This is a genomic window from Azospirillum formosense, assembly GCF_040500525.1.
Classification (GTDB): domain Bacteria; phylum Pseudomonadota; class Alphaproteobacteria; order Azospirillales; family Azospirillaceae; genus Azospirillum; species Azospirillum formosense_A.
Genome location: NZ_CP159404.1, coordinates 215001 through 272671, shown reverse-complemented (window position 1 = coordinate 272671; position 57671 = coordinate 215001). Strand labels below are relative to the sequence as shown.

The following is a 57671-nucleotide window of genomic DNA, read 5'->3' as shown; positions in this document are numbered from 1 at the left end:
AACAAGGACGGCTTCACCGCCCTGCTCGCCGTCGTGGCGCCCAACCTGATGTGCAAGCCCGCGACCATCCTGTTCAACAAGGTCACCATCAAAGGCGCGGAGCAGGCGGTGCAGATGTTCGGGCCCGCCCAGCACGCCGTCGCCAAGGCCGTGGCCGACTGCGTGTCGGAAGGCACCATCCCGCAGGACGAGATCGACAACATCTTCATCTGCGTCGGCGTCTTCATCCACTGGGAGGCCAAGGACAACGCCAAGATCCAGGACTACAACTACCGCGCCACCAAGGAGGCCATCGAGCGCGCGGTCGCCAGCTTCCCGAGCGCACAGGACCTGATGAACCAGAAGGACAAGGTGAAGCATCCCTTCGCCGCGTGACCGGCTCATCGGGACAGGGCAGCCAGTTCCGCGCCGCCGATGCGGCCGTCGTGCAGCGCCGTCGCCACCAGGGCGCCGGCGCCGCCGCGCGCCGCGAGAGTCCGGAGATCGTCGCCGTCGCGCACCCCGCCGGCGGCGAACAGGCTGGCCTGCGGCTTGGCCCGGCCGATCTCGGCGAGACGGCTCCAGTCCGGCCCCTCCCCCGACCCGACGCGGGCCAGGGTCATGATGATGATCCGTTGCGGCCACAGGTCGGGACGGTCCGGCAGGTCCGGCGGCCCGACAAAGCGGTCTCGGAAATCGAGCGACAGGATCACCCGCTCCCACACCGGATCAGCCCTCAGCGCGAGCAGCGGCGCCAGCCCCTCCAGGCTCTCGCTGCCGAGCACGGCGTCGCCGAGCCCCGACGCGGCGAAGCCGCGCACCGCGTCGGCGCTGCGGAACCCGGCATCGACCCAGAATCCGACCTCCGGAAAGGCCGCCTTCAGCCGCGCCAGCGCCGGCCGGTTGTCGCCGCTGCCCTGGATGGCGTCGAGGTCGGCGGCATAGACCACCCGGAAGGGATGCAGGCGGAGCAGACCGCCGACCACCGCCACCGGGTCGTTGCCGGCGCACAGCGAGGAGCGCAGCGGCGGGTAGCGGCCGCGGTCGCCGCGGCGGGCGTGCACCACGCCGCCCTCCTTCAGGTCGATCACCGGAACGACGTGGAGCATCTCGCCCTCCCCCGGCTGCATGGTGACAGACGGCATGCGCATCCTGGTCTGTGAATTCGTGACCGGCGGCGGCATGCCGCCGGACGATCCGATCCCCGCCAGCCTCGCCCACGAGGGCGACCTGATGCTCCACGCCCTGCTGGCCGACCTGCTGGAGGTGCCGGGGGTGGAGGCAACGGTCACCCGCGACGCCCGCCTTCCGCCGCTCGCGGCCCCCGTGCGCAGCATAACCATCACCGACCCGCGCGAGTCCTGGGCGCTTTGGGAGGACCTCGCTCGGCGGGCGGACGGCGTCTGGCCGATCGCCCCGGAGACGGACGGCGCGCTGGAGCGCTTCAGCCGCATGGTCGAGGCCACCGGGCGCCGCCTGCTCAACAGCCGCGCCGAAGCGGTGGCGGTCGCATCCAGCAAGGCGGCGACGGCGGCCGTGCTGGCGGCGGCCGGCCTGCCCGTCGTTCCGGGCCGGCGGGTCGGCACGGACGATCCGCCGGGCGGCGGCCCCTGGGTGGTCAAGCCCGACGACGGGGCCGGCTGCATCGACACCCGGCTGATCCGCGACCACACCGAGTGGCGGAATTGGCTGGGAGGAGCGGACCGCAGCGGCTTCGTGGTGCAGCCCTTCCAGCCCGGCATCCCAGCCAGCCTGTCGATGCTCTGCCGCGACGGGCGGGCCTGGCCGCTGACCGCCAACCGCCAGGATGTGTCCCTGGCCGGCGACATCTTCTCCTACGGCGGCGGGATCGTCGGCGGGTTGGCGCTGTCGCCCGCCCTCCGCGACATCGCTCGGGGCGTCGCGGCGGCGCTGCCCGGCCTGTTCGGGTGCGTGGGCGTGGATATCGTCATCGGCCCGGAGGGGCCGACGATCATCGAGGTCAACCCGCGCCTCACCACCTCCTCGGTGGGGTTGCGGCGCGCGACGGGGCTGAACGTCGCCGCGGCGGTGCTGGATCTGGCGCGCGACCCGCCGGTCCCGCCGCCACCGGTGGCGCGCATCGAACCGGTCCTTCTGACGCTGGAGGGGTGAGGCATGGATGGCGGCGCGTTGATCGGATTGGACATCGGCGGGGCGCACCTGAAGGCCGCCCTGTTCGACGAAACGGGAACGCTCCGGGACCTCGACCAATGGCCCTGTCCGCTCTGGTTGGGCCTCGACCGGCTGGAGCAGGCCGTGGCGGCGGTGATCGCCCGCTGGGGTCCGCCGGAGCGGGTCGCCGCGACGATGACCGGGGAGCTGGCGGACCTGTTCGACGACCGCGCGGACGGCGTGCGCCGCATCGCCGCCACGATGCGCTCCGCCCTGCCGGCCACGGCGCTCACCCTCTTTGCCGGCCCCCGCGGGCTGGTGCCGGTCGACGCCGTGCCGGACTGCGCGGAGGCGGTGGCTTCCGCCAACTGGTACGCCACCGCGCTGCTGGCCGCGGCGGGCGGTGACGGCGTCCTGCTGGACGTCGGCAGCACCACGGCCGACATCGTCCCGCTCATCGGCGGCGTCCCGCGCCACGCCGGCTATTCCGACGCGGAGCGGCTGGACAGCGGCGAATTGGTCTACACGGGCGTCGTGCGCACCCCGGTCATGGCGGTCGCCGACTGCGTCCCTTACAGCGGGCGCCGGCGCGCGCTGATGGCGGAGCTGTTCGCGACCATGGCCGACGTGCACCGCCTGACCGGGTCCCTTCCGGAGGGCGCCGACCAGCACGCCACGGCGGACGGGAGGGATCGCGGCATCACGGCCAGCGCGCGGCGTCTGCTGCGGATGGTCGGCGACGACCTGGAGCCGGACAGCCTTCCGAAGGCCCGGCGCCTCGCCCATCATCTCGCGGAACGCCAGCTCCGCCGGATCGACGACGCGCTCGACCTCGTGCTGTCGCGGGGCCGGACGGCGGATTCCCTTCCGCTCGTCGGCGCCGGGGTCGGCCGGTTCCTGGTGCGGCGTCTGGCCGAGCGCCGGGGATCGCCCTACCGGGACTTCGAGGCCCATCTGCCGGTACCGCCGGCCTTGCGCGAGCGCGTGGGATGGTACGCCCCCGCCGTCAGTGTCGGCTGGCTGGCCGCCGAGGGTGCGCCGCACAAACACCTTTGCCCGGTTGCCGCGCCAGCCGGCGGGGTTTCATACTCGCCCGATTGAACACAAGAGCAGGACCGGACGATGGCTGCTGCGGCCACGTTCCTCCGACCGTCCGCGCGCGCGGCGCTGGCCGGTGTCTGGCTGTCCGTCTGGCTGTTTGGGGCGGCGGCCCCGGCGACGGCCGATCCCCTGCCCGTGTTCGAGGTCGCTCCCGGCGTGTTCGTGCACGCCGGGCGTCACGAGGAGACCGACGCGGCCAACGGCGGCGACATCGCCAACTGCGGGTTCATCGTGGGCAACGAGGCCGTCGCGGTGATCGACAGCGGCGGGTCTCCGGCCCTTGGCCACCGCCTGCGTGAGGCGATCCGGGTCCACACCGACCGTCCCATCCGCTACGTCGTCAACACCCACATGCACCCGGACCATGCGCTGGGAAACGCGGCCTTCCTGCCCGACCGGCCGGACTTCGTCGCGCATGTCCGTTTCCAGCCCGCCCTGGCGGCGCGCCTGGACCACTACCGGCAGGCGTTCGACGACGCGGTCGGGGCCGCCGCCGCCGCGGAGGTCCGGCTCATTGCGCCGACCGTCGCGGTCACCGACCGCCTGGAGTTGGATCTGGGCGGACGCGTGCTCGACCTCGTGGCGTGGCCGGTGGCCCACACCGACAACGACCTGACGGTGATCGACCGGCAGACCAGGACGCTGTGGGCCGGGGACCTGCTGTTCATGGAGCGGGCGCCGGCCATCGACGGCTCCGTCCTCGGCTGGCTGCGCACCCTCGACGCCCTGGCGGCCGAACCGGCAACGCGCGTGGTTCCCGGTCACGGCCCGCCTTCCGCTCCCTGGCCGGACGCCTCGGTGGACCTGCGCCGCTACCTGAACGGTGTGGTGGAGGGCGTCCGCAAGGTCCAGGCCGCCCACGGCACCATCCAGCAGGCGGTCGACACGGTCGCCGCCGACGAGGCGCCGCGCTGGCGCCTGTTCGACTCCTACAACCCGCGCAACGTGACGGCGGCCTTCGCCGAACTGGAATGGGAATGACGCCATGACCACACCGCACCGGATCATCCTCGCGCTGTCGGGCGCCGCCTGTCTGTGTCTGAGCAGCGCGGGCGCTCCGGCGGCCTCGCCGCAGGAGGAGCGTTGGGACCTGCTGCGCGACATGTATTTCTCGGGCCGCACGGTCGAGGACGCCGGTCCGCTCCTCAGCCTGGAGGCGCCGACACGGGCCAACGACGCGGCGGTCGTGCCCATCCGGATCGTGACGGCGCCGGGCAACGGCGTCGCGGTGACCGCGGTCCATCTCATCGTCGATGAAAATCCGGTGCCGATGGCCGCGACCTTCCGCTTTCCCCACGGCGACAGCCCGCAGGCGATCGACACCCGTCTGCGGGTCAACGCCTACACCAACATCACCGCCGTCGCCGAGACCAGCGACGGGCGGCTGCTTCGCACCTCCCGGTTCGTCAAGGCATCCGGGGGATGCTCCGCCCCGGCCCTGAAGAACGCCCAGCTCGCCGTCGCCCGCATGGGCAAGATGAAGCTGAACCTGCCCGACAGCATCACCGCCGGGAAGCCGCTGACCGCGCAGTTGCTGATCAGCCACCCCAACTACACCGGCATGCAGTACGACCAGCTCAACTACTATTTCATCCCCGCCCACTACGTGAAAACCGTCGCCATCCGCTACAACGGGGAACCGGTGCTGGACGTGCAATCGGACATCTCGTTGAGCGAGGACCCCAGCATCCACTTTTCCCTGGTGCCGGAGGAGCAGGGCACGCTGGAGGTCACCGCCGAGGATTCGAACGGCCGGGTCTTCCAGGAGAGTTGGCCGATCCGCGCCAATTCCGGCTCTTGAAGGCCGCCCGCGCCGCCGGCCCGGTCAGAAGCATTTCAGATCGGCGGCGACCTGGGCCTGCCGGAACTCGTTCAGCAGGTCCTTGATCCACCCGACGTCGCGCATCAGCGCGGCGCGCTCGCCGGGGGCCTCCTGCATGCCCCGCGCGGTCTCCACCGCCACATAGCTGTCGTAGGGAAAATGCGCCGCGATCTCGTCGATGCTGCAGGAGCATTTGCGCACGACATCCGGCCCCTGGCCGTTGGACAGCATGCAGCCGAGAACATAATCGACGCGGGCGTAGGTGGGGTAGCCGTCCTCGGCCCGCGCCGCCCCGCAACCGATCAGAATCGCGAACAACGCAACCGCAACACCATTCCTCGTCATCGGGTCGGGTCCTTGCTGGCCTGTCCGAAGAAGCGCGTCGTCATGGTGTGACGATCAAGCGCGCCGTCTCAAGCACGCATTCGGGGACTGCTCCGGGATCGACCCGGACTTCGACACGGGAACCAAATAAATGCGCCCGACCTTCACCACAAAAACTCCATACGCATTTTCCGTTCCGCTACCCGTTCGGAGGATGGCCGCGCCGGGATTGGACCGGTAGGCTTCCCCAAGAGGACTCGGCCGAGAACGGCCCCGTTCATCCATTTGAAAATCGAGGGAGCGCACCATGAAGACTTGGCGCAAACCGAAAATCCGCGTGATCGCCGTCGGCACCGAGATCAACGCCTACGCCTGCGCGCAGCTCTGACGGCTTGGCCACGGCGAAGCCGTGTGCCCCATCATGCCCGACCACCGCCTTTCCGGCGGGCAGCGGCTTGCGTCGTATCCGCTGCCCGCCCGCCTGTGCCAGCCAGGCATCCGTTCCCGCCAAGCCGCCGCGCAGGGCGGGCAAGGCCCCCGGGTCAGGACCCGCCTGAGCCTGGGCAGCGGGCTCACGCCGGACGCAACGGCTCGAACCGGGCGAACCATTGGCCCGCGCCATCCGGTGCTGCGGCGTCGTAATGCAGCGTGCACAGGCGCAGACGGCCGGCGCCCTCCAGCCGTGGCCCCGTCGCCATGGTGTGAAAACTCTCTCCCCCCACCACACGGTGGGTGATGGTGAGGTAGAGCCGCGACAGCGCCCCATCCCGCAGCATGGTGGACAGCATGCGGGGACCGGTCAGCAGATACACGCTGCGAAAGCCGAGCCTGCCGAGTTCGCGGACCAGCGGGGCCCCCTCCACCGCGTCCCCCTCTCCGGCGACGAGCACCGGGACGCCGCGCGCCCGCAGCGCATCGACCCGGTCAGGCGGGGCCTGCCGACCCGTCGCGACCAGAACGCGCCGCTTTTCGCGGATAAGGGAGTCCGGTATCGGAAAGTCGAGGCTGGCGCTGGCGATCACGACGGCGGGTTGCGGGGACAGGCCGTTCTCCCGCCTCCAATCCGCCAGATCGCGGTCCATGGTCCGCGTCCCGATCTGCAGCACGTCGTCCAGCCGGCCGGCCGCGAGGTCGCGCAGGTAGCCGCCATGCGTGACCAGACAGTCGGCCTGGGCCTCCAGTTCGAGGAACAGGCGGAAGTCGCTCTCGCTGGTGATCTCGACCGGAAGGCGGCTGGCTCCGCTGACGGGGTCCGACACGGCGATGCGCCCGTCGAGGCTGCCGACGAAGCTCGCATAGACGAACGGCGCCGCGGCGCTGCCCAAGCGGTGGAGCGCGTCGGCCAGACAGAGCCCCGCCAACGCGACGTCTTCGGGCGGTCCCGGAAATAGCCTCACCACACGCGCAGCCATGAGCAAGGATAGCACCGCCGTTTCGGCGACCAACAGCGCGGAAGGAGGGGGGCGTCCCCCCTCCCGGTCAGGCGAACCAGCGGGCGACGTCGCCGGTCTGCCCGAAGATGGTGACGCTCACCCCCGGACGCAGGTCGAGCACGGTGCTGCCGTTCACCACGCGCGCCGACGCGATCACGCTTCCCAGGTCGAGAGAGGGGTCGAACAGGGCCAGCCGGTCGGCGCCCGGGGTGAAATCCATCACCATGGATCCGCCGGAGGCGCGGCCAAAGGCGAAGATGTCCGCTCCGGCACCGCCCCACACCGTGTCGGCCCCCTGGTCGAGGAACAGGAGGTCGTCGCCCGCCCCACCCGCCATCACGTCGTCGCCGGCTCCGCCGAACAGCGTGTCGTTGCCGTCCTCGCCGAACAGCGTGTCGTTGCCCGCCCCGCCATCGGCCAAGTCGTCGCCCGCTCCCAGCGACAGGATGTCGTTGCCGGCCCAGCCGAACAGCGTGTCGTTGCCGTCCTCGCCGAACAGCGTGTCGTTGCCCGCCCCGCCGTCCGCCAGGTCGTCGCCCGCTCCCAGTGACAGGATGTCGTTGCCGTCCTCGCCGAACAGAGTGTCGTCGCCGCCCCCGCCGAACAGCGTGTCGTCGCCCACGCCGCCGAACAGAGCGTCGTTGCCGCCTTCGCCGATCAGGATGTCGTTGCCGGCGCCGCCGCCCATGGTGTCGTTTCCGGCGCCACCGCCCATGGTGTCGTTGTCGGCGCCTCCATCCATCAGATCGTCGCCATCGCCGCCGTGCATCAGGTCGTCGCCGCCGTCGCCATACAGCGTGTCGTTGCCGAGCGTGCTGGCCACCGTGTCGTTGCCGCCACCGCCCGACAGGAGATCGTCACCGGGGCCGAGGATGATCGACTGGCTGCCGGCGTCGCCATACACCACCTGGTTGCCCTCGCCTCCGCTCAGGGTCGCCGAACCGATGACCGCGACGAAGGACACCGTGTCGAGCCGTATGATCAGCGGACCTGGGGTCCCCGTCGTGTCGATGACCAGCGCCGTCGGCATGGAGGAACCCGCCGCGGCGCCGCTGACCCGGATCGCCGCCCCCGGCGTGGCGGGCGCGGTGAAGGCGAGCGTGCGCAGCAGCAGGGACGCCTGTTGCGACAGCGTGCTCAGATAGTGGAGGCCGCCGCTGGAGAGGTCCGACCGTGAGGCCGACCCCGTCGTCGTGCGCGCCTCGATCGCGCGGATCAGGTCGGCCTGCGCCAGGGATGCCCCCTCGCGGGCCGCCGGGCCGCTCGCCGTCACGCCGACTCCGGTCGGCAGGGCGACCTGCAGCGTGGTCATCTGCGCCGGCTGTCCGCTGGCGGGGTCGGTCACCGTCTCCCGGACCAGCGGCACGTCGGCCAGCCCGGCGTTCGGGCTGCCGGGATCCTCCACGCGGTCGGCGGCGGGCGCCTGGACCACCACCGTGGCAACGGCCCTTCCGTTGACCTGCGACGAGAGCGTCTGGACCTTGGTGCCGTCCACCACCGCTCCAGCCGCCTTCGTCGCGGTCGCCGTCCCGCCCACCGAGACGTTGCCCGCCGCGTCGGTCAGCGTGACCACCAGGGACAACGTGCCGTCGAACAGGCCGGACACGTCGATGCCGCCGATCGTGCCGCCCGGCCCGGCGAGCGCACCGGTTCCCGTCAGCGGATCGCCGCCGCCCGACGAGGAGAGCGTCCAGCGGTAGGTCGTCCCGCTCTCGCCGCCGGACAGGACGAACCCGACGCTGCTCTGCTTGGCTTGGTCGATGGTCGCGTCGTTGAAGGCCACCGACGGCGTCGTCGGGGCGATGGTGTCTATGGTCACCGACAGGGCGCCGGACGCCGGTCCGGTGTTGCCGGCCGCGTCGGTCGCCCGCGCGGTGAAGGCGTGGCTGCCGTCCGGGATCGGGGTCGCGCTGAGATCGGCGACCCAGGCGCCGTGCGCGTCAGCGGTGACCGTCGCCACCTCCGTCCCTCCGTCGGACAGGGCGACGCGGCTGTTGGCCTCCGCCGTGCCGCGGACGAAGAGCCGGTTGCGGTTGGTGACGGTCACCGGCCGCGTGCCGGCGAAATCGGTGCTCACGGCGGTGATGGTCGGGCCGCCCGGCGGCGTGACGTCCACCATCGGCAGGGTCAGCGTGCCGGTGGCCGGCGTGGTGACTCCGTCGCTCACGGTCACCGCGACGGTCGCGGCGGCGGCGGTGCCGCCGGTGATCCGCAGGGCGGCCAACGTCGCGTTCACGTCGGCGACCGAACCGCTGATGGTCACCGTGCCGTCGCCCGCCGTCGCGACGGTCGCCTGCCCCGCCGCCGTGGCTCCCAATGTCGCCTGGGACGCGGTCAGGGTCACGGTGACCGACGGGCTGTCCGGATCGGTAACCTGTATGCCCGCCAGCGCCGTGTCGAGGCCCTGGTTCAGGGTGATCGGCTGCGGCAGGGTGAGCGTCGGGGCGATCAGGACCACCGGATCGGTGATGGTCACGGCGATGGTCGCCTCGGCGTCGGTCGTCAACGTGCCCAGGTCGCTGGTCGTCACCCGGATCGTCCCGGACGTCTGGCCTGCGGTGCCGGTGAAGGTCAGGGTTGCCAGCGTCGCCGTGATGTCGGCCTGCGTGCCGAGCAGGCGCCAGACGCCCGCGGACGGCTGGGTCAGGGTCACCCCGCCCTGCGCCGTCAACGCCAGCGCGCCGTTGGAGGGGGTCAGCGTGACCTGGAGGGTCGGGCTGTCATAATCGCTGACCGACAGGCCGCTTACCGCCGTCGCCACGCCGGACACCACCGACAGGCTGGCGGGCGCGCTGTGCTCCGGCGAGGACAGCACGCCGATGACCAGAAGGCTGTCCGCGTCGGGGGTCAGTGGCTGGTCGTCGGACGTTTCGAACCGGATCGACGCGCTGGTGACGTTGCGCGACGCGGTGAACTCGAGCTGCTGCAGCGTGCGGTTCACGTCCTCCAGCGAGCCGGTGAGCCGGATTTTGCCGTTGCCGAGGTCGCTCGTCGTGGCCGAACCGAAGAGCGGCAGGGTGAGCGTGCCGTTGGTCGGCGTCAGCACGACGGTCATCGTGCCGCCGTCGATGTCGGCGATCTCCAGCCCCAGCACCTCGGTCGAGCGGCCGGCGACGATGGTCGGGCTGCTCGGCAGCACGTTGGCCGGCGCCGACTGGATGGCGACGGCGAGGGTGCCCGAGGCGTCCGGAGTCGACGGGTCGCCGTCGGCCACCATCACCGCGACGCTGGCCGCCGTGTGCCCGCCGGCCCCGGTGAAGACCAGCGAGGCCAGCGTCGTGTTCACGTCGGCCACGCTGCCGCTGATGGTCACGGTGCCGTCGCCGGCCGTGACAATGGCGGCGGGTCCGGCGAGGCCGAGGCTGCCGTTGCCTGGCGTCAGGGTCACCGTCACCGTTGCGCTGTCGCCGTCCGTCACCGAAAGGCCGGCGATGGCCGCCGCCGTCCCCGCCACGACCGTTTGAGCGCCGGGCAAGGTCAGCTTCGGATCGATCGGGTCCTCGTTGCGGATGGTCCCGGACGCCGTTGCCGTTTCGATCGCGGTCGCCGCGACGGACGGGTTGGACAGGGTGACGGTGAAGGTCTCGTCCGGCTCGATGTCCGTGTCGCCTGACACCAGGACGGAGATCGTCCTGGTCGTTTCGCCGTCGGCGAAGGAGATGGTGCCCGACGGCAGGGTCCCGCCGAAATCGGCGGCGTCGAGCGTGGCGCCGCCCGGTCCGTCGCCGGCCGCGACCGCCCAGGCCACCGTCAGGGCGCCGCTCGCGCTGCCGGCGCGGGTGACGGTGAAGGTGAAGGCGGTGGTCCCGCCGTCCCCCTCCCGCTTGTCGGCGTCCGCCGCCGCGATGGCAAGGCGCGACGGGATGACCACGGCCACCTGTGCCGCGCTGATCTGCTGCTGCAGGTTGGTTCCGGTGAAGGCGGCGACCGCGCCCGACACGTCGCCGGTGGCGGTGGCGGTGCGCAGCTCGTCCGCCGCCGTGCCCTGGGCCACCACCTGGGCTTGGGCCATCTGGGTCAGCCCGTCGACGCCGCCGCTGTTGGTCGTGCCGGCGGTGATCACCGCACCGTTGGACGCCGCGATGACGTTGGCGGCACCGCCCGTCACCGCGGCCAGCTTCACGCTGTCCACGGCCCCGATGCGCGCGCCGGCGGCGGCCAGGATGGCGGCCAGGACCGCCGGATCGGCAAGGTCGATGGTGCCGCCCGCCGGGACGGCCTTGACCGCGTCGGCGATGGCGCCCACCAGCGCCCGCCCGATCACGCCGCTGGCCCGCGGCGCGCCGATCACCACCCCGGCGAGCACGGCGCTGCCCTGGACGATCACGTTGGCGACGCTGGCCGCCGCGGCCTGGGTCTTCAGCGCGGCCGCGATGGCCGCGGCGCCCGCCCCGGCGGTGGTCACCGCGACAATGGGATCGTAGGTGAGCAAATCGAGGCCGGGGTCGAGGCCGAGCTTGCTCTTCAGCTCGGTCGCCGCCGCGGCGATCTCGCTGCCCGTTCCGGCGAGCCCGGCCATGCCCATGATGATGGTGGTCAGCGGCGTGATGACCGACGCCGATCCCGGCGCCTCGTAGACGCCGGTGAAGGCCAGGTTGGTCGAGATGTCGGTGCCGCCGATCATGACGATGGGGCCGGACCCGCCGGGGATCGACCAGCTTCCCACCGCGTTGGTGGTCCCGAACGCCTCGCCGTCATCGAGCTGGCCGTTGGCGTTGGCGTCGGCGAACACCGTGGCGCCGGCGATGTAGCCGTCGATGGCGTGGCCGCCGCGGACATTGACCATCACATGTTTGGTGACCGGCGCCGCGTTGCCGAAGGACAGGCTGGTGACCGCGTTGCCGGCGCCGTCGCGGATCTGCGCGCCGTTCAGGTCGATGGTCCCGGCGACGGCGATCCCGTCGCTGTCCAGATCGTCCGCGCCGACGGCGTAGCGGAACACCAGCTTGCCGGAGTCCACGCGCAGGAGGGTGGCGTAGCGGGTCTGGGTCCCGATGGTTAGCGCCAGCCGCGGCGCGCCGCCGCCGGAGACGCTGACCGCGTCGCTGAAGGATACGGTGAAGTCCAGCGTGTCGCCGCGCGCCGCCAGATAGCGGCCGGCGACCGGTCCGGTCACCGCCGTGATGGTGGCGGCACGGTCGTCGTTGAGGATGGTGCCGACCGCGGTGGCGCTCTCCACCGTGATCTTGGCGTCGGTCACCGTGGTGGAGGGGGAGAAGAGCAGGACCCGGAAGCGCTCGTTGGCCTCGACCAGCCGGTCGCCGCTGATCGGCACGGTGATGGTCCTGCTGGTCTCCCCCGCCGCGAAGGTGACGGTGCCGCTGGGCAGCGTGCCGCCGAAGTCCGCGGCGTCCGCGAGACTGCCGCTCAGGCCGGTCGTGTCGACCTGCCACTTCACCGTGGTGGCGCCCGAGGTGTCGCCGCGCCGGGTGATCGTGTAGGTCAGGCTGGTCGACCCGCTGTTGCCCTCGGCGATCGACAGGCTGGACGGGGTGAGGCTCAGCCACTGCACCGGCGTCAGGCTGATCGTCACCGCCCGGCCAACCAGGTTGGTCCCGTCGGACACGGCGTAGCTGAAGGACCCCGCGGCGCCGGTGGCGCCGAAGGGTGGCGTGTAGATCACCGCGGCGAGCTGGTCGGGCGTCAGCGTGTCGCCAACGGCGAGCGCCGTGCCGTCGTAGCGCTGGAGCGTCCCGACCGTCGGCAGGCCGGTGACCGTGATGGTCAGCGGGTCGCCTTCCGGATCGACCGGCCTGTCGATCGACAGGCCGACGCGGCTGGAATTCTGGTCGATGGCGACGTGCTTGGCCTCCTGCACCGCCGGGGCGGTGTTGACGCCCCGCACGGTGATGGTGAGCGTCGCGGTCGAGGTCGCGCCGGCTTGGTCGGTCACGGTGTAGCTGACCGTCTCCTGCCGGGTCTGGCCGAACAGCAGCGTGCCGTACCCACCCGCCGGGTCGAAGCTGTAGCCGCCATCGGCGTTCAGTGTCAGCCGGCCGCCGCCGGCCAGCGTGATCGCGCGGCCGACGTTGGCGGCGTCGCCGTTCACCGCGCTGACGACCAGCCGGTCTCCGGCGTCGGGGTCCGTGTCGTTGGCAAGCACGCCGTTCGAGGCACCCACCGTGACCGGCGTGAGCCGATCGGTGTCGTCCGTGTCGTTCGTCGCCACCGGCGCGTCGTTGACGTTGGCGACCTGGATGGTCAGCAGGTCCGAAACCGTCTCCCCGGACGAATCGGTCGCGGTGACGCGCACCGTCCGGGTGCCGACGTCGGCATTGCCCGGCGTGCCGGTCAGCCGTCCGGTGGCCGCGTCGAAGCTGAGCCAGGCGGGCAGCGCCGAGCCGTCGCCGCTGGTCGCGCTGAGGGTGAGGCTGTCGCCGGTGTCGGCGTCGGTGAAGGTTCCGGCCGGGATGGTGTAGGAGAAGGCCTGCCCCTGGTCCAGGTTGCGGGTGCCGAGCCCCTGGGCCAGCACCGGCGCGTCGTTGACCGACAGGATATCGATGCTGGTCGTGCTGTTCGTCACCGACGCGCCGTCCGCGTCGGTGACCGTCACGGTGAAGGCGGTCGTCTGCCGCATGCCCGGAGCGGCCCTGTTGGACGTCGGCTGGAAATCGAGCATCCGGAGCGCGGCCTGGGCCGCCGCCGCCGAGCCGGCGGTCAAGGCGTAGGTGCCGGCGGACGACTTCACAAAGCCGCTCGCGGCGAGGCTGGCGGCGGTAAAGGCGCCGGTGGCGTCACCAACCGTGCCGCCCGGATCGCGGACCGTCACCACGACCGTCTGGGCTTGCGCGGTCTGGTTGTCGGAGACAGTCAGGGTGGCGAAGGGCTGGAGGCTGGCGGCGTCGTTGGCCGCTTGGCCAGCCATGGCACCGCCGATGACAGGCGCCGTGTTGGCGGACGGAGTCCGGGTGTCGATGGCATAACCGACCGAGGTCGCTGACGCCGCCGGAGTGTTTCCAGCGGTGTCGCTCCAGCCTGTGGCAACGGTGATGTGGCTGTCGGAGGCGAGCGTTTCCACGCTTGGTGTCAGCGTGGCCTTATAAACCAGCCCGTCGCTGCCGGGCACGACGGACAGGTCCGACAGCGTCCCGTTCTGTGCGGTAACCGCCGACAGGGAAAAGCCGACCGGCGCCTCGCTGAAGACGAAGGTGACGGTTGCAGTCTCCCCCAAACCGAGCGTCGTCTTGTCCAGCGCGACGGTGACGGATGGCGCTTCGCTGTCGATGATCACGGTCAGCCCAGTGGAAGCGGACGACGTGTTGCCCGCCGCGTCGGTCACCGTGGCGGTCAGGGTGTGCGTCCCGTCGCTCAGCGAGGCCGCGGTGATGCTCCAGGCGCCGGCCGCCGAAGCCGTCACCGTGCCGAGCGCCGTCGCTCCCTCGTACAGCACGATCACGCCCGCCTCGGCCACCGTCCCGGTGATCACCGGAGCCGTCACGCTGGTCAGCGTGTCCGCCGTCGACCCGCTGTTCGAAGCCGTTGCCAGGGCGAGCCCGGTCGGCAAGGAAGCGCCGCTGTCGATGGTCACGGTCAGCCCGGAGGAAGCCGCGGAGGTGTTGCCCGCCGCGTCGGTCACCGTGGCGGTCAGGGTGTGCGTCCCATCGCTCAGCGAGCCCGCGGTGATGCTCCAGGCGCCGGCCGCCGAAGCCGTCACCGTGCCAAGCGCCGTCGTTCCCTCGTACAGCACGACCACGCCCGCCTCAGCCACCGTTCCGGTGATCACCGGAGCCGTCACGTTGGTCAGCGTGTCCGCCGTCGAGCCGCTGTTCGAAGCCGTTGCCAGGGCGAGCCCGGTCGGCGAGGAGGCGCCGCTGTCGATGGTCACCGTCAGCCCAGTGGAAACGGACGACGTGTTGCCCGCCGCGTCGGTCACCGTGGCGGTCAGGGTGTGCGCCCCGTCGCTCAGCGAGGCCGCGGTGATGCTCCAGGCGCCGGCCGCCGAAGCCGTCACCGTGCCGAGCGCCGTCGCTCCCTCGTACAGCACGATCACGCCCGCCTCGGCCACCGTCCCGGTGATCACCGGAGCCGTCACGCTGGTCAGCGTGTCCGCCGTCGACCCGCTGTTCGAAGCCGTTGCCAGGGCGAGCCCGGTCGGCGAGGAGGCACCGCTGTCGATGGTCACGGTCAGCGCGGAGGAAGCCGCGGAGGTGTTGCCCGCCGCGTCGGTCACCGTGGCGGTCAGGGTGTGCGTCCCGTCGCTCAGCGAGGCCGCGGTGATGTTCCAGGCGCCGGCCGCCGAAGCCGTCACCGTGCCGAGCGCCGTCGCTCCTTCGTACAGCACCACAACGCCGGCTTCGGAGACGCTGCCGGTGATCACCGGAGCCGTCACGCTGGTCAGCGTGTCCGCCGTCGACCCGCTGTTCGAAGCCGTTGCCAGGGCGAGCCCGGTCGGCGAGGAGGCACCGCTGTCGATGGTCACCGTCAGAGCGGAGGAAGCCGCGGAGGTGTTGCCCGCCGCGTCGGTCACCGTGGCGGTCAGGGTGTGCGTCCCATCGCTCAGCGAGGCCGCGGTGATGCTCCAGGCGCCGGCCGCCGAAGCGGTCACCGTGCCAAGCGCCGTCGCTCCCTCGTACAGCACCACAACGCCGGCCTCGGAGACGTTGCCGGTGATCACCGGAGCCGTCACGTTGGTCAGCGTGTCCGCCGTCGACCCGCTGTTCGAAGCCACGGCAAGCGCCAGAGCGGAGGGAGCGTTGGCACCGCTGTCGATGGTCACGGTCAGCCCGGAGGAAGCCGCGGAGGTGTTGCCCGCCGCGTCGGTCACCGTGGCGGTCAGGGTGTGCGTCCCGTCGCTCAGCGAGCCCGCGGTGATGCTCCAGGCGCCGGCCGCCGAAGCGGTCACCGTGCCGAGCGCCGTCGCTCCCTCGTACAGCACCACAACGCCGGCTTCGGAGACGCTGCCGGTGATCACCGGAGCCGTCGCGTTGGTCAGCGTGTCCGCCGTCGAGCCGCTGTTCGAAGCCACGGCAAGCGCCAGGGCGGAGGGAGCGTTGGCGCCGCTGTCGATGGTCACCGTCAGAGCGGAGGAAGCCGCGGAGGTGTTGCCCGCCGCGTCGGTCACCGTGGCGGTCAGGGTGTGCGTCCCGTCGCTCAGCGAGGCCGCGGTGATGTTCCAGGCGCCGGCCGCCGAAGCCGTCACCGTGCCGAGCGCCGTCGCTCCTTCGTACAGCACCACGACGCCGGCTTCGGAGACGCTGCCGGTGATCACCGGAGCCGTCACGCTGGTCAGCGTGTCCGCCGTCGAGCCGCTGTTCGAAGCCGTTGCCAGGGCGAGCCCGGTCGGCGAGGAGGCGCCGCTGTCGATGGTCACCGTCAGCCCAGTGGAAACGGACGACGTGTTGCCCGCCGCGTCGGTCACCGTGGCGGTCAGGGTGTGCGCCCCGTCGCTCAGCGAGGCCGCGGTGATGCTCCAGGCGCCGGCCGCCGAAGCCGTCACCGTGCCGAGCGCCGTCGCTCCCTCGTACAGCACGATCACGCCCGCCTCGGCCACCGTCCCGGTGATCACCGGAGCCGTCACGCTGGTCAGCGTGTCCGCCGTCGACCCGCTGTTCGAAGCCGTTGCCAGGGCGAGCCCGGTCGGCGAGGAGGCACCGCTGTCGATGGTCACGGTCAGCGCGGAGGAAGCCGCGGAGGTGTTGCCCGCCGCGTCGGTCACCGTGGCGGTCAGGGTGTGCGTCCCGTCGCTCAGCGAGGCCGCGGTGATGCTCCAGGCGCCGGCCGCCGAAGCCGTCACCGTGCCGAGCGCCGTCGCTCCTTCGTACAGCACCACAACGCCGGCTTCGGAGACGCTGCCGGTGATCACCGGAGCCGTCACGTTGGTCAGCGTGTCCGCCGTCGAGCCGCTGTTCGAAGCCGTTGCCAGGGCGAGCCCGGTCGGCGAGGAGGCGCCGCTGTCGATGGTCACCGTCAGCCCAGTGGAAACGGACGACGTGTTGCCCGCCGCGTCGGTCACCGTGGCGGTCAGGGTGTGCGCCCCGTCGCTCAGCGAGGCCGCGGTGATGCTCCAGGCGCCGGCCGCCGAAGCCGTCACCGTGCCGAGCGCCGTCGCTCCCTCGTACAGCACGATCACGCCCGCCTCGGCCACCGTCCCGGTGATCACCGGAGCCGTCACGCTGGTCAGCGTGTCCGCCGTCGACCCGCTGTTCGAAGCCGTTGCCAGGGCGAGCCCGGTCGGCGAGGAGGCACCGCTGTCGATGGTCACGGTCAGCGCGGAGGAAGCCGCGGAGGTGTTGCCCGCCGCGTCGGTCACCGTGGCGGTCAGGGTGTGCGTCCCGTCGCTCAGCGAGGCCGCGGTGATGTTCCAGGCGCCGGCCGCCGAAGCCGTCACCGTGCCGAGCGCCGTCGCTCCTTCGTACAGCACCACAACGCCGGCTTCGGAGACGCTGCCGGTGATCACCGGAGCCGTCACGCTGGTCAGCGTGTCCGCCGTCGACCCGCTGTTCGAAGCCGTTGCCAGGGCGAGCCCGGTCGGCGAGGAGGCACCGCTGTCGATGGTCACGGTCAGCGCGGAGGAAGCCGCGGAGGTGTTGCCCGCCGCGTCGGTCACCGTGGCGGTCAGGGTGTGCGTCCCATCGCTCAGCGAGCCCGCGGTGATGCTCCAGGCGCCGGCCGCCGAAGCGGTCACCGTGCCAAGCGCCGTCGCTCCCTCGTACAGCACCACAACGCCGGCCTCGGAGACGTTGCCGGTGATCACCGGAGCCGTCACGTTGGTCAGCGTGTCCGCCGTCGACCCGCTGTTCGAAGCCACGGCAAGCGCCAGAGCGGAGGGAGCGTTGGCACCGCTGTCGATGGTCACGGTCAGCCCGGAGGAAGCCGCGGAGGTGTTGCCCGCCGCGTCGGTCACCGTGGCGGTCAGGGTGTGCGTCCCGTCGCTCAGCGAGCCCGCGGTGATGCTCCAGGCGCCGGCCGCCGAAGCGGTCACCGTGCCGAGCGCCGTCGCTCCCTCGTACAGCACCACAACGCCGGCTTCGGAGACGCTGCCGGTGATCACCGGAGCCGTCGCGTTGGTCAGCGTGTCCGCCGTCGAGCCGCTGTTCGAAGCCACGGCAAGCGCCAGGGCGGAGGGAGCGTTGGCGCCGCTGTCGATGGTCACCGTCAGAGCGGAGGAAGCCGCGGAGGTGTTGCCCGCCGCGTCGGTCACCGTGGCGGTCAGGGTGTGCGTCCCGTCGCTCAGCGAGGCCGCGGTGATGCTCCAGGCGCCGGCCGCCGAAGCCGTCACCGTGCCGAGCGCCGTCGCTCCTTCGTACAGCACCACAACGCCGGCTTCGGAGACGCTGCCGGTGATCACCGGAGCCGTCACGCTGGTCAGCGTGTCCGCCGTCGAGCCGCTGTTCGAAGCCGTTGCCAGGGCGAGCCCGGTCGGCGAGGAAGCGCCGCTGTCGATGGTCACCGTCAGCCCAGTGGAAACGGACGACGTGTTGCCCGCCGCGTCGGTCACCGTGGCGGTCAGGGTGTGCGCCCCGTCGCTCAGCGAGGCCGCGGTGATGCTCCAGGCGCCGGCCGCCGAAGCCGTCACCGTGCCGAGCGCCGTCGCTCCCTCGTACAGCACGATCACGCCCGCCTCGGCCACCGTCCCGGTGATCACCGGAGCCGTCACGCTGGTCAGCGTGTCCGCCGTCGACCCGCTGTTCGAAGCCGTTGCCAGGGCGAGCCCGGTCGGCGAGGAGGCACCGCTGTCGATGGTCACGGTCAGCGCGGAGGAAGCCGCGGAGGTGTTGCCCGCCGCGTCGGTCACCGTGGCGGTCAGGGTGTGCGTCCCATCGCTCAGCGAGCCCGCGGTGATGCTCCAGGCGCCGGCCGCCGAAGCCGTCACCGTGCCAAGCGCCGTTGTTCCCTCGTACAGCACGATCACGCCCGCCTCGGCCACCGTTCCGGTGATCACCGGAGCCGTCACGCTGGTCAGCGTGTCCGCCGTCGAGCCGCTGTTCGAAGCCGTTGCCAGGGCGAGCCCGGTCGGCGAGGAGGCGCCGCTGTCGATGGTCACCGTCAGCCCAGTGGAAACGGACGACGTGTTGCCCGCCGCGTCGGTCACCGTGGCGGTCAGGGTGTGCGCCCCGTCGCTCAGCGAGGCCGCGGTGATGCTCCAGGCGCCGGCCGCCGAAGCCGTCACCGTGCCGAGCGCCGTCGCTCCCTCGTACAGCACGATCACGCCCGCCTCGGCCACCGTCCCGGTGATCACCGGAGCCGTCACGCTGGTCAGCGTGTCCGCCGTCGACCCGCTGTTCGAAGCCGTTGCCAGGGCGAGCCCGGTCGGCGAGGAGGCACCGCTGTCGATGGTCACGGTCAGCGCGGAGGAAGCCGCGGAGGTGTTGCCCGCCGCGTCGGTCACCGTGGCGGTCAGGGTGTGCGTCCCGTCGCTCAGCGAGGCCGCGGTGATGTTCCAGGCGCCGGCCGCCGAAGCCGTCACCGTGCCGAGCGCCGTCGCTCCTTCGTACAGCACCACAACGCCGGCTTCGGAGACGCTGCCGGTGATCACCGGAGCCGTCACGCTGGTCAGCGTGTCCGCCGTCGACCCGCTGTTCGAAGCCGTTGCCAGGGCGAGCCCGGTCGGCGAGGAGGCACCGCTGTCGATGGTCACGGTCAGCGCGGAGGAAGCCGCGGAGGTGTTGCCCGCCGCGTCGGTCACCGTGGCGGTCAGGGTGTGCGTCCCATCGCTCAGCGAGCCCGCGGTGATGCTCCAGGCGCCGGCCGCCGAAGCGGTCACCGTGCCAAGCGCCGTCGCTCCCTCGTACAGCACCACAACGCCGGCCTCGGAGACGTTGCCGGTGATCACCGGAGCCGTCACGTTGGTCAGCGTGTCCGCCGTCGACCCGCTGTTCGAAGCCACGGCAAGCGCCAGAGCGGAGGGAGCGTTGGCACCGCTGTCGATGGTCACCGTCAGAGCGGAGGAAGCCGCGGAGGTGTTGCCCGCCGCGTCGGTCACCGTGGCGGTCAGGGTGTGCGTCCCATCGCTCAGCGAGCCCGCGGTGATGCTCCAGGCGCCGGCCGCCGAAGCGGTCACCGTGCCGAGCGCCGTCGCTCCCTCGTACAGCACCACGACGCCGGCCTCGGCCACCGTCCCGGTGATCACCGGAGCCGTCACGCTGGTCAGCGTGTCCGCCGTCGACCCGCTGTTCGAAGCGGGCGACAATGCCAAGGCGGAGGGAGCATTCGCGCCGCTGTCGATGGTGACGAGGAAAGCTCCGGAAGGCCCGCTCTCGACGCCGGAGCTGATCACCTTGGCCGTCACTGTCCAGGTCCCGTCGGCAAGCGTCGTACCGGCGACCACCGACCAGAGGCCGGAACCGTTCGTGGTTCCCGTCCCGATCTCGATACCATTTCCGTACAGATGCACGACGCTGCCGGCGTCGGCGGTTCCCGTCAGCGTGGGCTGCGACGCGTTCGTCACGCCGTCACCGGGGGCGCCGCTGTCCGACGTCGGGCTGAGCGCCGGGGTGGACGGGCTGGCGGATAGAATGATCAGCGTGTCGGTGCCGTTGAGCGTCAATGTCTGGAACGGCGTGTGGACGGTTTCGACGCCGGAAACGAAAAGGGTTCCCTGGTTGCCGGCCGGGGAGAAGGTCACGACATCCGTGCCGGTTCCGCCGACCAGCGTCTCCAGCAGCGATACCGCCAGGGTGCTGCCGGCGCTGCCCAGCGTCACCACATCGGTGCCGGAGCCGCCGGTCAGCGTCTCGACGCCGCTCACCACCAGCGTGTTGCCGGCGCTGCCCAGCATCACCACGTCGGTGCCGGAGCCGCCGGTCAGCGTCTCGACGCCGCTCACCACCAGCGTATTTCCAGCGCTGCCCAGCGTCACCACATCGATGCCGAGGCCGCCGGTCAGCGTCTCGACACCCTCCACCTGCAGCGTGAAACCGGCGCTGGCCAACGTCACCACGTCGGTGCCGGCACTGCCGGTCAGCGTCTCGATCCTCCACACCGTAAGCGTGTTGCCGGCGCTGTCGCCGAGGGTCACGATGTCAAGGCCGCTGCCACCGTTGATCGTTTCGACCCCGCTCACCGTCATCACGTTGCCGCCGGAGGCGAGTACCACCACGTCGTTGCCGGAACCGCCGGTCAGCGTCTCCAGCAGCCTCACCAGCAACGTGTTGCCGCCGCTGCCCAGCATCACCACGTCGGTGCCGGAACCGCCGATCGCCGTCTCGATCCGCGACACCTCGATCGTGTTGCCGCTGCTGCCCAGCATCACCATGTCGATCACCGCGGTGCCGATCAGCGTCTCGATGGCGCCCACCACCATGGTGTTGTTCGATGTGCCGCTGAGGCTCACCACGTCGGTGCCGGCCCCCCCGATCAGCGTCTCCAGCCGTGACACCGTCAGCGTGTTGCCGCCGCCGTCCAGGGTCACGAACTCCACGCCGGTGTTGCCGTTCAGCGTTTCGATGCCACCGACCAGCGCGGTCATGCCGCTGGCGGAGACCGTCACCACGTCGATGCCGGAACCACCGATCAAGGTTTCCAGAGCGGACACCAGCATGGTGTTGCCGGTGCCGGTCAGCGTCACGACATCCGTGCCGCTGGCGCCGATCAACGTTTCGAGAAGGGACACCGTCAGCGTGTTCCCACCGGTGAGCAGCGTCACCGCATCGGTGCCGGCGTCTCCGGTCAGCGTCTCGATGCCGCTCACCCTCACCGTGTTGCCGCCGGTGCCGAGCATCACCCTGTCAGTGCCGGAACCGCCGATCAGCGTCTCCACGAGCCGCACCGTCAGCGTGTTGCCGTCGCTGTCCAACCGCAACTGGTCGCTGCCGGAAGCTCCGGTCAGCGTCTCGAGGCCGCTCACCCACACCGTGTTGCCGCCGGTGCCAAACGTCACGACATCCGTGCCGGAGCCGCCGATCAGCGTCTCGACGAGCCGCACCGTCAGCGTGTTGCCGCTGCCGTCCAGCGTCACGGTGTCGGATCCGGAACCGCCGTTCAACGTTTCGACTCCGGCGACCGACAGCGTGTTGCCACCGGTGCCCAGCATCACGATGTCGGTGCCGGAACCACCGACGATGCTCTCCATCAACCGGACCGTCAGCGTGTTGCCGCCGGTGCCCAGCGTCACCTTGTCGGTGCCGGAGCCGCCGATCAGCGTCTCCATCAGCCGGACCGTCAGCGTGTTGCCGCTGCTGCCCAGCGTCACCGAATCGGCGCCGGTGCCGCCGGTCAGCGTTTCGATTCCCTCCGCCAGCAGCGTGTTGCCGCCGCTGGCCAACGTCACGACGTCGGGGCCGATGCCGCCCGTCAGCGTCTCCAGACGCGACACCGTCAGCGTGTTGCCGAGGGTGCTCAACGTCACCACGTCGGTGCCGATGCCGCCGGTCAGCGTTTCGACGCCGTCCACCTGGATCGTGTTGCCGAGGGAACTCAGCGTCACAATGTCGGTGCCGATGCCGCCGGTCAGCGTTTCGACGCCGCCCACGAGCATCGTGTTTCCAACGGAGCCCAGCGTCACCGCGTCGGTGCCGGCACCGCCGGTCAGCGTCTCGACCCGGCTCACCACCAGCGTGTTGCCGCCGCCGCCCAGCGTCACCAGGTCGGTGGCGGTGCTGCCGGTCAACGTCTCGACCCCGGTGACCAGGAAGGTCGCCCCGACCTCGAGCAGCGACACCACGTCGGTGCCGGCCCCGCCGGTCAGCGTGTTGATCTGCGACAGCGTGATCGTGTTGCCGGCGTTTCCGAGGGTCACCGACACCGGGGAAACGTTTCGGAAATACTCCAGGTCGCCGCCATCGACACCGATCACCAGATCGCGGTCGCCATCGCCGTCGAGGTCACCCAGGGCCGGCCGCGGGTAAGCCCCAGGTCCGGGGCTCCCATAGGGATTCGTGGCAAGCGCCGAGAAGGTCGGCGCCGCCGCCGTGCCGACGTTGATGTAGACGGTGCTCTTGTTGATGAGGTCGACGAGCCCGTCTCCGTTGAGGTCCGCCAGTACGGGCGACAGATACCCATCGATGTCGTGAAGCAGTCCGAAAGGATTGGTGCCTGTCAGGGAGAATGTCGGAGCCTGCGTCGTTCCGTCGTTGCGGAAATAGAGAAAATCGCCGGCGCTGTTTCCGATCAGCAAATCGAGATCGCCGTCGCCGTCCAGATCGGCAAAGCCCGGCGCCCCGTAACTTCCGGCGTTCTGAATGCCGAAGAGGTTGGTGCCTTCCAGCGAAAAGGTCGGCGCCAGCGTCGTCCCGTTGTTGCGGAGGAACACGGTGGTGCCGGCATGGTTGCCGATGAACAGGTCGAGATCGCCGTCGCCGTCGATGTCCACCAGACCGGGAAGCGCGCCGCCCGCGCTGACGTTGGAGTTCCCGAACGGATTGGTGCTGTCCAGCGTGAAGGTCGGCGACAGCGTCGTTCCGGAGTTCCGGAAAAAGAGCGTGTTGCCGTCCGCGTTGCCGACCAGAAGGTCGAGATCGCCGTCGCCATCCAGATCCGCCAGCACCGGGGCGGCCTCGCTTCCGGTGTCAGAGAGGCCGAAGCTGTTGGTGCCGATCATAGTGAAGGTTGGATTCGCCACGGTCTTTCAGCCCTCACGCAACGCCGCCGGCACGGACACCGGTCTTGATTGGATCAATGAACTATCAAGAGCTAATTAATGGTATATACGGCAAGGATCAGCGTGTTACCGGACAGTAACAATAGAAAACACGCCCCTGAATCCTTACATTTCAAAGAGTTTCTTGCTTCACACGACAGCACGCATACATCGGCTGCAGTGGCGCGATCCGCACGGGAAGGTTTCGCCACATGATTGATCTCGAAACCAAAAGTTACCAATCCGGCGAGGTTCGGGCATCCGGCAGGAACGATCCAAGAACCGGCTCGTGATTTCACCGTGGGAAGCGCCATCCGGAAAGCGAGCAGGCCGCCAGAAAGCCCTTCCGATCACGGAGGTGTGTTTGGATGCCGTCGAAGGGTGCGGTGGCAGCGACTCGGACCCCACCGGCAACAGGAAGGTCCCCGGGGATTGGAGGCGTCGGCGATCCGGTCCGTCCCGATCGGTGGATGGCGGCACCTCCGGTCCGCGACGTCACTGGGCTTGGTCGGGAACCAGACTGTCGACGATGCGCACCAGATCGACCACCGACCGAACCCCCATCTTGCGCATCGCCTGACCGCGGTGCAGCTTTACCGTCGCCTCGCTGAGGTCCAGGTCGCCGGCGATCTGCTTGTTGCGCAGGCCGGAGACCACCATCATGGTGACCTCGCGCTCGCGCGCGGTCAGCGAGTCGAAGCGGGCACGCTGGGCGACGAGGCTGCGCTCCTGGTCCCGCCGCTCCCCGTGCTGGGCGAGGGCGGCGTGGATGGCGTCCAGTAGATGCTGGTGGTGGACCGGCTTGGTCAAGAACTCGAAAGCCCCCGCCTTCATCGCGCGGACCGACATCGGCACGTCGCCGTGACCGCTGATGAAGATCACGGGGAGGCTGTTGCCGCAGCGCGCCAGCTCCGCCTGGAAATCCAGCCCGCTGCGCCCCGGCAGCCGCACGTCCAGCACCATGCAGCCGATGTCGATGGCCGGTGGGCGGTCGATGTACTGCTGCACCGATCCGAAGCTCACCACCGGCAATCCCACGGAGTCGAGCAGCCCTTCCAGCGCTTCGCGGACGGACTCGTCGTCGTCGATGACCACCACGGTCACCGCCGTCCCGGCGGCCTTGCTCCCCATCCCCATCACGTCTCTCCGAGCGATGCCGGAAGCACGGCTTCGAACACGCTGCCGCAGGGCGTTCCCGGAGTCGCGGTCAGGCGCCCGCCGTGCAGTTCCGCGATCGACCGGCTGATCGACAGCCCCATGCCCAGCCCGTCGGGCTTGGTGGTGTAGAGAGCGCGGAAGAGGACCTCCGGATCGGCCTCGGCGATGCCCGGCCCGCTGTCCTCGACACGGACGCTGATCCCGCCGTCGCCGCCGGCGGTGACGACGCGCAGCCGCCGCAACGGCAGGCCGGGGTCGGCCATCGCTTCGACGGCGTTCATCACCAGGTTGAGGATGAGCTGCTGCAGCTGCACCCGGTCGCCATGGACCGAGGGCAGACCCGCCTGAAGGTCGGTTTCCACCGTGATGCGGGCACGGCGCAGTTCGGCCCGCACCAGCGCCAGCGTCTCGACGGCCAGGGCGTTCATGTCGACCCGCCCCGGATCGGCCGGCGTCCGTCGCACCAGGGCGTGAATGCTGCGGATCACGTCGCCGGCCCGTTGGGCGTCGCGCACGATCCGCTCCGCCACGGCGCGGGTCTTGCCCAGGTCGGGTTCGGGCTGCGACAGATGCTGGAGGCAGGTGCCGGCGTTGGTGATGATCGCCATCAGCGGCTGGTTGACCTCGTGCGCGACGGCGGTGGCCAGTTCGCCCATCATGGTGAGCCGGCCAATCCGGGCGAGGTCCGCCTCGGCCTTGCGCAAGGCCTCGGCGATCTGGCGGCGCTGGGTCAGATCGCTGAACACCAGGATGGCACCGGCCACCTCGCCGCGGTCGTCGATGATGGCCGAGCAGCGCTCCTCCACCACGATCCCGGCCGAATCGGGCCGGTCCGGAGCCGTTTCGCCGCGGGGCAGCAGGCGGGACAGCCGTTCCGGCGGGGCATGGGCGCCATGGTGCCGGACGAGGGCGGAGAAATCCTCCTGCGGTTCCTGCGTTTCCTCGTCCAGGGCGACGAAGACGGAGGCGAGCGGCCGCCCGGCCGCCTCCGCCGCCGTCCAGCCGGTCATCGTCTCGGCCACCCGGTTCATGAAGTCGACGCGCCCGTCGCGGTCGCACAGGATCACCCCGTCGCGGATGCTGGCGAGCGTGGCGGCGTAGCGCCGTTCGCTCATCCGCAGCCTGGCGTCGCTGGCCTGCTTGTAGAGCGCCATCTGGATGACGGTGCGCATCTGAGGCTCTTCGAGGGGCTTCAGCAGGTAACCGAAGGGCTCCGTCCGGCTGGCGCGCTCCACGACGTCGTCGTTGGCGTAGGCGGTGAGGAAGACCACGGGGATGCGCTGCGCCTCGCGGATCCGGCGCGCCGCCTCGATCCCGTCCATCTCCCCGTCCAGGCGGATGTCCATCAGCACCAGGTCCGGTTGATGGCTGCAGGCCAGCCGCACCGCCTCCTCGCCGCTGGCCGACAGTCCGACCACGACATGGCCCATTCGGGAAACCTGATGCTGGATATCACGCGCGACGATGCGGTCGTCTTCGACAATCAGGATCCGAGCCGCGATCATTCATGTCCCCGGTTGCGTCCCATCAAGGGAAAGGCAACGACGAATTCTGTCCCTGTGCTGGGGTTGTATTCCAACGAACCGTGCAACTGAGCGGTCAAGTCAGCGATCAGCTGGAAGCCGAGCGTGTCCATCCTATCGGGATCATAACCACCGGGCAAGCCCACGCCGTCGTCGCGCACGGTCAGCCGGCACTCCCGCCCGTCCACCGCCAGGGCCACGCCGAGCACCCCGCCCCGTCCCCCCGGAAAGGCGTGCTTCAGGGCGTTGGAGACCAGCTCGTTGACGATCAGGCCGCAGGGCACCGCGCGGTCGAGATCGAGCTGCAGGTCGTCCATGGCGGTTTCCAGACGCACCGCGCCGGCCTGCCGGGCGTAGGCGCGCAGCAGATGGGCACACACCGATTCCAGATGCTCGCGCATCGGCACGCGCGCGAAATTGCCGAGGCGGTAGAGGTTCTCGTGCACCAGGGCCATCGACCGCACGCGATCGCGGCTGTCGGCGAACAGGGCGGCGACCGCCTCGTCCTCGACTCGGCGGGCCTGGAGGTTGAGAAGGCTGGTGACGAGTTGCAGGTTGTTCTTCACCCGGTGATGGATCTCCTTCAGCAGCGCCTCCTTCTCGTCCAGCGTCGCGGTCTCCAGCGCCGCCGCGGCCTGGGCTCCGAGCAGCGTCAGGAGGCTGACCCGCTGCGGCGTGAAGGCGTGGGTGGCCAGCGCGTTCTCCAGATGCAGCAGCCCGACGACGCGGCGGCGACGGACCAGCGGCAGGCACAGGATGGAGCGCGCCTCCGTCCGGCGGACATAGGGATCGGCCGAGAAGGGGCCGGACGCCCGGGTGTCGTCGACGATCACCGCCTCCTGGTCGCGGATCGCGCCGTTGACGATGGCGTGGGGCAGCGGGATGCGCTCGGCGTCCTCGCGGACCAGCCGGACCGACACGCCGTAGAGCCCGGTCGTCGCCTCCGCCTCCACCCGCAACCCGTCGCCGCGGGCGAGGATCAGCAGGCCGCGGCTGGCGCCGGCATGCTCCAGGACCAGGGTCAGCAGGCTGGTGGTGAGCCGCTCCACGCCCGCCTGGTCGGCGACCGCGCGCAGCGTCCCGAGGAGCGTCGCCGGATCGAGGCCCTCGAAGCCGCGCGGCGCCTCCGGTGGGGCCGGCTCGACCGCGTCCAGGGCGAGGGAAGGATGGCGCCGGCTGAGTTGCCGCACCTTGGCGGTGGCTCCCCACCGCGCGTAGGCCTCGGCCGCGTCGCGGATGCAGGCGCGCTCCAGCGTCGCCACCCCCAGCCGGCGGTAGTGGGCGGCGGCGCGTTCGTGGGCCAGCGCCTCCACATGCGGCAGGGTGCCGCGCCGGGCCGCCTCGACCGCGCGGTCGTAGCCGCGCATCGCGTCCTCCGTCCGCCCCCGGGTCCGCGCCGCCTCCGCATCGGCCAGGGCGAAGCGGGCGTCGAAACTGTCCGGGCCGTGGCCCGCCCAATCGCGCAGCTGGGCGAGATGCCGGTCGAGCGCCGCGGCGTGACGGGCACGCTGGTCCGGCGGGGCATCGTCCATCGCCCCGGCGCGGGCCAGGGCGGCGTGGAAGTGGAACTCCGCCATCTCCCAATGGCCGGCCGTGGTCCACAGCAGCCCTTCCGCCCGCTCGGCCGCCTCGACCGCCGCCGTCATCTCCCCGGCGATGCAGCGGAGCTGGAGGGTGCGGATCCAGTGCCAGCAGGTGGCGATGTCCAGGCTGGGGTTGGCGAGCAGCCGCGCCTCGAAGGCGGCGTTGTCGAAACCCTGCCCGTCGAAGCCGCCGATGGCGTTGGTCTGGCCGCGCAAGGCGCGCAGCAGCTGGAGCTGGGTGGTCAGGATGTCGGCGCAGAGCCCGAACCTCACCTGCCGGACATGGGCGAGGCGCGCCTCGGCCGTGCACTGGACCGTCGCCAGCGGGTCGCCCGACGCCAGCATGCTGGTGACGAGGGTGACGCTGGTGAAACCGCCATAGGTGATGTCGCCGGCCTCCCGCGCCTCGTCGAAGGCGCGCAGCAGCAGGGCGCGCTCGCTGCGGATGTCGCGGGTCCACGGGACGACGTGATAGGCGAAGGTCATCAGCACCCGCGCCCGGTAGCGCGTCGGCCCCTGCCGCTCCGCCAGATCGTAGCCGAGGCGGCCGAAGTCGTAGCCGGCGGCGTAATCGCCAAAACAGGGACCGGCCATCATGCCGAGATAGGCGAAGCCCAGGGCGGACGCGTCGCTGCGCCCGTTCCGCAGGGTCAGGTTGGCCATCCGGCACAGGATCAGGCAGACGAGGTTGCGGTCGCTGAAGAAGGCGGGCGGCAGGGCGGCGGCCAGCACGTCCAGCGTCGCCCGGCTGTCGAGGTCGGGGTCGGCGGGCAGCGACACCAGCGACGCGATGGGCCGGCCGCCGATGGCCGCCCGCAGCCGCTCATACTCCTCCTGGGCCAGGGCGGCCGGCGGATGGGCGGGCCAGTCGATCCCCACCCCCCGCAGATAGGCCAGACAAGACCCGACGGCGCGGTCGCTGCGGTCGATGGCGGTGAAGACGGTGACGAGCAGCGCGGTGATCGCGGCGCGGTCCGCCGGCGCCTCGGCCCGTCCGGCAAGGGCGAGCAGGCGTCGCTCCGCCTGCCGCAGGTCGCCGCACAGGAACTCGCATTCGGCCCGGAGATGCTCCAGCGCGAAGGCCAGCCGCCCGATCGACCGGACATCCGCCGGCCTGTCCGCCGGCTCGTCCGCCAGCCCATCACCGCCGCCCTCCAGCAGGCGAAGGCCGCCCAGCGCGTGGGCCAGCGCCGCGGCGTGGGCGCTGGCCGCCCTGGCCTGGCGGCCGGCGGCGAGGTGGAGCGCCGCCACCTCCGCCCGCTCCCGCCCGTCCCGGATCAGGGGCAAGCACCGGTCGTACTGGCCGACCACGGCGAACAGCCGCTCCCCCGTCAGGTCGGCCGCGAAGCCGCGGTGCAGCGCGCGGGCGATGCCGAGGTGGAGCGCGCCGCGCGCGTCCTCCGGCACCAGGGCATAGGCTCCCTCCTGCACCCGGTCGTGGAGGAAACGGACCCCGTCCTCGGCGCGCAGGATCAGCCCTTCGGCCAGCACCGGCTCCAGATGGCCCGCGGCCTCCGCCTCGGGCAGGCCGGCGGCGATGGCCAACGTGGACAGCCGGACGGCCGCGCCGAGCGCGGCGTGGCGGAACAGCAGGTCACGCGTCGGCGCCGGAAAGCGGGCAAGCCGCTCGCCCATCAGCGTGGCGATGCCGGCGCCCGCCGGCGCCCGCTCCACCGCCGCCAGATCCCAGTCCCAGCGCCGGGCGTCGCGGTCGAACCACAGCTGGCCGGAGCGTTCCAGTTCGGTCAGCAGCTGGACCGCGAAGAAGGCGTTGCCGCCGGTCCGCACCTGCAGCCGGTCGGCGAGCGCCGCCACCTCGTCGGGCCTGCGGTCCAGCGTGTCGGCGATCATGCGGCCCAGGTCGTCGGCGGACAGCGGCCCCAGCGCGATCCGCTCGCAGTCGATCGCGTCGCCGGCCGCCTCGACCCGGCGCATCAGCGTCTCCAGCGGGTGGCCGTCTCCGACCTCGTCGCTTCGATAGGCGCCGACCAGCAGCAGATGGCCCATGCCGCCGTCGGCGACGAGCCGGTCCAGCAGGTCCACCGTCGCGCCGTCCAGCCATTGCAGGTCGTCGAGGAACAGGGCGAGCGGATGGTCGGGGCGGGCGAAGCACTGCAGGACGCGCCGGAACAGCAGGTCGAAGCGGTTCTGGGCCTCGCGCGGCGGCAAGGGCGGGACGGCGGGCTGCCCCCCGATCAGCTCGGCGAGGTTCGGGATCAGCGCGGTCATCAGGGCGCCGCCCTCGCCCACCGCCTCGGCCAGGGCGCGGCGCCAGTGGTCGCGATGCGGGGCCGGCAGCGCCAGGATTCGGGCGACCAGCCCGCGAAAGGCTTCCGCGAGGCTGGCGTAGGGACGGTCGCGCTCGCCCTGGTCGAACTTGCCGCCGGCGAACAGGCCCTGCGGCGGCACCGCACGTTCTTCCAGGGAGCGGACGACCGCCGACTTGCCGACGCCCGACCGGCCGGCGATCAGGACGATGCCCATCCGGCCCCGGGTGGCGACCCGCTCGAAGGCGGCCTCGAGAGCGGCCACCGGCTCGTCCCGCCCGTAGAGGCCGGGTGGCGGAACCAGCCCCTCCGGCAGATCGCGGCGGCCGGCCGGAAAGGCGGGGATGCGGCCCTCCGTATCCCAGAGCCGCAGCGCGTGGGCGAGGTCGCGGACGAGGCCGCCGGCGGTCTGGTAGCGGTCCTCCGCCATCTTGGCCAGCAGCCGCAACAGGATGTCGGCGATGGCCGCAGGCAGGTCGGGGGCGTGGAAGGCCGGCGCGATCGGCGCGCGCGCGAGATGGCTGTGCAGCCACTCCATGGCATCGCCCGCCGCGAAGGGAAGCGCGCCGGTGAACAGCTCGTAGAGCGTGACCCCGAGCGCGTAGAGGTCGCTGCGGCGGTCGACCGGCCGGCCCGTCCGCCCCGACTGTTCGGGGGCCATGTAGGGCAGCAGCGGGTCCGGCCGCCCGGCGACGTGGCCCGGCCGGCCCGGCGGCACCGGCACGGGGCAGGCCCGGCCGAAGCCGGTCAGGCGCACCGCGCCGTCATCGCCGACCAGCAGGTTGAACGGCCGCAAATCGCCGTGCATCAGGCCGCGGCGGTGCAGATGCGCCACCGCCTCCGCCATGCGGAGCGCCAGGGCGAGCCGCTGGCGGAACGGCATCCCCGGCACGGCCAACGCCGAGAGCGGCTGGCCGCCCGGATCGGCGAGGGTCAGGACCGGGGCCATGCCGTGCGGCAGAAGATCGACCGGTTTGACCGCCCAGGCGGGATCGAGCCGGCGCGACAAGGCGTGCTCCCGCCGCAGCCGGTCGAGCGCAGCGCCGGCCTCCCTCGCCGGATCGCCCGGACCGCCCGACGGCGTCACGGCCATGCGCGCGAGGATGGGAAAGGGCTGGTCCGGCCGCATCACGCGCAGCAGCCGGCTTTCCCCGTCGCTGTCCAGGACGCGGCTGCCCGAACCGGCTTCCGTCAGGTGATCGATGCTGAGTTCCATGGATCGGCCTCTTCCCCTGGCGCCCCCCTTTGGCGCCCCCTTGGCGCCCCCTTGGCGCCCATGGTAGCGGCATTCCGCCGCCGAGGGGGACTCCGCCGACGGATCGCCCGGTCTTGACCGGCCCCCGGCTCCACTTAGCTTTGCTTCCGCCCCGTTCGGCGCCGGCGGCCGCGGCCGGCCGACGGCGGTCCCCGACACCCAGGTCCGGCTGCAGGAGCACGCCATGGTCGACGCCATCATCATCGGAGCCGGCCAGGCCGGGCCGCCGCTCGCCGAGCGTCTCACCGCCGCCGGCATGACCGTCGCGGTCGTCGAACGCAAGCAGTTCGGCGGCACCTGCGTGAACACCGGCTGCACCCCGACCAAGACGCTGGTCGCCAGCGCCCGCGTGGCCCGGATGGCTCAGCGCGCCGCCGAATACGGCGTGATGCTGGACGGGCCGGTGCGGGTCGACATGGCCAAGGTCAAGGCGCGCAAGGACGCCGTCTCGGGCCGGTCGCGCCAGAACGTCGAACGCTGGCTGCGCGGCATGCCCAACTGCCGTGTGCTGCAGGGTCACGCCCGCTTCGAATCCCCCACCTGCGTGCGCGTCGGCAACGAAGTGCTGACGGCGGAGCGCATCTTCATCAACGTCGGCGCCCGCGCCGCGGTGCCCGACATGCCGGGCGTGCGCGACGTCGGCGTGCTGACCAGCGGCACGATCCTCGACCTCGACCAAGTGCCGCGGCATCTGGTGGTGGTCGGCGGCAGCTACATCGGCCTGGAATTCGCCCAGATGTACCGCCGTTTCGGCGCCGAGGTGACCATCGTGGAGAGGGGCGACCGGCTGATCCCGCGCGAGGACCCCGACGTTTCCGCCGCGATCCGCGACCTGCTGGAGTCGGAGGGGGTGACGGTCCGCCTGTCGGCCGACTGCATCCGCTTCGCCCCGCACGACGACGGCGTGGAAGTGGGCGTGACCTGCGCCTCCGGAGCGCCCTCGGTGGTCGGAAGCCACGCGCTGCTGGCGGTGGGCCGCGTGCCCAACACCGACGACCTCGGGCTCGACCGGGCCGGGGTGGCGACCGACGCCCGCGGCATCATCACGGTGGACGACACGCTGCGCACCAACGTGCCCGGCATCTGGGCGATGGGTGACTGCAACGGGCGCGGCGCCTTCACTCACACCGCCTACAACGACTTCGAGATCGTCGCGGCGAACCTGCTCGACGGCGAGCGGCGCAGCGTGGACGACCGCATCCAGGCCTACGCGCTCTACACGGATCCGCCGCTCGCCCGCGTCGGCATGACCGACGAGGCGGTCCGCCGCTCCGGCCGGCGCGCGCTGGTCGGCATGCGGCCGATGACCCGCGTCGGGCGCGCGGTCGAAAAGGGCGAGACCCGGGGCTTCATGCGGATCGTCGTCGACGCCGACAACCGGGAGATCCTCGGCGCCGCCATTCTCGGCCCCGGCGGCGACGAGGCCATCCACGGCGTGCTGGACCTGATGTACGCCAAGGCGCCCTACCCCACCCTTCAGCGCGCCGTCCACATCCACCCCACGGTGGCCGAGCTGCTGCCCACGCTTCTGGGGGAACTGAAGCCGTTGGATTAGCGGACCGGCGGCCGCGCAGGGCAGTCCTGCGTCGGGACGACGGCGAAGCTCCTTGACCGCCGCGTCACCCGGCGTATTTTGGATCATATGATCTAAAACGCCGGCTCGGGAGGCGGGACTCATGGCTCGGCCACGGACGTTCGATGAAGCGGCGGTGCTGGACGCGGCGGTGGACCGCTTCTGGAGCCAGGGCTACGAGGCGACCTCCACCCGCGCGCTGGCGGACAGCATGCGCATGACGCTCGCCAGCATGCACAACGCCTTCGGCGACAAGCGGGCGCTGTTCCGCCGCGCCCTGGAGCATTACCTGGACGGCTCGCTGCGCGCCCGCATCGCCCGACACGAGGCGGCGCCGTCGCCGGCCGTCGCCATCGCCGGCTTCCTGCGCGAGAGCATCGAGCGGTCGCTCGGCGACGGGTGCCGGCGCGGCTGCCTGCTGGTGAATTCCGCGCTGGAGGTCACGCCGGACAATCCCGACCTGCGCGACTTCCTGAACGCCGAATTGACGACCATCGAGGATTTCTTCCGCCGCTGCCTCGCCAAGGGGCGGCGGAGCGGCGAGATCCCGGCCGGCATCCCCGAGGAGGACGCGGCACGCCTGCTCTTCTCCAGCCTGCTGGGCATCCGCGTCCTGGCCCGCATCCGCCCCGAGCGCGACCTGCTGGAGGGGACGGCGCGCGGCGCCCTGGCCAGCCTCGGGCTGCCGCCGATGCCGGACTCCTGACCCGCCGCGCCGGATCACCCCCTTCCCATTCCTCCCGGTCAACGGGCGGCCCGCCGCGGCGGAGCCGCAACAGGGACGCACGCCCATGAACAGGACATCCGCAACCGTGGCCATGGACCGCCTCGACGGCGCCGCGTGGATGGCGACCCTCGCGGGCATGGCGGGAAGCCTCGTCGCCATCGGACTGGCGCGCTTCGCCTACACGCCGCTGGTTCCGTCGTTGATCGAGGCGCATTGGTTCTCCGCCGCCGACGCGGTGACGCTGGGCGCGGCGAACTTCGCCGGCTATCTGGCGGGCGCTCTGCTCGGCCGGCCGCTGGCCGGCCTGCTGCCCAACCGGGCGCTGCTGCGGGCGCTGATGCTGACGGCCTCCCTCGCCTTCATCGCCTGCGCCTACCCGCTCTCGCTCGGCTGGTTCTTCGGCTGGCGCTTCGTCTCGGGTTTGGCCGGGGGCGCCATCATGGTCCTGGTCGCGACCAGCATCCTGCCCCACATCCCCGCGGGACGGCGCGGCTTCGTCAGCGGCATGATCTTCCTCGGCATCGGGCTGGGGATCGCCGCCTCGGGCACCGCCGTGCCGGCGCTGATGCGGCTTGGGTTGCGCGAGACGTGGCTGGGGCTGGGCGGGCTGTCGCTGCTGCTGACCGCCCTGTCCTGGTTCGGCTGGCCGCCCTCGTCGCCGACGCAGGCGACCGCCGCCCCGCCGGTGGAACACGCCCCGCGGCACGAGGGGCGCGTCCTCCGCTCGCTCTACGCCGAATACGCGCTGAACGCGCTGGGGCTGGTGCCGGTCATGCTGCTGCTGGTCGACTACGTCGCCCGCGGCCTGCGGCACGGAGCGGACATCGGCGCGCTCTGCTGGGTTCTGTACGGCGTGGCGTCGGTGGCCGGGCCGGTCGTCGCCGGATCGCTGGCCGACCGCATCGGTCACGCCGCGGCCTACCGCATCGCGCTGCTGCTCCAGGCGGTCGCCGTGGCCGCCCTGGCGGTCAGCGGCCAGCCGCTGGTGGTCGGGATCGCGACGGTCGTCCTCGGCGCCCTGACGCCGGGCGTGGTTCCCCTGGTGCTCGGCCGCATCCATGAATTGCTGCCGCACGGCCCGTCGGAGCAGCGCGCCGCCTGGAGCCGGGCCACCACCGCCTTCGCCCTGTTCCAGGCGCTGGGCGGCTACGGCTACTCCTACCTCTTCGCCCACAGCGGGGGAAACTACGCCGCCGTCTTCCTGTGCGGCGCCGTCGCCCTGATGGTGGCGCTGGGGACCGACATCGTCATCAACGCCCGGCGGCTTCGGTGAAGACGCCGCGCGCCCACGCCTTGTCGTTGCACCGCGCTGCGATGATCAGAGCAGGACCGGGGCGGCCCAGGGATCGTAGGGAACCAGGGCCCGGCGCGTCGGGTCGGGTCGGTGGAAGCCGTCGGCGTCGCGGTTCAGCATGGTCGCGACGAAGGAGAAGGAGCTGTTGGAGACGGCGACCCGGTCGGCGTGGCAGAGAACGTGGAAATCGGTGAAGAATTCCGCCCCCGCGATCGGCTCGGCGAGGTCGCGGCCGGTGACGGGGCGGTAGGCGGCGAACGCCCGCGCCTGGTCCGGGTCGTCGGTCGCGATGAACAGGAGCGGCCGGTCGAGCGTTGGCCAGACGGCCTCCAGCCAGCTCAGATACCAGGAGGTCGGGGCGATCCAGAACCGCCCCCAGCCGAAGTCTCCGCGCCGCAGGTGCAGGGCCACGACGGTGCGCCCGGGAGCCCGCAGACGGCCGAGCAGCGCGTCCGCGTGGGGGCGAAGGTGGCGGCCCGGCGTGAACAGCGCGCGGAAGTCCTCCTTGAACGGCGCCAGGGGCGTGGTGTCGCCGCAGAAATAGCCGGACACGTCGCGGTCCGCCAGCGCCGCGGCGCGCGCGCCGGAGAGCCCGGCGATCACGGCGGCCTCCCCTTCCGCCTCCGCCACGCGCGGCAGGGCTTGGCCGGCCAGGGGATCGTCGTGGTCGTACAGGTGGCGGCCCAGCCAGGGAGGGACCTCCAGGGTCAGGCCGTGCCGGGCGGCGTAGAGGCGCAGGGCGCCGTACTGGAGCAGTTGGTTGCCGAAGCGGCCGTTGCGTCCGAGGGCGGTCGAGGCGAGGCGGCGGCCCGGCCCGCCCGCCGCCGCGGGGGCCGGCGGCGGCCCCCAGCGCCGCGCCAGCAGGGACAGCGCGCGGCGGGTGAAGGCCTCGCCGAAGCCGGGGTTGCAGCGGATCGCCCGCTCCCAGGCCGCCAGCGCCGCATCGGGGCGGCCGAGCGATTCCAGGGCTGCGGCCAGCGCCGCATGGCCGTTGTACAGCTCCGGGCTGAGCCGCAGAGCCCGCCGGGCATGGGCCGCCGCCGCCGCCGCGTCGCCGAGCGCCAGGGCGGCGTCCGCACAGTCGGCGTTGAGATCGGCCCGCATCGGGTCCAGCCGGAGCGCGCGCTCCAACTCCCCGGCCCCCTGCCGGTCCCGTCCGAGACGCCGGTTCGCGCGGCCCAGCAGGTGCTGGGCGCTGGTGAGGCCCGGCTGGAGCGCCAGGGCGCGGCGCAGCCGGGGGACGGCCTGGGCCGGGGCGTCGGCCTCGGACAGCAGGGAACCCAGGTTGCTCCACGCGGCGGCCGCGCCGGGATGAAGGCACGCCACCGCCCGGAAGGCCGTCAGCGCAAGCCGGTCGCGCCGCAGCCGGTGCGCGAGCAGCCCCAGTTCGAACCAAGCCTCGGTGCGTCCGGGGTCCTCGGCGGCGGCGCGGGTCAGCGCGGCGACGGCGCGGTCGGGCTGTTCGGCCTTGATCGCGTCCCTTCCCACCGCGACGAGATCGACGGCGCGCGGGGCTTCCGGGCCTCCCGCAGGAACCGGCGCAGGAACGGACGCCGGGGGCGCATGCGGTCCCCCGACGCCGCTCCCCGGCGTGAGGAACGGCGGCCCGGTCCAGCCGCCCTCGCGCAGGAGCGCGGAGCGCCGGGCTTTCAACGCGTGGATGCGGCGCTGGGTCAGGATCTCGATGGCCACGAAGCGGGAATCGGACGAGGCCTGCTCCGTCGGCTTGGCGCCGCTGGTCATCATCTGGCGCTGCCGCGCCAGGGCGTTGTCCGTCCGCATCGTGTAGTGGACCGTCTTCTCGGCGATCCGGACTCCGCCGAACATGCTGTGGAGCGCCCGACCATAGGCCACGTCGTCGGCCACGGCCGGGTGGAATGGCGCTTCCTCCGGAAAGCCGCCGATCATGTCGTGGCAGACGCGCCGTACACAGAGGTTGCAGGGGTAGCTCAGCTCCGACGCGTCGCGCCAGGCGGGGGTGATCTCGTGGTCGATGCGGTCGAAATGCATCCCGGTGCGGACGAACCCGGCGTCGCGGGCGTGGTCCAGCGCCGTCGCCGTGAGCGCGAAATGCCGCTCGAAGAAGTAATCGTCGGCGTCGAGGAACCAGAGGTAGCGGCCAAGCCCCGCGGCGGCGCCGATGTTGCGCGACCGCCCCGCACCCTGGTTGCGGTTGTTCGCGATCAGCGCGACGCTCTGCTCCGGATGGGCCCGCGCCCAGCGCAGGACCCGCGACGCCGTCCCGTCGGGGGAGGCGTCGTCCACCACGCAGACATGGATCTGCGCCCGCGGGTCCCGCACCGTCTCGCGGTAGACGCGGGCCGCCGCCGCCACGCTGTCGAGCGCCCGCTCGATGGTGTCCTCCATCCGGTGCGCGGGGATCACCACCGTGCCGACAAACTCGGTGTCGGCCCGGTGGCGCGCGATCCCCCGCAAGGCGACTCCCAAACCGCAATCGCCGGAATCCGCCGCCGCGTGCAGCCGTTCGGCCTCCGCGTCGCGGCCCTGGACCAGCCGCACAATGCCAAGGGCGCGGGCGAAGCCCCCCCGCGGCGGCACGATGCGCGCCAGAGGTTCCAGAAACGCCGCCGCCTCGTCGGCCGCCCCGTCCTGGACACGCGTCAGGGCCCGGCTGGCGGCGAGGCTCAGGGGCTCCCCGATCTGCCGGCCGAGCGCCTCAAGGTCACCGTGCAGGCGCGCTGCCCGGACGAACAGGGCGATCGCCCGCAACGCCTCCCCCGCCTTGCGGGCGGCGTGCGCCGCGTGCTGCCACGCCACCGCATCGGCCGGATCGTTCGCGAGCGCCCGCCGGTGGAACGGGGCGCCTTCGTGGGCCTCGGCATCCCGTGCCATTCCTAGGCCACCGCCGTCACGAAGGCTTCGGCGAAGGCGCGCCAGGTCCGCTCGCCGCGCAGGAAGGCCCGCGCCTTGTCGGCGCGGGCGCGGGCGGCGGCGCGGTCGGTGTAGAGGGTTTCGAGGTGGGTGACGACCTCATCGACGGATGTTTCCCCCCAGCCGCGGCGCCGGCCGGCGGGATCGGCCACCGGGTCCTGCCGGCTCAGCGGCAGGCAGGCGCCGTCGCGGATCAGGTCCAGGTGGCCGGTGTTGGCCGACAGGATGACCGGCACGCCGCAGGCCATCGCCTCCATGGCGACGAGGTTGGTCGCCCCTTCGCAACGGTTGGGAAAGATGGCGGCGTGGCATTCCGCGAGGATCGCCGGAATCTGGTCGCGCCCGAGAAAGCCCATGTCGACGAAGCCCTCCGGCGGCACGCCGCAGGCCATCGCCCATTCCACGATGCGCAGCTTGCCGTTGCCGCCAACGGCGGGGGCGGAGGGCACCAGGGGGGACTCGGCGATGTCGGCGGAGGTGTGCGGCCAGGGGTTGTGCCACGCGGTGACCAGCAGCGCGTCGGGATGGCGCTCGTGGAACCGGCGGAAGGCGGCGAGCACGATGTCCTGCCCCTTGCGGAACTCCACCTTCCCGCCCGAGAAGACGACGAAGCGGTCGCCGAATCGCCCGGTCGGCGGGACCGGCGCCAGCTCGTCCGGGTCCACGCCCTGGAAGGCGCAGCCGACGTCGGTGATGCCCTGTTCGGCCAGCAGCGCCCGGTTGTAGTCGGAATGCACCACGATCCGGTCGTAGCTGCGCGCACGGCGCAGCGTGTCCTCGTCGAACAGGGTGTCCTCGAAGGCGATGACCCCGACGTTGCGGCTGCCGCGGAAGCGCGCGGACAGCGGCCCCGCGACGAAGCCGTTGCCGAGCGCGTGCAGGACGGTGCAGTCGTTGAGGCCGAGCATCCGGTTGCCGGACCGGTCGGCGATGGCGGTGATCTGCCGATGGCCGTCCATCAGGCTTTCCAGCTTTTCCCGGTTTTCCGGCCGCAGGGTGGACAGAAGCGGCTTCTCCAGCAGGAGCGGCGGCTGTCCCCGATCGACCAGATGCAGCGCCGTGTGGACGCCGACCAGACCCCAGCCGTGAATCTCCGAAAGCTGCCACGTCAATGCCAGATTCTGCATGCGATTCCGATCCGCGCGCGTTTTCCCGACGCCCTCCGCTGCAAACTCCGTCACGCGCCGCGCATCCTTTCTTGCCCATGGCCTTGGATGGTAGGATAGCAGAGCGCAGACGCCGATACACAGCGTGAGCCGCTGTCCAGTGCGAGCTGTCCAGTGCGAGCCAGCCAGCCCGAGCCAGCATGACCGTCAAGATCGCCTTTCTCGACCCGGCGGGTGGGGACTACACGCCGGACACGCCACGCCTGCACCCGCTCGGCGGTTCGCAATCGGCCCTGTGCTACCTCGCCGAGGCGCTGGCCGCCTCCAGGTCAGCCGCCACCAAGTCAGCCGCCACCAAGCTGGAGGTCACGCTGATCAACGGCACCCGGACGCCCGGTCTGGTGCGCGGGGTGCGTTGCCTTCCCGCCAGCGTGGTGTCCTGGGAGGCCATGCGCGCCTTCGACGTCGTGGTGCTGCTCAACGGCTGCCCGACGGAAGCGCTGGTCCGGCTGCGCGCGGCGCTGGACGGCGGGCGGAAGCTGATCCTGTGGATGCAGCACGCGGTCGACCAACCCGCCGCGCAATGCGTCGCGGAGCCGGAGGCGCGCGCCTGCTGGGACGGCTACGCCTTCGTCAGCCGCTGGCAGATGGACGGCTACCTCACGGCGTTCGGCCTCGACCGCCGGCTCTGCCGGATCCTGCGCAACGGCATCGCGCCGGCCTTCTCCGCCCTGTTTCCGGCCGGCCTGTTTCCGGCCGGCCTGCTTCCGGTGGGAGCCGACATCATGGCGGCGAAGCCCTGGCCGCCGGTCCTGGCCTACACCAGCACGCCCTTCCGCGGCCTGGACGTGCTGCTCGCCAGCGTTCCCCGCCTGCGGGCGGCGATCCCCGGAACCACCGTCCGGGTGTTCTCCAGCATGGACGGCTATCAGGTTCCCGCCGACCGGGACCCCTACGGCGCCCTCTACCAGCGCTGCCGCGACACGGAGGGCGTGGAGTATGTGGGGGCGGTCTCCCAAGGCGCCCTGGCCGAGGCGTTGCGCGGCGCGACCGGCCTCGCCTACCCGAACCGCTTCGCCGAGACCTCCTGCATCGCCGTGATGGAGGCGCTGGCCGCCGGCTGCCTCGTCGTGTCCAGCGCGCTGGGGGCGCTGCCGGAGACCACGGCCGGCTTCGCCCGGCTGATTCCGGTTCCCGAGGACCCGGCGGAGCACGCCGTCCGCTTCGCCGACGCCGCCCGGTCCGCTCTGCTGCAGTGGCGCGACGAAGGGCCGGCGACCGGCCGCCGGCTTCGCGAGCAGGTCGATCACGTCACCACGGGGATGAGCTGGGCCGGGCGGGCCGGGGACTGGCTGGCGTGGCTCGCCGAGTTGAGCGGCGCCCCGAGGGGCGGCGCCGCGCCGGACACGGCAACCTCGGCGGTCACCGCCACCCTGGCCGACGCGCAGCAGCGCCTGCTGGACGCGCTGGGCGCCCACCTGAACGCCCGCCCCCCGGCCAAGGCGGAACAGGCCTGGCGGGCGGAGGCGCGGGCGCTGATCGCGCTGATCGAGCAGTCCCTGCGGCTCGACCACAACACGGAGGAGAACCGGTCGGCCGTCTGGACGACGCTGCGCGGGTTTGACGCCTGGTTCGCCTACGTCACGACGCTGACGGACACGCCGCCGCCCGCGGCGCCACCGCCCGGCGGGCGGCGGATCTACGACTGCTTCCAGTTCCACAACGAGCTGGACCTCCTGGAGGTGCGGCTGGCCGAGCTGGACGCGGTGGTCGACCGCTTCGTCCTGGTCGAGGCGACCTTCACCCACGCCGGCGATCCCAAGCCCCTCCATTACGCGGAGAACCGCGCGCGCTTCGCCGCCTACGCCGACAAGATCATCCATGTCGTCGTCGACGACGATCCCGGCGGCTTCGCGTGGCAGCGCGAGGCCCACCAGCGCGACGCGATCACCCGCGGCCTCGGCGGCTGCGACCCGACGGACATGATCGTCATCTCGGACGCCGACGAAATCCTCCGGCCCTGGGTGATGGAGCGGCTGCACCGCGAGCCGGACGACGGGCGTTCGCTGTTCGCCCCACACCTCGACATCTTCCTCTATTTCCTCGACCTCAAGTCGCCCGACCCCTGGGTGTCGGTGGCCGCCGCCCCGTGGGAGCTGATCCGCCGGATCGGCGCCAACCGCGCCCGCTATCTGACCAAGCTGGGGCACGGGCGGGTCGTCCCGGACGCCGGCTGGCACTTCACCTGGATGGGCGGGATCGAGCGTTTCCGCGCCAAGCTGCAGGCCTTCGCGCATCGCGAGATGATCACGGCCTTCGATCAGGACCCGGCGGCGAACCGGGAGCGGCTGGAACGCTTCTACGCCACCGGGCGCTTCGACGGCGGCGCCGTCCCCGGCATGTGGACGAGCCTCGCGCCCGTCCCCATCGGCGACTGCTTCCCCCGGTTGATCCGCGAGCGGATCGAGCATTTCCGCGCGCTCGGCTGGCTCTCGCCGAACGCCGGCCCGCCGGTCCCCGAGGAACCGGTTGCCGATTCCGGGTCGGAGCATCGTCGCGCCCTGATCCTCGCCCCCGCCTCCATCGACGCCTTCCACGCCCTGGCGATGGAACGGCTCGGCCGCGACGCGCCGGAGGAGGCGATCGGGCCGCTGCGCCGCTGCGCCGTCCTCGACCCCTTCGGCACCTTTCACCGCTTCCATCTCGCCCGGGCGCTGCTGCTGCGCCAGCGCCACGACGAGGCGGAGGGCGTGCTGCGGGAGCTGGTCCGCCTCGCCCCCGACGACCATCGCGCCCGCGCCAACCTCGGCACCGCGCTCAAGAACCTGGGCCGCCACGACGCGGCGGTCGATGCCGGACGCTCGGCGCTGGCGCTGGCCCCCGCCGAGCCCGGCGTGCTCAGCAACCTCGGGCTCGCCCTCTCCCTGCGGAACGGCGGTGACGCGGAGGCGGAGCGCGCCCTGCGCCGGGCGGTGGCGATCGACCCGGACTTCACGTCGGCCCGGCTGAATCTCGGGCTGGTGCTCAGCAAGCTGCGGCGCATCGGGGAGGCGGAGGCCCAGTGCCGCCGCGTCCTCGACCGGGATCCGAACCACGCGGAGGCGCACACCCTGCTGGGCACCTGCCTGCTGCTGCGCGGCGAGTTGGAGGCAGGATTCCGGGAGTACGAGTGGCGCACCCGTCTGGCCGACCGTCAGGTCACGCCGCGCGGCTTGCCGACTCCGGTTTGGGAGGGCGGGAACCCGGAGGGCCTGACCATCCTGCTGCACGACGAGCAGGGGCTCGGCGACGCCGTCCAGTTTGTCCGTTACGCCCCCCTGCTGCGCCGCCGGGGGGCGCGCGTGATCGTCGAATGCAACGACCTTCTCGTCCGCCTCTTCGCCACGCTTCCCGGCGTGGACGGGGTCGTCGGCCGATCCGACGCGCCACCGCCGCACGACGCCCACGCCGCCTTGCTCAGCCTGCCGCACCGGCTCGGCACCACGCTGGCGACCGTCCCGGCCGAGATTCCCTACCTGCACGCCGAACCGGAACGGGTCGGGTTCTGGCGGCGGCGGCTGGGTCCGATGACGGGAGCACGGTTGCGGGTCGGGCTGGTGTGGGCCGGGAACCCCGCCTTCAAGGACGACCGCCGGCGCTCGCCGGGGCTGGGCGCCCTGCGGCCGCTGCTGGACGTTCCGGGCGTCGCGGTCTTCGGCCTGCAGAAGGGGGCGGGACGGGAGGAGCTGAAGACTCACGGCCCGCTGCCGTCGTCCTTCATCGACCTCGGCGCGGAGATCGCCGACTTCGCCGACACCGCGGCGATCATGGAGAACCTCGACCTCGTCATCAGCTCCTGCACCGCGCCGGCCCATCTGGCCGGGGCGCTCGGCCGCCCGGTCTGGACGCTGCTGCCGGACAACGCCGACTGGCGTTGGCTGGAGGGAGGCGACACCACCCCGTGGTACCCGACCATGCGCCTGTTCCGGCAGACCGCATCGGGCGACTGGACGCCCATCGTCGCCGCCTTGCGGACGGCGCTGGCGCGGGCCGCGGCTACGGCGACAGATGCGGCACCGTGAAGGCTGCGGGCGGCAGGCCGGCGGCCTTCAGCAGGCCAGCGGCGACGCGCGACGCGCGACGCGAAGGTTCCTCCCCCATCCGCGTCACCACCGGCCAGCCAGACGGTGGCGGTCGAGACGAGCGGCCTGCCAGAGTGCCCGGCCGTGCTCATGCTTCCCCTCGGTGCCACCCTCCCCCGCGCGCCCCGGTGGAGGACTGGCCGTGGAGGCTTGCGGAGCGTGAATTCGTCGGGAAAAGGGTTACGATCGGGCGCGGCATTTCCAGACCCCTTTGCCGGGTCAGACAATTGGATGGAGAGGGCGGGTGATCGAGGCGGCGGTGGACGGGTCCGGCGAGGCGTTCCGCCGATGCTTCGGCTCCGGCCTCGGTCATGTCGAGGCCGAATCGCTGGCCGAGGCGGCGCGCTCCTTCCAGGAGGCGGCGGTGATCCGGCCGGAGCATCCGGTGGTCTGGTTCGTGCTGGGGCTGACGTTGCGTGGCTTGGGGCGCCTGGACGGCGCGGCGCTGGCCCTGCGCGCCGCCCACCGCCTGCGGCTGGGCGATGCCGACACGCTGTTCCAGTGGGCGTCGCTGCTGATCGAGCGCCGTCTGCCCGGGGACGCGGTGGCGCCGCTTCTCCGGCTCGTGGCGCTGCGCCCCGGTTATCCGGATGCGGCGTTCAGCCTCGGCAACGCCCTGATGGCCGTGGACGAGCCCGAACGGGCTGAAACCGCCTACCGGCGGGCCGTCCATATCGAACCGGCGTCGCCCGAGCATCACAAGAATCTCGGCGTCAGCCTGCTCACCGCCGGCAACTTCGCGGAGGGCACGGCCGAGTACGAATGGCGCACCCGCCAAGCCGTCTGGCAATGGAACCGGGACTGTCCCGGCGCGCCGCTGTGGGACGGCGGCCCGCTGGACGGCAAGACCATCCTGGTCCATTTCGAGCAGGGGCTCGGCGACACCGTGCAGTTCATCCGCTACATGGCGGTGCTTAAGGCCATGGGCGCCCGCACGGTCTTCGAATGCCAACCCCCGCTCAAGCGCCTCCTCGCCGGTGTTTCCGGCATCGACGCGCTGGTGGCGCGCGGCGAGCCGGTTCCCGAGGCCGACTGCCACCTGCCCTTGATGAGTCTGCCCCATCGCTGCCGGACGACGGCGGCGACGATCCCCGACGGCGTTCCGTACCTGCGGGCCGATCCGGACCGCGCTGCCTTCTGGCGGCGGCGGATCGCCGAGGCGGGGCGGCCGGGTGATGTCCGGGTGGGCATCCAGTGGCGCGCCGCGGGGGCCGACCGTTCGATTCCGCTGGAACGCTTCGCGCGCCTGTCGCACCTTCCCGGGGTGAGGCTGTACAGCCTGCAGAAGGCGGACGGCCATGGCCGGTGGGAGCGGCCCAACGACGCTCTGGGGATCGTTTCGCTGCCGGACAGGGACGGAAAAGACGAGGATGAGGGATTTGTCGACACCGCCGCGATCATCGAGGGCATGGACTTGATCGTCGCCTGCGATTCGGTGGTCGGCCACATCGCCGGCGCGATGGGACGTCCGGTGTTCCTCGCCTTGCCGTGGCTGGGAGACTGGCGCTGGATGCGCCTTGCCGATCGCACGCCCTGGTACCCGGCTACCCGGCTGTTCCGCATGACGAGTCGGAACGACTGGGATGGAGTGATGGCCCGGATCGCCGCCGAGATTGCCACGGAAGTCGCCCGGCGCACCGCGGGAACGCCATGACGGGGACCGTGGCGGCCGGCATCGAGGCGGCATCCCGGCTGTACCAAGCCGGGCGGCTGGAGGAGGCCATCGACGCCTGCCGGGCCGTGCTGGCGGTGGAGCCGCGGCGGTCCGACGCGCTCAACCTGCTGGGCGCCGCGCTGTTCTCGACCGGCCAGGACGGCCCGGCCAGGGAGGCGCTGCGTGAGGCCGCACGCGTCGATCCGGGCAACGCCGCGGCGCTGGGCAACCTCGGCATCGTCCTGCAGCACCGCCGGGAATGGCCGGACGCCGCGCGCGCCCTTCGTGCCCTGGCGGCGGTGCAGCCGGAGTCCGCAACCGTTTTCAGCCGCTTGGCCATGGTGTCGCAGGAGACAGGGGACCTCGACGGGGCCGCCCGCTTCCTGCGGCGCGCGGCGCGCCTCGATCCCGGTGCGAGCGTGCAATGGTACAATCTCGGCCTGGTCGGGATGCTCACCGGGGACATGGCGGCGGCCACGCGGGATCTGCGCCGGGCGGTCGCCATCGCGCCCGATGGCGCTTCCGCTCGGGTCCGGCTCGGCGAAACGCTGCTGCGGCTCGGCCGGCCGGACGAGGCAGCCGGGGTCTTCCTCCGCGCGCTCCGGCTCGACCCGTCCGCCGTCGACGCGACGATGGGGCTGGCCCGCTGCGGGCGCTACCGTGCCGCCGCAACGGCCGCGCGGCCACCGGGGACGGGGGCGATGGCAGGGGCGGAGCCGGGACTGGCGGTTCGCGGCGCCCTGGAAAGCGCCACGGGCTACGGCTCCTTCTGCCAGCGCTTCATCCGGACGCTGCGCCAACGGGCCGTGCCCCTCCAGGCGATCGGGATCTTCGGTTCCGAATCCTGGAAGGAGGAGAATCTCGACGCGCCGGTTCCCGCCAAGGCCCTGCTGAACTTCCTCATCCCGCTGGCGGTGGAGCGCGTGCCCGGCCTGGCCACGGTGACCTTCACGATGTTCGAGGGAACCCGCATACCGCCGGCATGGCGGCGCCTGAGCGAACACAACGACCTCATCATCGTGCCCACCGAATCGTCCCGCATGGCCTGGGCGGCGCAGGGCTTTCCGGAGGATCGCCTGCGGGTCTGCCCCCTGGGGGTCGATCCGGAGGACTCCGACGGCAACGCCGTCCCCCCGACCATGGTCGATCCGCGCGGCCGGCTGGTCTCCAGCTACCGGCACCGCTTTATCAACGTCTCGGACTTCATTCCCCGCAAGAACATCGACGGGCTGCTGCGGGTCTGGCTGCGCGCCACGGCGCGCGGCGACGACGCGGTGCTCATCCTCAAGCTCGGCAAGGGGAACGACCCCGCCTTCGCCGCGGAACTCGGCGAACTGGTCCGCCGAACGGAGGCCGCCGTCGGAAAACGGATGGCCGACGCGGCGCCGGTGGTGCTGATCAACCAGCTTCTGTCGGACGCCGACATGGCGGGGCTGCTGCGGGCGGCGACCCACTACTGGAGCATGTCGCACGGCGAAGGGTGGGATCTCCCCCTCTCGAAGGCCGGGGCGCTGGGGTTGAGCCTGATCGCGCCGCGCCATTCGGCCTACATGGAATATCTCGACGACCGGGTGGCCCGCCTGATCCCGGCCGCCGTCCGCCCCGCCCGACTGCCCTACAGCGCGCAGCACTACGCGCCGTTCCACGGGCTCGACTGGTGGGACCCGGACGAGGACGCCGCTGCGGAAATCCTGAGCGCCATCGTCCGCGGCGGCGACGACGCCCGCCCGTCGGCCCGCGACCATCTGGTGCAGGGCTTCACCTGGGCCCGCGCGGCGGACCGGCTGCTCGCCATCCTCGACGACGCCGGCCTGCGCTGACCGGGACCCCGGCCGAAACGGCGGTGGATGTGCCCCCGCCGTCCCTTCTCAGGCGAACCAGGCGGCGACGTTTCCGGTCTGGCCGAGGATGGTGATGCGGTTGCCGGCGCCGAGGTCGAGGGTGGTGCCGCCGCCCTCGACCCGGGCCGAGCGGATCACCGCGCCGAGGTCCAGGCCGGCGTCGTAGAGCGCCAGCCGGTCGACCCCCGCCTGGAAGTCCATCACCACCGACCCGCCCGACGCCCGGCCGAAGGCGAAGACGTCCGCCCCGGCGCCGCCCCACAGCGTGTCCGCCCCGCCGTCGGCGAACAGCAGGTCGTTGCCCGCCCCGCCGTGCAGCACGTCGTTGCCCGCCCCGCCGAACAGCGTGTCGTCGCCCTCCTCGCCGAACAGCGTGTCGTTGCCATCGCCGCCCAGCCCGAGGTCGTTGCCCGTGCCGAGCCCGATCAGGTCGTTGCCCGCCCCGCCCAGCGCCGTGTCGTGGCCCGCCCCGCCGCTCAGCGTGTCGTCGCCCTCGTCCCCCAGCAGCAGGTCGTCGCCCGCCTCGCCGAACAGCAGGTCGTCGCCCGTCCCGCCGCTCAGCGTGTCGTTGCCCGCCTCGCCGGTCAGCGTGTCGTTGCCCGCCTCGCCGAACAGCACGTCATTGCCCGTCCCGCCGAACAGCCGGTCGTTGCCCGTGCCGCCGCCGATCAGGTCGTTGCCCGCCCCGCCGATCAGCCAGTCGTCGTCCGCGCCGCCGTGCACCAGGTCGTCGCCGTCGTCGCCGTACAGCGTGTCGTTGCCGCCGGCGCTGGTGATCGTGTCGTTGCCGCCGCCGCCGTGCAGGATGTCGTCGCCCTCGCCCAGATGCATGAACTGCTCGTGGTCGTCGCCGTAGACGATCTGCTCGCCCTCGCCGCCGACCAGCGTGGCGTTGCCGACCACCGCCGCGAACTCGACGTGGTCGAGCTGGATGGTCACCGGCCCGGCCACCGCCGCGGTGTTGAGCACCACCGCGGTCGGCGCCGTGCTGGCGACGCCGGTGCCGCCCAGCGTGGAGCCGGTCACCTTGGTCTGCACCGCCTGGCCGGCGGCCACGCCGGGGGCGCTGAAGTCGATGGCGCGCACCAGCAGCTGGGCCTGGGTGGACAGCACCGACAGGAAGCCCGAGCCGCCGCCGGTCAGGTTGCCGCGCGCGGCCGTGCCCTCGTCGGTGCGCGCCTCGATGGCGGCGATCAGCCCGCTCACCCCGGTCAGCGCCTGGGCGGCGGTCTGCCGCTCGGCGCTGCCGCTGGCGGTGACGGCGACGCCGGTGGAGACGCTGACCGTCAGGGTGGTCTGGGTGGAGACCTGGCCGGTCCGGCGGTCGACCACCTGCTCGCGCACCACCGGGACGTCGGCGAGGTCGGGGTTGGCCGTGCTGCTGTCCTCGACGCGGGCGGTGTTGCTGGCCGCGATGGTCACGGTGGTGGTGCGCGAGCCGTCGCTGCCGGTGGTGACCGCGCCGCTGACGGTGGCGCCGTCGACGGTGGCGACCGCCGGCGGGGCGACGGGGGCGGGCTTGTCCACGGTGGCGGTGAGCTTCTGCGTCGTCGCGGTGAAGGGCGCCGCGGCGTTGCCCGCCGGGTCGGTCAGGCCCAGCGTGAGGGTGAGGGTGCCGTCGCCCAGGCCGGAGAGGTCGAGGCCGTCGACCCGCGCGGACGGGCCGCTCATCACGCCGTTGCCGGAGACCTGGCCGCCGCCGGCCGAGGTGATCGTCCAGGCGAAGGCGGCCCCGGCCTCGCCGCCGCTGATGGTGAAGGCGGCGCTGGACTGCTCGATGGCGTCGATGCTGTCGTCCTCGAACAGGACGGTGGCGGTCGGCGGGGTGGTGTCGACGACCAGCGACCGCGTGCCGGCCGGGGAGGTGTTGCCCGCCGCGTCGGTGGCGGTGACCGACACCGGGTTGGCGGCGTTGGCGGTGAGGCTGAGCGTGCCGGCGGCCGGGATGGCCGTGGCGAGGTTGAGGCTCCAGGCGCCGGCGCCGGTGGCGGTGGTCGTGTAGGTGGCGCCGCCCACCGTGACGGTCACCGTGCTGCCCGCCTCGGCGGTGCCGGTGAGGGTCGGGGTCGTGCTGTTGGTCAGCGCCGTGGTGACGGTCGGAGCGTCCGGCTTGGTGGTGTCGATGGTCAGGGTCTGGGTGCCCGGAGCCGAGACGTTGCCCGAGGCGTCGGTGGCGGTGGCCGAGACCGGGTTGGCGCCGTTGGGGTTGAGGGTCAGCACGCCGGCGGTCGGCGTCGCGGTGGCGAGGTCCACGCTCCACGTGCCGCCCGTCGCGGTGGTCGTGTAGGTGGCGCCGCCGACCGTGACGGTGACGGTGCTGCCCGCCTCGGCGATGCCGGTCAGGGTCGGGGTGGCGCTGTTGCTCAGCGCGGCGCTGGTGACGGTCGGGGCGTCAGGAAGCGTGGTGTCGACGACCAGCGACTGCGTGCCGGCCGGGGAGACGTTGCCCGCCGCATCGGTGGCGGTCGCCGAGATGGGGTTGGCGCCGTTGGTGTTGAGGCTCAGCGCGCCGGAGGCCGGCGTCGCCGTGGCGAGGTCGATGGACCAGTTTCCGCCCGTGGCGGTGGTGGTGTAGGTCGCCCCGCCCACCGTGACGGTGACGGTGCTGCCGGCCTCGGCCGTGCCGGTGAGGGTCGGCGTCGTGCTGTTGGTCAGCACAGCGCTGGTCACCGCCGGGGCGCCGGGGGGCGTCGTGTCGATGGTCAGCGTCTGGGTGCCTGGAGCCGAGACGTTGCCCGCGGCGTCGGTGGCGGTCGCCGCGATGGGGTTGGCGCCGTTGGGGTTGAGGGTCAGCACGCCGGCGGTCGGCGTCGCCGTGGACAGGTCCACGCTCCAGCTGCCGCCCGTCGCGGTGGTCGTGTAGGTGGCCCCGCCCACCGTGACGGTGACGGTGCTGCCCGCCTCGGCCGTGCCCGCAATGGTCGGGGTGGCGTTCTTGGTCAGCGCGGCGCTGGTCACCGCCGGCGCGTTGGGCAGCGTGGTGTCGATGGTCAGCGACTGCGTGCCGGCCGACGAGGTGTTGCCCGCCGCATCGGTGGCGGTGGCCGAGACCGGGTTGGCGCCGTTGGGGTTGAGGGTCAGCGCGCCGGCGGTCGGCGTCGCCGTGGACAGGTCCACGCTCCAGCTGCCGCCCGTTGCCGTGGTCGTGTAGGTCGCCCCGCCCACCGTGACGGTGACGGTGCTGCCGGCCTCGGCGGTGCCGGTCAGGGTCGGCGTCGTGCTGTTAGCCAGCGCCGTGGTGATGGTCGGCGCGGTCGGCGCGGTGGTGTCGATGGTCAGCGACTGCGTGCCCGCCGTGGAGACGTTGCCCGCCGCATCGGTGGCGGTCGCCGCGACCGGGTTGGCGCCGTTGGCGTTGAGGCTCAGCGCGCCGGAGGCCGGCGTCGCCGTGGCGAGGTCGATGGACCAGCTGCCGCCCGTCGCGGTGGTCGTGTAGGTGGCCCCGCCCACCGTGACGGTGACGGTGCTGCCCGCCTCGGCGGTGCCGGTGAGCGTCGGCGTCGTGCTGTTGGTCAGCACGGCGCTGGTCACCGCCGGTGCGTTGGGTGCGGTGGTGTCGATGGTCAGCGTCTGGGTGCCCGGAGCCGAGACGTTGCCCGCCGCGTCGGTGGCGGTCGCCGCGACCGGGTTGGCGCCGTTGGGGTTGAGGGTCAGCACGCCGGCGGTCGGCGTCGCCGTGGACAGGCCCACGCTCCAGCTGCCGCCCGTGGCGGTGGTCGTGTAGGTGGCCCCGCCCACCGTGACGGTGACGGTGCTGCCCGCCTCGGCCGTGCCCGCAATGGTCGGGGTGGCGCTGTTGGTCAGCGTGGCGCTGGTCACCGCCGGAGCGCCGGGCAGCGTGGTGTCGATGGTCAGCGACTGCGTGCCGGCCGACGAGGTGTTGCCCGCCGCGTCGGTGGCGGTGACCGAGACGGAGTTGGCGCCGTTGGCGTCGAGGACCAGCGCGCCGGAGGTCGGCGTCGCCGTGGCGAGGTTGATGGACCAGGTGCCGGTCGGCGACGCCGTGGTGGTGTAGGTGGCGCCACCCACCGTGACGGTCACCGTGCTGTAGGTCTCCGCGATGCCGGTGAGCGTCGGCGCCGTGCTGTTGGTCAGCGTCGCGCTGGTCACCGTCGGGGCGTTGGGCGCGGTGGTGTCGATGGTCAGCGTGTGCGTGCCGGCCGACGAGGTGTTGCCCGCCGCATCGGTGGCGGCGACCGCCACCGGGTTGGCGCCGTTGGGGTTGAGGGTCAGCACGCCGGCGGTCGGCGTCGCCGTGGCGAGGTCGATGGACCAGCCGCCGCCCGTGGCGGTGGTCGTGTAGGTGGCGCCACCCACCGTGACGGTCACCGTGCTGTAGGTCTCCGCGATGCCGGCGAGCGTCGGCGCCGTGCTGTTGGTCAGCGTCGCGCTGGTCACCGTCGGGGCGTTGGGCGCGGTGGTGTCGATGGTCAGCGTCTGGGTGCCGGCCGGGGAGACGTTGCCCGCGGCGTCGGTGGCGGTCGCCGCGACGGCGTTGGTGCCGTTGGCGTCGAGGACCAGCGAGCCGGCGGTCGGGGTGGCCGTGGCGAGGTCGATGGACCAGCCGCCGCCCGTGGCGGTGGTCGTGTAGGTGGCGCCGCCCACCGTGACGGTGACGGTGCTGCCGGCCTCGGCGGTGCCGGTGAGGGTCGGGGCGGCGTTCTTGGTCAGCGCCGCGCTGGTCACCGCCGGCGCGCCGGGCGGCGTCGTGTCGATGGTCAGCGTCTGCGTGCCCGCCGTGGACGTGTTGTTGGACGCGTCCTTGGCGGTGACCGACACCGCATTGGCGCCGTTGGCGTTCAAGCTCAGCGCGCCGGCGGCCGGCGTCGCCGTGGCGAGGTCGATCGACCAGGCGCCGCCCGTGGCGGTGGTGGTGTAGGTCGCCCCGCCCACCGTGACGGTCACCGTGCTGCCCGCCTCGGCGGTGCCGGTCAGGACCGGGGTGGCGCTCTTGGTCAGCGCCGCGCTGGTGACCACCGGAGCGGCGGGCGGCGTCACGTCGGCGACGCTCACCACCGTGCCGATGCCGGAGATGGCCGCGCTGCCGGTGGCGCCGCCGCTGTCGGTCAGGCCGGCGATGGCCACCGTGCGGTCGCCCAGCGTCGCGGTGGCGCTGGTGTTCTTGTAGGTGACGCCGCCCAGCAGCGCGCTCATCTGCGCGTCGTCGCGCTCCAGGCCGCTGACGGTCACCCTGGCGACGCCGCCGACCACCGAGACGCTCACGCCGGCGTTGCCGCCCGCGACGCCGAGACCGCTCAGGGTGGCGGTGGCGCCGTGGACCAGGGCGACGTCGGTGCCGCCGATGGTCAGGACCTCGGTGGCGTCGACCACGCCGGCGACGGTGAACTCCGCGCCGCGGAAGCTCTGCCCGGCTTCCACGGTGGAGGCCGCCACGCCGCTGAACAAGCTGGTCGCGCTGTCCACCCCGACGCCGAAGGTCTTGGCTCCGCCGGTCGCGGTCAGGGTCGGCACGGCGTCGACGGCGATCGTCGCGGTGGCGCCGCCGGTGCTGAAGGCGTCGGCAGCGGTGTCGGCGGTGGCGCCGGGGGTGCCGCTGGTGCGGTCCCAGGCCTTGAAGGTGATGGCGCCGGTGTCGGTGTTGGCGAAGCCCGAGCCGCTCGGCACGAAGCGCACGCGGTCGGACCCGGCGAGCAGCAGCGCCGCGCCGTTGGACGAGGCGGTGGGGATGTCGGTCCAGGCGCCGGTGCCGACCTTGTACTGCCAGGTGCCGTTGGTGTTGGTCACGCCGGTGACGGCGATGCCCAGCGGGACGACGGTGACCATCGGGACGGGGCTGTCGTACTCGGCGTCGGTGGCGGTGCCGGCGGAGGCGAGCAGGGCGGTGACGGTGGTGCCGGTGTTGGCGGCGTCGGCGATGCCCTGGTCGATGGCGGCGAGGCTGCGGACGTGGTTGGAGAGGATCGGGCTGTCGTTGGCGCCGGTGAAGTTGAGGGTGAGCTGCTGGGAGACGGTGCGGTTGCCGTCGGAGACGGTGAAGGTGCTGGTGCCCTGCATCGGCCCGGCGGGGACGCCGTTGAGGAAGGCGGCGTCGAAGACGTAGGCGTAGTGGCCGGTCTGGCTGTTGACGTAGGCGGTGCCGCCCGGGCCGGTGGACCAGGTGTCGTAGGTGACGCCGTTGCCGAGCGTGACGCTGCCGTGCTGGACCGGGGAGGCCTGCGAGCCGGCGATGGAGAAGGTCAGCGTGCCGCCTTCCAGGTCGGTGGCGGCGAGCTGGCCGTCGATCAGCGGGAAGCTGTCGGCGGCGGCGGTGTCGACCAGCGTCGGCGGGGTGGCGGGGACGGCGAGGACCGGCGGGGCGTCGGTGTCGATGCGGTCGTTGGTCTGGCTGATCGGGGTGGTGTAGGGGGCGTTGGCGTTGCTGGCGCCGTCGACCAGGACGATGTTGACCGGGATGTCGTCGCCGGCGGCGCGATTGCCGGTGCGCAGGCCGTCGGCGGTGACGGTGAAGGTGGCGGTGTAGGTGCTGGCGCTGATCTTGGTCAGGTTGGCCAGCGCGAAGCCGCCCACCGTGCTGCCGCTGCCCAGCGTGTAGGTGTCGTTGTCCGCCGCCACGGTGATCGTCACCGTCACCGTGTCGCCGACCTGGGCCGGCTGGTTCGGGATGCTCACGTTGGTGATCGACGGCGGCGTCGTGTCCGCTGCCGGCGGCGAACTGTTGGTGACCGCCTGGCCGGTGACGGGGGCCGGAGCGTTGCTCGCGGTGTCGGTCAGGGTGCCGGTGCCCGGGTTGTAGTCGAGCGTCACCGTCTCGCCCTGGGCGACGGCCGAGGCCAGCGTGAAGGTCAGCGTGGTGGTACCGGACCCGCTGGCGTAGGTTGCTGCGCGGCTTTGGCCGGCCACAGTGACCGTCAGGCCGGCGGCGCTGGTCGCGGACATGGCTTCGGCGAAGGTGATCGTCAGCGTCGTGCCGTTCACCTCCGCCGAGGCGATGGTCGGCCGGTTCGCGTCGATGCGGTCCGCGCCTTGGCTGATCGGCGTGGTGTAGGGCGCGTTGGAATTGCCGGCGGTGTCGGTCAGCACGATGTTGACCGGCACGTCCGTGCCCGCCGCGACATCGGTGCCGCCGCTGGTCACCGTGAAGATGGCGGTGTAGGTCGTCGCGTCGACCTTGGTCAGGTTGGCGAGCGCGAAGCCGCCGACCGTGCTGCCGGCGCCCAGCGTGTAGGTGTCGCTGTCCGACGCCACGGTGATCGTCACCGTCACTGTGTCGCCGATCTTCATCACGGCGTCCGGAATCGACACCGCCGTGATTGATGGCGGCGTCGTGTCGGCAACGACCGGCGGCAGGGAGACGTAGGTGTCCGTTCCGCTCAGCGTCAGTGTCTGATAGGGGGTGTAGATGGTCTCGACGCCGGACACGAAGATGGTGCCGGCAGTGTCGGTGACGGTCACCACATCGTTGCCTGCGCCGCCGATCAGCGTCTCCAGTGCCTGGACCTGGACCGTGTTGCCACCGGCGCCGAGATAGACGACGTCGGTGCCCCCGTTGCCGACGATGGATTCGACAGCGGACACCGTCATCGTCGCGCCCCGGCTGGTGCGCACCGTCACCACGTCGTTGCCGGTGCCGCCGATCAGCGTTTCCAGCGCCTCCACCTGTATGGTGTTTCCGCCGGTGCCGAGGACGACGACGTCGTTGCCCGGCTTACCGATGACGGATTCGATCGCCGAAACCGACAGGGTCATGCCGTCGCTGTTCAAGGCGACGACCAGATCGTCACCGGCACTGCCGATCATCGTCTCGATCAGCGACACCAGCATCGTGCTGCCGGTGGTACTCCAGGGGATGTTCTGATCGCCGACGATCGGGCTCCCGTCCCGGAGCGTGATGTTGACGACGTCGTTGCCGCCGCCGCCGATCAGGGTGCTGAGGCTCGCCACCGTGATGGTGTTGCCGATGTCGAGGAGGATGGCGGCGCTCCGGCCGCCGTTGCCGTTGACGGCGGCTCCACCGACGATCGTTTCGATCGATGAGATGGCGACGGTGCCGCCACCGGTCTGCAAATTGGCCGTGCCGGTCCGGAAGGCCAACGTCGCGATATCGTTGCCGGTGCCGCCGATGAGGGTTTCCAGGAAGGCGACGCCGATCGTGTTGCCGCCGTTGGCCAGAATGACCGTATCGTTGCCGGCGACCGCTGCCCCGTTTCCGAGGACAAACTCGATGCCCTGCAGGAACATCGTGTTGGAGCCACCCCCGATGGTGGCGATCATGTCCAGGCCGTCGGTCCCGATCAGCGTCTCCATCAAGGACACTGTCATAGTGGTGCCGGTGGAACCTGCGGCGTCGAGACGGATGACGTCCTTGCCGGTGCTGCCGACCAGAGATTTCAGATACCCGACCGACATGGTGTTGCCGGTGGTGCCGGCCAGCGTGATGAGGGCGGTGCCGGTGGTCGCGCCGATGATCGTTTCAAGCGACTCCACCACCATGGTGATGCCGGTGGACGTCAACAGGACCCGGTCGTTGCCGGAACCGCCGATCAGCGTCTCCAGGGCCTGGACCGTGATCGTGTTGCCACCCGTGCCGGCCAGCGTCACGACATCCTTCCTCTGGACCGATGTGCCGCCGATGAGGCGATCGAGGTTGGACACGGACAGGGTCTGACCCTGGGTGTTGAGCCTGACGCCTTGGGTGCTGCCGTTGCCAACGATCCCCGACCAAGCCTCCGTCGCGGAGAAAACGTAGTCAGCGCCAGGCGTGAGCGTCAGAGTTCCACCAGCAGCCATCTCGTCCCTCTTGCATCGGCGTTTCTAGGCTCTGCGACCGCGGCCGCAGGAACGTCATGGCTCTCGTAGGATCGGCCACTACCTCCCAATAATGGGGGATGGGGTTAATATTTTATCTACGCTTATTTGCCCGCACCGAATCGCCGCAACAAAATGTGCACCGCAGCATGGAATCCCGTGCGCTTCATTGGAGCAAAAAAATTCAGTTTTTCATTGCATGGATGCGGTGGTGAAAATCTGGACGCCCATAGGAGGCTGCCGCAGCATCGCATAGCGGTTATCGATGGCGCAGAACTCGGAATTGTCCTCCAAAAGGCGACCCGCCAGCATTAACCAGTAGTTACAAAATGTCGAAATTTACGCGACGAGCGGTTTCCTGTTTCTTGGATAGTCGGATGGGCTTGGTTCGCCCAGAAGGATGAAACTGACGACGGGAAACGGAAGCGGTGTTCGGCAGAGTTCAAGGCGAAGGTGGCGCTGAGGGCGATCCGGGGCAAAGATGAACCCCAATCGCAAATCCGTCCGGGCCCGTGGGCCCATCTCAGAGCGTGTGCGTGTTTACTGCCGAATTCTGCAAATTTGCCGGATCTGTCGCCGCGGTGTCGGCGCGGCGGTCTACGACGGTAGCTTCAGCCATTGCGCAGCATCGCGTTCACTTGGATGAGGAATTGGTCGATGGCGATGGGCTTGGTCAGAAGCCGCGTGTGCGGTTCCAGTGGCCCTTTCATGACGACATTGTCAGCGTACCCGGTGAGGAAAATCACCCTTAGGTCTGGCCGCGATGTCCGAACCGTTTCCGCGATCCGCTGCCCGCTGATGTCCGGCAAGCCAACATCCGTCACCAGCAGGTCAATCCCCTTCGTTGAGGCAAGGATGGTCAAGGCTTCGTTTCCATCCTGCGCCTCCAGGACCGTCGAACCCTGTTCCCGAAGCGCTTCCACGAGCAGCATACGGATGATCGGCTCGTCCTCCACAATCAAAACAGTTCCCGGAACCGGCTCCCGCAACTGATCCGGGACCTTGGGAATCGTCACCGCGGCGGGACCGAGACTTTCCGCCTCGTGAGAGCGGGGCAGGTACAGCTTCACGGAGGTTCCATGCCCCACTTCGCTGTCGATGCGGACACACCCACCAGACTGACGGGCGAAGCCATAGATCTGACTCAGCCCCAACCCGGTTCCTTGGCCGAGCGGCTTCGTCGTGAAGAATGGCTCGAAGGCACGGTCGAGAACGTCCGGAGGCATGCCGGTGCCCGTGTCGGCCACCTCAAGCAGTATGTAGTCACCGGGCTGCACTCCGGTCTCCGGAGGCACATCGGTCGTATCCAGGCGGATGTTCAGGGCCTGAATGGTAAGCTGGCCGCCATGGGGCATCGCATCGCGGGCGTTGATGGCGAGGTTCAACAGCGCGGCCTCAACCTGATTGGCGTCCGCCCAGATTGGCCACAGCTCAGGAGCCAGCTGTGTCTCGACCCGGATCGAATCGCCGACGGATTGTTCAATCAGGTCCCGCAATCCATCCACAAGCGTCTTCAGGTCGGTGCGCTCGGGTTGAAGCGGTTGTCGGCGGGAAAAGGCGAGGAGCCTCTGCGTCAGAGCCTTCGCCCGATCAACCGAGGTTCTGGCCGCGATCACATACTCCTCGACGTCGCTTCGCCCGGTCGCGAGCCGCCGTTCGATGGTTTCCAGGCTGCCGCCGATGGCCTGAAGCAAATTGTTGAAATCATGTGCGACGCCGCCGGTCAGTTGGCCCACCGCTTCCATCTTCTGCGCCTGGAAGAGGGCCGCACGGGTTTCTTCCAGGGCTTCCTGCGCCAGCTTGCGTTCGGTGATGTCGCGGGTCACCTTGGCAAAGCCGATAAGGCGCCCGTTGTCGTCCCGGATTGCATCGATGACGACGCTGGCCCAGAAGCGGGTGCCATCCTTGCGCAACCGCCAGCCTTCGGTTTCAAACCGTCCGGTTTGCTCGGCGGTGCGCAGCCCCTGCATCGGGATGCCGGCATCCCGATCCTCGGCGGTGTAGAAGCGGGAAAAATGCTCTCCGATGATCTCCTCGGCAGCGTAGCCCTTCATCCGCTGCGCACCGGAATTCCAGTTCGTGACATGCCCGGTCGTATCGAGCATGAAGATCGCGTAGTCGATCACTCCCTGGACCAGCAGACGAAAGCGTGCCTCGCTTTGCTGCAGAGCCTCCTGTGCCTGCTTGCGCTCGGTGACGTCGCGCGTGACCTTGGCGAATCCGATCAGCGTCCCAGCGTCGTCACGGATGGGATCGATGAGGACGTGCGCCCAGAAGCGCGTGCCGTCCTTGCGAACCCGCCAACCTTCAGCCTCGAATTTTCCTTCGGTCGATGCGATGGAAAGCGCCCGCTGCGGCACTTCGGCACGCTGGTCGTCGTCGGTGTAGAAGCGCGAGAAATGCTGGCCGATGATTTCCGCGGCCGTGTAGCCCTTGAACCGCTGGACGCCCGGATTCCAGCTGGTCACGATCCCCTGCGGATCGAGCATGTAGATGGCGTAATCGCGTACGCTGTTGACGAGCAGTTCGAATCGCCGCTCGCCCGACAGCGGCTCTCCGCCAACGCCGGCCGGCAACTCATTCTCCACCCAGATTCTCCGCAG

The 57671-nt window shown here is 71.4% G+C and carries 23 protein-coding genes (1 of these 23 only partly in view); 12 read left to right on the top strand and 11 right to left on the bottom strand.

The features are described from left to right. Window positions 1–375, top strand: the 3' portion of a protein-coding gene (gene fae, locus ABVN73_RS22050) for a formaldehyde-activating enzyme (protein WP_275945596.1). The gene continues 153 nt to the left of window position 1, outside the view; only the last 375 of its 528 coding nucleotides appear in the window; the start codon falls outside the window, past its left edge; it ends in the stop codon at window positions 373–375. 5 nt (window positions 376–380) lie between these two features. Here fae and ABVN73_RS22045 read toward each other — a convergent pair whose 3' ends face one another. Next, complete coding sequence (locus ABVN73_RS22045) at window positions 381–1124, bottom strand: HisA/HisF-related TIM barrel protein (protein ID WP_353861334.1); 744 nt, start codon at window positions 1122–1124, stop codon at window positions 381–383. Here ABVN73_RS22045 and ABVN73_RS22040 point away from each other — a divergent pair. From ABVN73_RS22040 to ABVN73_RS22025, 4 genes are read left to right on the top strand one after another with little or no spacing between them, the layout of a single operon-like run. Further along, window positions 1123–2112, top strand: coding sequence for an ATP-grasp domain-containing protein (locus tag ABVN73_RS22040; protein WP_353861333.1), 990 nt, complete (start codon window positions 1123–1125; stop codon window positions 2110–2112). The genes ABVN73_RS22045 and ABVN73_RS22040 overlap by 2 nt on opposite strands. Before the next feature lie 3 nt (window positions 2113–2115). Further along, window positions 2116–3213, top strand: coding sequence for a hydantoinase/oxoprolinase family protein (locus ABVN73_RS22035; protein ID WP_353861332.1), 1098 nt, complete (start codon window positions 2116–2118; stop codon window positions 3211–3213). Window positions 3214–3234: 21 nt separating this feature from the next. Beyond that, window positions 3235–4194, top strand: a complete 960-nt coding sequence (locus ABVN73_RS22030; RefSeq protein WP_353861331.1) for a quinoprotein relay system zinc metallohydrolase 2 — start codon at window positions 3235–3237, stop codon at window positions 4192–4194. Between the two features lie 4 nt (window positions 4195–4198). Continuing rightward, entirely contained in the window at window positions 4199–5014 is an 816-nt protein-coding gene (locus tag ABVN73_RS22025) for a quinoprotein dehydrogenase-associated SoxYZ-like carrier (RefSeq protein WP_353861330.1), read from the top strand. Between the two features lie 24 nt (window positions 5015–5038). On the opposite strand, the gene ABVN73_RS22020 is transcribed toward ABVN73_RS22025, so the two are convergent. Next, entirely contained in the window at window positions 5039–5353 is a 315-nt protein-coding gene (locus ABVN73_RS22020) for a hypothetical protein (RefSeq protein WP_353861329.1), read from the bottom strand. A 313-nt stretch (window positions 5354–5666) separates the two neighbouring features. Here ABVN73_RS22020 and pqqA point away from each other — a divergent pair, with 313 nt between their 5' ends. Continuing rightward, the gene (gene pqqA / locus ABVN73_RS22015) at window positions 5667–5747 is read left to right on the top strand and encodes a pyrroloquinoline quinone precursor peptide PqqA (protein WP_014242213.1); all 81 of its coding nucleotides are present in this window, start codon (window positions 5667–5669) and stop codon (window positions 5745–5747) included. A 184-nt stretch (window positions 5748–5931) separates the two neighbouring features. Here the strand turns inward: pqqA and ABVN73_RS22010 are convergent, their stop codons facing one another. The 5 genes from ABVN73_RS22010 to ABVN73_RS21990 all read right to left on the bottom strand — a co-directional run bounded on the left by ABVN73_RS22010 (window position 5932) and on the right by ABVN73_RS21990 (window position 31055). After that, window positions 5932–6720: a dihydrofolate reductase family protein gene (locus ABVN73_RS22010; RefSeq protein WP_353861328.1), complete on the bottom strand. Its 789-nt coding sequence runs from the start codon at window positions 6718–6720 to the stop codon at window positions 5932–5934. A 118-nt stretch (window positions 6721–6838) separates the two neighbouring features. Further along, window positions 6839–23290 carry an Ig-like domain-containing protein gene (locus ABVN73_RS22005; protein WP_353861327.1) on the bottom strand — a complete coding sequence of 5484 codons (16452 nt, stop codon included), beginning with the start codon at window positions 23288–23290 and terminating at the stop codon, window positions 6839–6841. A gap of 513 nt (window positions 23291–23803) precedes the next feature. Continuing rightward, window positions 23804–24439, bottom strand: a complete 636-nt coding sequence (locus ABVN73_RS22000) for a response regulator (RefSeq protein ID WP_353861326.1) — start codon at window positions 24437–24439, stop codon at window positions 23804–23806. A 5-nt stretch (window positions 24440–24444) separates the two neighbouring features. After that, the gene (locus tag ABVN73_RS21995; protein ID WP_353861325.1) at window positions 24445–25971 is read right to left on the bottom strand and encodes a response regulator; all 1527 of its coding nucleotides are present in this window, start codon (window positions 25969–25971) and stop codon (window positions 24445–24447) included. Further along, window positions 25968–31055, bottom strand: coding sequence for an AAA family ATPase (locus ABVN73_RS21990; RefSeq protein WP_353861324.1), 5088 nt, complete (start codon window positions 31053–31055; stop codon window positions 25968–25970). The genes ABVN73_RS21995 and ABVN73_RS21990 overlap by 4 nt, the downstream gene beginning before the upstream one ends. 223 nt (window positions 31056–31278) lie before the next feature. Between ABVN73_RS21990 and ABVN73_RS21985 the strand changes: the two genes are divergently transcribed. From ABVN73_RS21985 to ABVN73_RS21975, 3 genes are all read left to right on the top strand, one after another. Then, the gene (locus ABVN73_RS21985; RefSeq protein WP_353861323.1) at window positions 31279–32649 is read left to right on the top strand and encodes an FAD-containing oxidoreductase; all 1371 of its coding nucleotides are present in this window, start codon (window positions 31279–31281) and stop codon (window positions 32647–32649) included. A gap of 121 nt (window positions 32650–32770) precedes the next feature. Beyond that, window positions 32771–33373, top strand: coding sequence for a TetR/AcrR family transcriptional regulator (locus tag ABVN73_RS21980; RefSeq protein WP_353861322.1), 603 nt, complete (start codon window positions 32771–32773; stop codon window positions 33371–33373). An 85-nt stretch (window positions 33374–33458) separates the two neighbouring features. Beyond that, window positions 33459–34667 carry a YbfB/YjiJ family MFS transporter gene (locus ABVN73_RS21975; RefSeq protein WP_353861321.1) on the top strand — a complete coding sequence of 403 codons (1209 nt, stop codon included), beginning with the start codon at window positions 33459–33461 and terminating at the stop codon, window positions 34665–34667. Window positions 34668–34712: 45 nt separating this feature from the next. On the opposite strand, the gene ABVN73_RS21970 is transcribed toward ABVN73_RS21975, so the two are convergent. After that, entirely contained in the window at window positions 34713–37541 is a 2829-nt protein-coding gene (locus ABVN73_RS21970; protein ID WP_353861320.1) for a glycosyltransferase, read from the bottom strand. Between the two features lie 2 nt (window positions 37542–37543). Next, window positions 37544–38707: a glycosyltransferase family 4 protein gene (locus ABVN73_RS21965; RefSeq protein ID WP_353861319.1), complete on the bottom strand. Its 1164-nt coding sequence runs from the start codon at window positions 38705–38707 to the stop codon at window positions 37544–37546. 179 nt (window positions 38708–38886) lie between these two features. On the opposite strand from ABVN73_RS21965, the gene ABVN73_RS21960 reads away from it, so the two are divergent. The 3 genes from ABVN73_RS21960 (at window position 38887) to ABVN73_RS21950 (ending at window position 46281) form a co-directional block, all read left to right on the top strand. Further along, on the top strand, window positions 38887–42747 hold the full coding sequence (locus tag ABVN73_RS21960) for a tetratricopeptide repeat protein (protein ID WP_353861318.1): 3861 nt from the start codon (window positions 38887–38889) through the stop codon (window positions 42745–42747). 304 nt (window positions 42748–43051) lie between these two features. Further along, a complete protein-coding gene (locus ABVN73_RS21955) occupies window positions 43052–44461 on the top strand; it encodes a tetratricopeptide repeat protein (protein WP_353861317.1) in 1410 nt (469 codons plus the stop codon). Next, window positions 44458–46281: a tetratricopeptide repeat protein gene (locus ABVN73_RS21950; RefSeq protein WP_353861316.1), complete on the top strand. Its 1824-nt coding sequence runs from the start codon at window positions 44458–44460 to the stop codon at window positions 46279–46281. The genes ABVN73_RS21955 and ABVN73_RS21950 overlap by 4 nt, the downstream gene beginning before the upstream one ends. A gap of 48 nt (window positions 46282–46329) precedes the next feature. On the opposite strand, the gene ABVN73_RS21945 is transcribed toward ABVN73_RS21950, so the two are convergent. Both ABVN73_RS21945 and ABVN73_RS21940 read right to left on the bottom strand, forming a co-directional pair. Beyond that, window positions 46330–54915, bottom strand: a complete 8586-nt coding sequence (locus ABVN73_RS21945; protein ID WP_353861315.1) for an Ig-like domain-containing protein — start codon at window positions 54913–54915, stop codon at window positions 46330–46332. Between the two features lie 764 nt (window positions 54916–55679). Next, window positions 55680–57656: a PAS domain S-box protein gene (locus ABVN73_RS21940; RefSeq protein WP_353861314.1), complete on the bottom strand. Its 1977-nt coding sequence runs from the start codon at window positions 57654–57656 to the stop codon at window positions 55680–55682. Window positions 57657–57671: the final 15 nt, after the last annotated feature.

Bases quoted from the DNA above. Each gene is read 5' to 3' on its own strand.
- ABVN73_RS22040 (WP_353861333.1), top strand. From the start codon at position 1,123: ATGCGCATCCTGGTCTGTGAATTCGTGACCGGCGGCGGCATGCCGCCG.
- ABVN73_RS22045 (WP_353861334.1), bottom strand. From the start codon at position 1,124: ATGCCGTCTGTCACCATGCAGCCGGGGGAGGGCGAGATGCTCCACGTC.
- ABVN73_RS22035 (WP_353861332.1), top strand. From the start codon at position 2,116: ATGGATGGCGGCGCGTTGATCGGATTGGACATCGGCGGGGCGCACCTG.
- ABVN73_RS22030 (WP_353861331.1), top strand. From the start codon at position 3,235: ATGGCTGCTGCGGCCACGTTCCTCCGACCGTCCGCGCGCGCGGCGCTG.
- ABVN73_RS22025 (WP_353861330.1), top strand. From the start codon at position 4,199: ATGACCACACCGCACCGGATCATCCTCGCGCTGTCGGGCGCCGCCTGT.
- pqqA (WP_014242213.1), top strand. From the start codon at position 5,667: ATGAAGACTTGGCGCAAACCGAAAATCCGCGTGATCGCCGTCGGCACC.
- ABVN73_RS22000 (WP_353861326.1), bottom strand. From the start codon at position 24,439: ATGGGGAGCAAGGCCGCCGGGACGGCGGTGACCGTGGTGGTCATCGAC.
- ABVN73_RS21995 (WP_353861325.1), bottom strand. From the start codon at position 25,971: ATGATCGCGGCTCGGATCCTGATTGTCGAAGACGACCGCATCGTCGCG.
- ABVN73_RS21990 (WP_353861324.1), bottom strand. From the start codon at position 31,055: ATGGAACTCAGCATCGATCACCTGACGGAAGCCGGTTCGGGCAGCCGC.
- ABVN73_RS21985 (WP_353861323.1), top strand. From the start codon at position 31,279: ATGGTCGACGCCATCATCATCGGAGCCGGCCAGGCCGGGCCGCCGCTC.
- ABVN73_RS21980 (WP_353861322.1), top strand. From the start codon at position 32,771: ATGGCTCGGCCACGGACGTTCGATGAAGCGGCGGTGCTGGACGCGGCG.
- ABVN73_RS21975 (WP_353861321.1), top strand. From the start codon at position 33,459: ATGAACAGGACATCCGCAACCGTGGCCATGGACCGCCTCGACGGCGCC.
- ABVN73_RS21970 (WP_353861320.1), bottom strand. From the start codon at position 37,541: ATGGCACGGGATGCCGAGGCCCACGAAGGCGCCCCGTTCCACCGGCGG.
- ABVN73_RS21965 (WP_353861319.1), bottom strand. From the start codon at position 38,707: ATGCAGAATCTGGCATTGACGTGGCAGCTTTCGGAGATTCACGGCTGG.
- ABVN73_RS21960 (WP_353861318.1), top strand. From the start codon at position 38,887: ATGACCGTCAAGATCGCCTTTCTCGACCCGGCGGGTGGGGACTACACG.
- ABVN73_RS21950 (WP_353861316.1), top strand. From the start codon at position 44,458: ATGACGGGGACCGTGGCGGCCGGCATCGAGGCGGCATCCCGGCTGTAC.